53 protein-coding genes and 1 pseudogene are annotated in these 57,671 nt (G+C 58.9%); 26 read left to right on the forward strand and 28 right to left on the reverse strand.

The window, feature by feature from the left end; all coding sequences use genetic code 11:
• The first annotated feature begins 287 nt into the window (after positions 1-287).
• Positions 288-2,255 carry a tetratricopeptide repeat protein gene (locus ACZCED_RS14395; protein ID WP_464861078.1) on the forward strand — a complete coding sequence of 656 codons (1,968 nt, stop codon included), beginning with the start codon at positions 288-290 and terminating at the stop codon, positions 2,253-2,255.
• Between the two features lie 562 nt (positions 2,256-2,817).
• On the opposite strand, the gene ACZCED_RS14400 is transcribed toward ACZCED_RS14395, so the two are convergent.
• A complete protein-coding gene (locus tag ACZCED_RS14400) occupies positions 2,818-3,393 on the reverse strand; it encodes a flavodoxin family protein (protein ID WP_464861079.1) in 576 nt (191 codons plus the stop codon).
• A gap of 148 nt (positions 3,394-3,541) precedes the next feature.
• Positions 3,542-4,306, reverse strand: coding sequence for an HpcH/HpaI aldolase family protein (locus tag ACZCED_RS14405; protein ID WP_464861080.1), 765 nt, complete (start codon positions 4,304-4,306; stop codon positions 3,542-3,544).
• A gap of 243 nt (positions 4,307-4,549) precedes the next feature.
• On the opposite strand from ACZCED_RS14405, the gene ACZCED_RS14410 reads away from it, so the two are divergent.
• The 9 genes from ACZCED_RS14410 to ACZCED_RS14450 all read left to right on the forward strand — a co-directional run bounded on the left by ACZCED_RS14410 (position 4,550) and on the right by ACZCED_RS14450 (position 14,112).
• Positions 4,550-5,161 carry a fumarylacetoacetate hydrolase family protein gene (locus tag ACZCED_RS14410; RefSeq protein ID WP_464861081.1) on the forward strand — a complete coding sequence of 204 codons (612 nt, stop codon included), beginning with the start codon at positions 4,550-4,552 and terminating at the stop codon, positions 5,159-5,161.
• Between the two features lie 13 nt (positions 5,162-5,174).
• A complete protein-coding gene (locus ACZCED_RS14415; RefSeq protein WP_462969731.1) occupies positions 5,175-5,987 on the forward strand; it encodes an IclR family transcriptional regulator in 813 nt (270 codons plus the stop codon).
• Between the two features lie 330 nt (positions 5,988-6,317).
• Complete coding sequence (locus ACZCED_RS14420) at positions 6,318-7,472, forward strand: acyl-CoA dehydrogenase family protein (protein ID WP_462969730.1); 1,155 nt, start codon at positions 6,318-6,320, stop codon at positions 7,470-7,472.
• 66 nt (positions 7,473-7,538) lie between these two features.
• A complete protein-coding gene (locus ACZCED_RS14425; RefSeq protein WP_462969729.1) occupies positions 7,539-8,780 on the forward strand; it encodes an acetyl-CoA C-acyltransferase in 1,242 nt (413 codons plus the stop codon).
• Between the two features lie 24 nt (positions 8,781-8,804).
• Positions 8,805-9,764, forward strand: a complete 960-nt coding sequence (locus ACZCED_RS14430) for a CoA transferase subunit A (protein WP_462969728.1) — start codon at positions 8,805-8,807, stop codon at positions 9,762-9,764.
• 10 nt (positions 9,765-9,774) lie between these two features.
• Entirely contained in the window at positions 9,775-10,572 is a 798-nt protein-coding gene (locus ACZCED_RS14435) for a CoA-transferase subunit beta (RefSeq protein WP_462969727.1), read from the forward strand.
• A gap of 56 nt (positions 10,573-10,628) precedes the next feature.
• A complete protein-coding gene (locus ACZCED_RS14440) occupies positions 10,629-11,159 on the forward strand; it encodes a gamma carbonic anhydrase family protein (RefSeq protein WP_462969726.1) in 531 nt (176 codons plus the stop codon).
• On the forward strand, positions 11,156-12,415 hold the full coding sequence (locus ACZCED_RS14445) for an MFS transporter (protein ID WP_464861082.1): 1,260 nt from the start codon (positions 11,156-11,158) through the stop codon (positions 12,413-12,415). The genes ACZCED_RS14440 and ACZCED_RS14445 overlap by 4 nt, the downstream gene beginning before the upstream one ends.
• Before the next feature lie 95 nt (positions 12,416-12,510).
• Positions 12,511-14,112, forward strand: a complete 1,602-nt coding sequence (locus ACZCED_RS14450; RefSeq protein ID WP_464861083.1) for an FAD-binding protein — start codon at positions 12,511-12,513, stop codon at positions 14,110-14,112.
• Between the two features lie 176 nt (positions 14,113-14,288).
• Here ACZCED_RS14450 and ACZCED_RS14455 read toward each other — a convergent pair whose 3' ends face one another.
• The gene (locus ACZCED_RS14455) at positions 14,289-15,125 is read right to left on the reverse strand and encodes a beta-keto acid cleavage family enzyme (protein ID WP_464861084.1); all 837 of its coding nucleotides are present in this window, start codon (positions 15,123-15,125) and stop codon (positions 14,289-14,291) included.
• A gap of 87 nt (positions 15,126-15,212) precedes the next feature.
• Positions 15,213-16,178, reverse strand: coding sequence for a 3-hydroxyacyl-CoA dehydrogenase family protein (locus tag ACZCED_RS14460; protein ID WP_464861085.1), 966 nt, complete (start codon positions 16,176-16,178; stop codon positions 15,213-15,215).
• A gap of 120 nt (positions 16,179-16,298) precedes the next feature.
• Between ACZCED_RS14460 and ACZCED_RS14465 the strand changes: the two genes are divergently transcribed.
• The 7 genes from ACZCED_RS14465 to ACZCED_RS14495 all read left to right on the forward strand — a co-directional run bounded on the left by ACZCED_RS14465 (position 16,299) and on the right by ACZCED_RS14495 (position 24,053).
• On the forward strand, positions 16,299-16,967 hold the full coding sequence (locus tag ACZCED_RS14465) for a GntR family transcriptional regulator (RefSeq protein WP_464861086.1): 669 nt from the start codon (positions 16,299-16,301) through the stop codon (positions 16,965-16,967).
• 70 nt (positions 16,968-17,037) lie between these two features.
• Entirely contained in the window at positions 17,038-17,808 is a 771-nt protein-coding gene (locus ACZCED_RS14470) for an SDR family NAD(P)-dependent oxidoreductase (RefSeq protein WP_462969720.1), read from the forward strand.
• A gap of 100 nt (positions 17,809-17,908) precedes the next feature.
• Positions 17,909-18,877, forward strand: a complete 969-nt coding sequence (locus ACZCED_RS14475) for a TAXI family TRAP transporter solute-binding subunit (protein ID WP_462969719.1) — start codon at positions 17,909-17,911, stop codon at positions 18,875-18,877.
• 94 nt (positions 18,878-18,971) lie between these two features.
• The gene (locus ACZCED_RS14480) at positions 18,972-20,969 is read left to right on the forward strand and encodes a TRAP transporter permease (RefSeq protein ID WP_462969718.1); all 1,998 of its coding nucleotides are present in this window, start codon (positions 18,972-18,974) and stop codon (positions 20,967-20,969) included.
• On the forward strand, positions 20,966-21,148 hold the full coding sequence (locus ACZCED_RS14485; protein WP_462969717.1) for a hypothetical protein: 183 nt from the start codon (positions 20,966-20,968) through the stop codon (positions 21,146-21,148). The genes ACZCED_RS14480 and ACZCED_RS14485 overlap by 4 nt, the downstream gene beginning before the upstream one ends.
• Positions 21,148-22,794 carry an FAD-binding oxidoreductase gene (locus ACZCED_RS14490; RefSeq protein WP_462969716.1) on the forward strand — a complete coding sequence of 549 codons (1,647 nt, stop codon included), beginning with the start codon at positions 21,148-21,150 and terminating at the stop codon, positions 22,792-22,794. Before ACZCED_RS14485 ends, ACZCED_RS14490 begins: the two co-directional genes overlap by 1 nt.
• A gap of 20 nt (positions 22,795-22,814) precedes the next feature.
• Positions 22,815-24,053, forward strand: coding sequence for a nickel pincer cofactor-dependent isomerase, group 22 (locus ACZCED_RS14495; RefSeq protein ID WP_464861087.1), 1,239 nt, complete (start codon positions 22,815-22,817; stop codon positions 24,051-24,053).
• A gap of 97 nt (positions 24,054-24,150) precedes the next feature.
• Here the strand turns inward: ACZCED_RS14495 and ACZCED_RS14500 are convergent, their stop codons facing one another.
• Complete coding sequence (locus ACZCED_RS14500; protein ID WP_462969714.1) at positions 24,151-25,830, reverse strand: thiamine pyrophosphate-binding protein; 1,680 nt, start codon at positions 25,828-25,830, stop codon at positions 24,151-24,153.
• Between the two features lie 184 nt (positions 25,831-26,014).
• Here ACZCED_RS14500 and ACZCED_RS14505 point away from each other — a divergent pair, with 184 nt between their 5' ends.
• Entirely contained in the window at positions 26,015-26,680 is a 666-nt protein-coding gene (locus tag ACZCED_RS14505; protein WP_462969713.1) for a GntR family transcriptional regulator, read from the forward strand.
• 168 nt (positions 26,681-26,848) lie between these two features.
• Positions 26,849-27,826, forward strand: a complete 978-nt coding sequence (locus ACZCED_RS14510) for a quinone oxidoreductase family protein (protein WP_462969712.1) — start codon at positions 26,849-26,851, stop codon at positions 27,824-27,826.
• 28 nt (positions 27,827-27,854) lie between these two features.
• On the opposite strand, the gene ACZCED_RS14515 is transcribed toward ACZCED_RS14510, so the two are convergent.
• The 3 genes from ACZCED_RS14515 to ACZCED_RS14525 form a co-directional block, all read right to left on the reverse strand.
• Positions 27,855-28,283, reverse strand: coding sequence for a hotdog family protein (locus ACZCED_RS14515; protein WP_462969711.1), 429 nt, complete (start codon positions 28,281-28,283; stop codon positions 27,855-27,857).
• A 12-nt stretch (positions 28,284-28,295) separates the two neighbouring features.
• Complete coding sequence (locus ACZCED_RS14520) at positions 28,296-28,778, reverse strand: FAS1-like dehydratase domain-containing protein (RefSeq protein ID WP_464861088.1); 483 nt, start codon at positions 28,776-28,778, stop codon at positions 28,296-28,298.
• Between the two features lie 133 nt (positions 28,779-28,911).
• A complete protein-coding gene (locus tag ACZCED_RS14525; RefSeq protein WP_462969709.1) occupies positions 28,912-29,118 on the reverse strand; it encodes a hypothetical protein in 207 nt (68 codons plus the stop codon).
• A 38-nt stretch (positions 29,119-29,156) separates the two neighbouring features.
• Here ACZCED_RS14525 and ACZCED_RS14530 point away from each other — a divergent pair, with 38 nt between their 5' ends.
• From ACZCED_RS14530 to ACZCED_RS14545, 4 genes and pseudogenes are all read left to right on the forward strand, one after another.
• Positions 29,157-29,399: a hypothetical protein gene (locus tag ACZCED_RS14530; RefSeq protein WP_462969708.1), complete on the forward strand. Its 243-nt coding sequence runs from the start codon at positions 29,157-29,159 to the stop codon at positions 29,397-29,399.
• A gap of 10 nt (positions 29,400-29,409) precedes the next feature.
• Positions 29,410-30,279 carry a 3-hydroxyacyl-CoA dehydrogenase family protein gene (locus ACZCED_RS14535; protein WP_464861089.1) on the forward strand — a complete coding sequence of 290 codons (870 nt, stop codon included), beginning with the start codon at positions 29,410-29,412 and terminating at the stop codon, positions 30,277-30,279.
• A 53-nt stretch (positions 30,280-30,332) separates the two neighbouring features.
• Positions 30,333-30,724 (forward strand): annotated as a pseudogene (locus tag ACZCED_RS14540) (oxidoreductase); the annotation flags it as partial.
• A 21-nt stretch (positions 30,725-30,745) separates the two neighbouring features.
• Positions 30,746-30,991 carry a hypothetical protein gene (locus ACZCED_RS14545; protein ID WP_462969736.1) on the forward strand — a complete coding sequence of 82 codons (246 nt, stop codon included), beginning with the start codon at positions 30,746-30,748 and terminating at the stop codon, positions 30,989-30,991.
• 240 nt (positions 30,992-31,231) lie between these two features.
• Here ACZCED_RS14545 and pcaC read toward each other — a convergent pair whose 3' ends face one another.
• The 12 genes from pcaC to ACZCED_RS14605 form a co-directional block, all read right to left on the reverse strand.
• Positions 31,232-31,609: a 4-carboxymuconolactone decarboxylase gene (pcaC, locus tag ACZCED_RS14550; protein WP_464861090.1), complete on the reverse strand. Its 378-nt coding sequence runs from the start codon at positions 31,607-31,609 to the stop codon at positions 31,232-31,234.
• 86 nt (positions 31,610-31,695) lie between these two features.
• Positions 31,696-32,520, reverse strand: a complete 825-nt coding sequence (locus ACZCED_RS14555) for a beta-keto acid cleavage family enzyme (RefSeq protein ID WP_462969705.1) — start codon at positions 32,518-32,520, stop codon at positions 31,696-31,698.
• 34 nt (positions 32,521-32,554) lie between these two features.
• Positions 32,555-33,916 (reverse strand): aminotransferase family protein, encoded by a 1,362-nt coding sequence (locus tag ACZCED_RS14560; RefSeq protein ID WP_462969704.1) that lies wholly within the window; start codon positions 33,914-33,916, stop codon positions 32,555-32,557.
• Positions 33,913-34,446: a DUF1850 domain-containing protein gene (locus tag ACZCED_RS14565; protein WP_462969703.1), complete on the reverse strand. Its 534-nt coding sequence runs from the start codon at positions 34,444-34,446 to the stop codon at positions 33,913-33,915. The genes ACZCED_RS14560 and ACZCED_RS14565 overlap by 4 nt, the downstream gene beginning before the upstream one ends.
• An 8-nt stretch (positions 34,447-34,454) precedes the next feature.
• On the reverse strand, positions 34,455-36,548 hold the full coding sequence (locus ACZCED_RS14570; RefSeq protein WP_462969702.1) for a TRAP transporter permease: 2,094 nt from the start codon (positions 36,546-36,548) through the stop codon (positions 34,455-34,457).
• Between the two features lie 109 nt (positions 36,549-36,657).
• Positions 36,658-37,635, reverse strand: coding sequence for a TAXI family TRAP transporter solute-binding subunit (locus ACZCED_RS14575; protein WP_462969701.1), 978 nt, complete (start codon positions 37,633-37,635; stop codon positions 36,658-36,660).
• A 90-nt stretch (positions 37,636-37,725) separates the two neighbouring features.
• Positions 37,726-37,959, reverse strand: coding sequence for a hypothetical protein (locus ACZCED_RS14580; RefSeq protein WP_462969700.1), 234 nt, complete (start codon positions 37,957-37,959; stop codon positions 37,726-37,728).
• A 39-nt stretch (positions 37,960-37,998) separates the two neighbouring features.
• Positions 37,999-38,202: a hypothetical protein gene (locus ACZCED_RS14585; RefSeq protein WP_462969699.1), complete on the reverse strand. Its 204-nt coding sequence runs from the start codon at positions 38,200-38,202 to the stop codon at positions 37,999-38,001.
• A gap of 356 nt (positions 38,203-38,558) precedes the next feature.
• Positions 38,559-39,065: a rubrerythrin family protein gene (locus ACZCED_RS14590; protein ID WP_462969698.1), complete on the reverse strand. Its 507-nt coding sequence runs from the start codon at positions 39,063-39,065 to the stop codon at positions 38,559-38,561.
• A gap of 236 nt (positions 39,066-39,301) precedes the next feature.
• The gene (locus ACZCED_RS14595) at positions 39,302-39,814 is read right to left on the reverse strand and encodes a cupin domain-containing protein (RefSeq protein ID WP_462969697.1); all 513 of its coding nucleotides are present in this window, start codon (positions 39,812-39,814) and stop codon (positions 39,302-39,304) included.
• A 14-nt stretch (positions 39,815-39,828) separates the two neighbouring features.
• Positions 39,829-41,451 carry an acyl-CoA synthetase gene (locus tag ACZCED_RS14600; RefSeq protein WP_464861091.1) on the reverse strand — a complete coding sequence of 541 codons (1,623 nt, stop codon included), beginning with the start codon at positions 41,449-41,451 and terminating at the stop codon, positions 39,829-39,831.
• 62 nt (positions 41,452-41,513) lie between these two features.
• Positions 41,514-44,108, reverse strand: a complete 2,595-nt coding sequence (locus ACZCED_RS14605) for a glycosyltransferase (protein WP_464861092.1) — start codon at positions 44,106-44,108, stop codon at positions 41,514-41,516.
• A 280-nt stretch (positions 44,109-44,388) separates the two neighbouring features.
• Here ACZCED_RS14605 and ACZCED_RS14610 point away from each other — a divergent pair, with 280 nt between their 5' ends.
• Positions 44,389-45,825 carry a glycoside hydrolase family 2 TIM barrel-domain containing protein gene (locus tag ACZCED_RS14610; RefSeq protein ID WP_464861093.1) on the forward strand — a complete coding sequence of 479 codons (1,437 nt, stop codon included), beginning with the start codon at positions 44,389-44,391 and terminating at the stop codon, positions 45,823-45,825.
• Between the two features lie 70 nt (positions 45,826-45,895).
• On the opposite strand, the gene ACZCED_RS14615 is transcribed toward ACZCED_RS14610, so the two are convergent.
• The 8 genes from ACZCED_RS14615 to pstC all read right to left on the reverse strand — a co-directional run bounded on the left by ACZCED_RS14615 (position 45,896) and on the right by pstC (position 55,416).
• Positions 45,896-46,912, reverse strand: coding sequence for a D-cysteine desulfhydrase family protein (locus ACZCED_RS14615; RefSeq protein ID WP_464861094.1), 1,017 nt, complete (start codon positions 46,910-46,912; stop codon positions 45,896-45,898).
• 298 nt (positions 46,913-47,210) lie between these two features.
• A complete protein-coding gene (locus tag ACZCED_RS14620) occupies positions 47,211-48,986 on the reverse strand; it encodes a sensor histidine kinase (RefSeq protein WP_464861095.1) in 1,776 nt (591 codons plus the stop codon).
• 65 nt (positions 48,987-49,051) lie between these two features.
• Entirely contained in the window at positions 49,052-49,741 is a 690-nt protein-coding gene (locus ACZCED_RS14625) for a response regulator (RefSeq protein ID WP_462969691.1), read from the reverse strand.
• A gap of 72 nt (positions 49,742-49,813) precedes the next feature.
• Positions 49,814-50,473 carry a phosphate signaling complex protein PhoU gene (gene phoU / locus ACZCED_RS14630; RefSeq protein WP_462969690.1) on the reverse strand — a complete coding sequence of 220 codons (660 nt, stop codon included), beginning with the start codon at positions 50,471-50,473 and terminating at the stop codon, positions 49,814-49,816.
• Positions 50,474-50,548: 75 nt separating this feature from the next.
• Positions 50,549-51,376, reverse strand: a complete 828-nt coding sequence (gene pstB, locus ACZCED_RS14635; RefSeq protein ID WP_462969689.1) for a phosphate ABC transporter ATP-binding protein PstB — start codon at positions 51,374-51,376, stop codon at positions 50,549-50,551.
• Between the two features lie 183 nt (positions 51,377-51,559).
• Complete coding sequence (locus ACZCED_RS14640; protein ID WP_462969688.1) at positions 51,560-52,609, reverse strand: PstS family phosphate ABC transporter substrate-binding protein; 1,050 nt, start codon at positions 52,607-52,609, stop codon at positions 51,560-51,562.
• A gap of 121 nt (positions 52,610-52,730) precedes the next feature.
• Positions 52,731-54,035 (reverse strand): phosphate ABC transporter permease PstA, encoded by a 1,305-nt coding sequence (pstA, locus tag ACZCED_RS14645; protein WP_462969687.1) that lies wholly within the window; start codon positions 54,033-54,035, stop codon positions 52,731-52,733.
• Positions 54,028-55,416 (reverse strand): phosphate ABC transporter permease subunit PstC, encoded by a 1,389-nt coding sequence (gene pstC, locus ACZCED_RS14650; protein ID WP_462969686.1) that lies wholly within the window; start codon positions 55,414-55,416, stop codon positions 54,028-54,030. The genes pstA and pstC overlap by 8 nt, the downstream gene beginning before the upstream one ends.
• A gap of 430 nt (positions 55,417-55,846) precedes the next feature.
• On the opposite strand from pstC, the gene ACZCED_RS14655 reads away from it, so the two are divergent.
• A complete protein-coding gene (locus ACZCED_RS14655; protein ID WP_462969685.1) occupies positions 55,847-57,022 on the forward strand; it encodes an MFS transporter in 1,176 nt (391 codons plus the stop codon).
• Between the two features lie 239 nt (positions 57,023-57,261).
• On the forward strand, positions 57,262-57,537 hold the full coding sequence (locus ACZCED_RS14660; RefSeq protein WP_464861096.1) for a tetratricopeptide repeat protein: 276 nt from the start codon (positions 57,262-57,264) through the stop codon (positions 57,535-57,537).
• The last annotated feature ends 134 nt before the right edge of the window (positions 57,538-57,671 follow it).

Here is a 57,671-nt window from a genome sequence, read left to right on the forward strand (position 1 = left end):
AATTGCCACCAGGTATAGTTCAAAAACGTGGTAGTTAACGCTGGAACTGAAAAGATTTGTTTATTTTAATTGGCTGAAACCGCGTACGATAATTTAAACCTCTGCCGCAGAACAGTTGAACGAGTGGGTAACATACGGGTAGATTTCAATTGAACAACAATATCGAGAGGTTTTGTTGTTTTACCTTCCATTGCGATATGATTTACGATATATATGAATTACAGGCGTAGAACTGTTATAACAGTTAAGTTTTTTAATTTTTGATTCGATATTTCATTGGTGCCGTCATGGAAAGGCTTGAAGCCATCCAATTAGATCTGGCCGAATATCGAATCACCCTTCAATTCCCCGACGATAAAGCGCCTCTTGTCGTCCACTTCGATACCCCATCCAGGCGATTCTATTTTTCGGTCATTGCCTTGATTATTACTGAAATGAAAATGCGCGGCAGGCCGGAATACATTCATATCCGCAGGCATCAGAAAATTCTTACCCAGCTCGATCTGACTCTTTCGGGCAAAAACGCATCCAAGAACGTGGAGGGCATGTGGGCCAAAATCAACATGGCCTGGCGTCACCGCCTTCCGGAGTTAGAGTCGGCAGCGGTCTTTAAGGTCATCGATCGAGACATTATCACTCCTTACGAAAAGGGGGGAAGGTACAGGTATCAGTGTTCCGAGACAGAATGCGACGTCTGGGCCAGTCTATTTGGCTACGATGAAAACAACAAATGGCGGTTCAAATTTGCATTTAGTGAGGCACTGATCGGCTTGAGTGATATTTCGCTGACATTGGGCGATCTGCGGGACAAAGCGGCTTGGGATGAGTTTGTCGATCGACTCGACATTCCGTTCACTACCGAAAATGATTTGAAAGAATCAGTGGTTGCAGCGAAAGCAGAAACGCCCTCGCTAAACGGGCCGCTTCAGGTTAAAGCCCACACAGTCATTTGGAGCGGGGCAGCTGTCGCGGCTGCGATCCTCATCGCCATTGTCGTTTGGCGGTTCGCTCTCCACAAAGCGCCCGATCAGGCCGAAAGCATCGACCTGCGCACTGCGGCCTATTCCAGCAATGATAAACCTTCCCTGGCTGTCTTGCCTTTCGACAACCTGACTGGTGACCCCCAGCAGGAATATTTCAGCGACGGGCTCACTGAGGAGATCATTTCTGCACTTGGCAGTGTGCCAAAGCTCTTTGTAATTGCGCGAAACTCCACCTCCACCTACAAAGGCAAGCCCGTAAAGGTTCAGCAAGTGGCGGAAGAATTGGGGGTTCGCTATGTTTTAGAGGGAAGCGTTAGAAAGGCAGGAGACAAGGTGCGGATAACAGCCCAGTTGGTCGATGCCCTTAATGGCCATCACCTGTGGGCGAAACGCTATGACCGAAGTATTAGCGACATATTTGCCCTTCAAGAAGAGATCACTAAAGAGATTATTTCGGCCTTGCAGGTAAAACTGACGGAGGGGGAAGAAATAAGAATTGCTGCAAAAGGCACAAGTAACCTTCAAGCCTATTTAAAGTACTTGTTGGCGAATGAGCTTTTTTACAAACATACCCCAGAGGATTGTGCTTTGGCAAGGAAATTGGCAGAGGAAGCCGCTGCCTTAGACCCACGGTATGCCTCGGCATACTATGTTCAATCAAAAACGCACATATTGGACATGTGGTTCGGCACGAGTAAATCCCCCGAGGCTTCTTTGGCGAAGGCTATGCAATTAGTGCAAAAGGCTATTGATTTGAATGACGCTTATGCTGACGCCCATGCCTTTTTGGGCTGGATATTCGCAATGACAGGACAGTACGATAAGGCCCTTGCCCACGGGGAAAAAGCTGTAGCCCTCAATCCCAATTCAGCTGAATCACACATGAGATATGGTAAAATTCTTACTCAAGCTGGCAAGTACAAGGAATCAATATCGGAATTACAGACAGCGATAAGTCTTAATCCTAAACCACCGAATGTTTACTTATACAGTTTAGGACTTTCTTACTGTTTTGATGGGCAATCCGACCAGGCAATAAAATGGTGTGAAAGGGCAGTCCGTGAAGAGCCAAATGCTATGTTTGCGCGATTGTTTATGGCTCTTACTTATAGTTTATCCGGACGGGATGAGGAGGCTCAGATTGAGGCTGCTGAAGTGCTTAGAATATATCCCAATTTTTCTATCGAAAAATTTGCCAAGAGATGTGCTCAAGAAGATAAAACGCAGTGCGAGCGGGTGGTAAGCGCACTGCGAAAAGCGGGGTTAAAGTGATGAAAACATTCAGCTTCGAATTACGACAAATATGCAACGCCACAAAGTGTTGCTTTGTTAAACCTATCTTGACAAGGTCTTGATAATAAATAGAATATTGGGATCCTTATATATTGCGCCAGGTTAAAATGACCAAATGGTCAATTTATTGCACCTTACACATACAAACCTGGCCGCCAATCCGAAAAATGGCATTTTTCAGATACGTAAATGGGTATCTGTAAAATGTTAGGATGTCAATAAGTTGCGATTGCTCCAACCTATCCTTGCTTTAGGCTTTATTGTGATTAGGTCGATCTATCTGCAAAAAATGAGGCTGGAGGAAACTGCACGCACAACTCCAACACATCAACATTGAGGAGAGAGTTGGAAATGTTATGATACCATTATGTCTAGCGAGTTTTCTGGCTCATTTTCCAATTCGGTCAATTGAACCCTCCCCCGCGGCAATCCGCGGGGGAATGCTCTGCCTGCAATGGCAGTGCTGCGCAGAACCCTAAGGATAAAAATCGATTTCCCGTTCTCCCGCTATGGCGGTTCAAGGATAGGTCTGGAGGATACCTCATCCGGCGATCTTCTTCAGCAGCCAGGCCATGTTCTCACCCAGGGTTTTCATGATCGCAAGGCCCTCGGCGTCATCCTTGACCTCCCCCTTTTCCCTGCCGAACCCCATGTTCCAGTATTTCGAGCCGGGGATGATCATCTCTCCGATGGTAAAAAAATGGTTGATCGAGTCGAACGTGTGCACCGCGCCGGCCCGCCGAACCGCTACGACGGCGGCCCCGGCCTTGCGCCGCAGCATGGCGCCGTTGGCAATCGACACCATGCCGGCACGGTCGATCAGGGCCTTGATCTCCGGGCTCATGCAGGCAAAATAGACCGGTGACCCTAAGATGATGCCGTCGGCCGCCAGCATCCGGTCGATGCAGTCGTTGAGCATGTCCTTGACCACGGCGCAGTGCCGGTCCTTGTTCTCGAAGCACTTGTAGCAGGCGATGCAGCCACGGATGGGTTTGCCGCCCACCTGGACGGTTTCCGTCTCGATGCCCTGGGTTTCAATGACCTCCAGCACGGTCCGGATCAAAATGGAGGTGTTGCCGTCTTTTCTGGGACTGCCGTTGAATGCAACCACTTTCATCGATTGTCTCCTTCTGGTCGTTGGGTTTCCCCCACCACTTATCAGAAGACCGGCTCTCGGGCAATGGGGGGTAGGAATCCGTGTCAACCGGTCGGTGTTGAAAACAACTCATTTGCCGAGCTACCGGGGTCGGTTGCGGCGTATCATGTTATTTTCGAAAACCGGCCATCGCGGTCAGGGTGTTTTGCATCCCCTGCATCACCATGCCGCCGTCACTGCCGACTGCCACAAACCGGAATCCCATGTCATAAACCATTTCCAGCAAATGCCCGGAGGGCAGAAGAATCCCTGCCGCCTTGCCGGCATCCCGGGCCGCCGAGGCCACCGTGGTCAGCATCGCCCGATAATCGGGGTCATCGAACCGGCCCGGAAGGCCCACGCTGATGCTCAGGTCCATGGGACCGACGAACAGCACGTCCACACCGTCCACCGCCGCGATCTCCCCGGCATTCTTCACTGCCTTGCCGGTTTCGATCTGGGTGACGGTAAGCAGGTTCCGGTTGGCTTCCGGGAAATAGGTTTCGAAATCCATACCAAACCCGGTGGCTCGGGGACTCGAGGCAACGCCCCGCTGCCCTTCCGGCGGATAACGCAAATATCCGACCGCCCGGGCCGCCTCGTCGGCGGTTTGGATGTAAGGGATCATGATGCCCGCAGCACCCAGGTCCAGGGCTCGCTTGAAACGGACCATCTCGTTCCAGGCGATGCGCACGATCGGCGCGCTTGGCCGGTCGCCGATCGCCTGGATTTGATGCATGAGGGTCATACTGTCGCCGGGCCCATGCTCCTGGTCGATGAGAATCCAGTCAAATCCCAGCCTCGCCGCCATTTCCGTGGTGATGCTGGAGGCCAGGTTGCACCACGCCCCGGCCATGAATCGGCCGGCCTGAACCTGCGTCTTGATGAAGGTCATCCGATTTCTCCTTTCGTGTCTGTATCTGTTTTAACGCATTTTAGCCAAACTAACCACGTATTCCGTCGGACGATTCGCATTTTATGCCGCTCGGACCGACGCCGGATCGTATCCGGACACTTCAGGATACGCGTCCACGCCGCAAGGGTGCGACCGGGTTGCAATTTAATTGGAAAAGATATTGAATATGGCGTAGGTTAAACATACCCCAATCGAGAAAATCTCATCATGAAGGAGAACTCATTGAAAACCATCATCGTCGGGAACCGAACGGTCTGCCCAACTAAAATCGTGTGCGTGGGAAGAAATTATCTCGATCATATCGAAGAGCTGAACAACGAGGTTCCGGACGAGCCAGTCATTTTTTCGAAACCCAACTCGGCCATATCCGAAAACCTATGCGCGTTTCATCAGGAACCGCTTCACTACGAAGGCGAGTTGTCCTTTGTGTTCGAGAACGGCCGGTTTTCCGCGGTTGGATTTGGTTTGGACATCACCAAGCGAGCCCTCCAGAACACGCTCAAAGCCAAAGGGCTGCCCTGGGAACGGTGTAAAGCGTTCGACGGTTCCGCCCTGTTCAGTCGATTTGCCGAGATCGAAACGATCAGCCGGAATTTGAGCCTGGAATTGAGCATTAACGGACGGGTGGTTCAGTCCGCAACGATCGCTTTGATGATCAATCAACCCGATGATATTCTGGCCAGCATACTGGGCTTCATGAGCTTGGAAAATGGCGACATCGTTATGACGGGAACCCCGAAAGGCGTGGGCGAGATACACGCGGGGGATTTTTTCTGCGGGAAAATACGGGATAAGGACGCGCTGCTGACACAGGGCGAGTGGCTGGCCGCTTGAACGAGGGGAAAAGATGTACCAGAGGGAACCGAAGCATTTTATCAACGCGCTGGCCAGGGGATTGAAAATCCTGGCCTCTTTTTCCGCCGATCATCCGCGGTTGACCCTTCAGGAACTTTCGGAAATTTCCGGTTTCAACAAGACCGCCGTGCAGAGACTGACGGACACCCTCATCGCCCTGGGATACCTCGGCCGCAACCGGCGCAAGGAATTCTTCCTGGAGCCGCGCATTCTGACGCTGGGCTTCAACTACTTGAGCGGATCCGAACTTCGTCAGCTGGGGGCGACGCACCTGAGAACCTTTTCCCTCCGGATCGGGCAGACGGTCAATCTGGCGGTGCTGGATGACCTGGAGGTAATCTTCGTGTTCAGGAACGAAATCCGGGGGTTTTTCAGTTTCGGGTTGCGGGAGGGCTCGAAACTCCCGGCCTATTGCACCTCCTCCGGCAAGGTCCTGCTGGCCGCCCTGCCCGATGAAGAGCTGGATGAACGGCTGGAACGGATCCCCTATAAACCATTGACCCGCTTCACCATAACCGACAAGGCGAGACTGCGCGCGAACCTCGAGGCGGTCCGCCGGAACGGGTATGGCGTGGCCGACCAGGAGGCCACGCTGGCCCTGTACTCGGTGGCGGTTCCGGTTTTCAACCATGAAGACCAGGTTGTCGCGGCGGCCAACATCTCCTTGCAGGCAGAAGAACACAAGCCCGCAGCGGTAGCCGAGATGGTCGATGCGCTCCGAAAAGAAGGCGCGCGCCTTTCCGCCGGTCTGGGCTACGGCGGTTCCTACCCGGGTCACCCGTTCTGCATCCAGTCCGCCAAATGAAACCGCATCCACAGTCATTGAAAACCCGCCCTGGACGCCGTCTGTCATACCCGTTTCTTCCCGGATCCATCGCCGCCGTCAACCGGCTTGCAATAAATTGAGCTCTCGGCGGACATCACGGTTCGGCGCAACGGGTTGCGGACGTTCGGAACGGCGTCGGGATTTGATCTTGACAGTTGCCGGCCAACTCAATAAATAACGAAAAGCGATATTAAATAACGCACATCGTTACTTTTAAAGTGCTCCATTACCCGGCGTCCGGGCGAACCATCCGCCTGGAGCAGCCGGAACCACGGAACGGGTTACCGTCAAAAAAGGATCGGGAAAGATATGGCATCGACAATGTCGAACACGTTTGAGCAGTTCAGATCCAGGATTCGCCATTTTGTCGAACAAGAACTCGAGCCGGTTGCATTGAAGGTCGAACGCGAAGCGGTCATCCCGGATGAGATCGTTGAAAAAATGCGGCAGCTGGGTCTGTTCGGGATGTCGATCCCCAAAGCTTACGGCGGTCTGGGGCTGACAACCCTTGAAGAAGTCATCATCTACGAAGAACTCACACGCACCAACGCGTGCTTCCGCTCGCGCATCGGAACCAGCAACGGGATCGGATCGATGGGGATCCTCTACGACGGTACGGATGAACAAAAGCGAAGGTACCTCCCCCGCATCGCCTCGGGCGAATGGGCGGCGGCGTTTGCCCTGACCGAACCCAATGCCGGATCGGACGCGGCCAATATCAGCACCCGCGCCGTCATCGACGGCGATCACTGGGTGCTGAACGGAACCAAGCAGTTCATTACCAACGCCGACAGCGCGCATGTGTTTACCACGCTGGCCGTCACCGACGAAAAGAAGCGGGCCCGGGGAGGGGTGACGGCATTTATCGTCGAACAGGGAATGCCGGGGCTCAAGACAGGTCCTGCCGACACGAAGATGGGGCTGCGGGGATCCCACACGCACGAACTGGTGTTCAATAACTGCACGGTGCCTGCAGAAAACGTGATCGGCGGCGCGGAAAGGGTCGGGCACGGTTTCAAAACCGCCATGCGGGTGTTGGACAAGGGCCGCCTGTCGATGGGAGCCTGCGCCATCGGGGCGTCCCAGAAAATCATGGAGCTTTGCGTGGCCCGCGTAAAGGGTAAACTGGCAGGCGGCGAACCCAAAGAAAACTTGCAGGCGGTTCAATTCGCGCTTGCAGATATGGCCACCGACATCTATGCCGCCCGCCAGATGTTGCACCATGCGTCCACACTGAGGGACAATGGGCGGAACGTGACTCACGAAGCCTCGATGGTCAAGGTGTTCTGTACCGAGATGGCAAGCCGGATAGCCGATCGTGCCATGGATCTATTCGAAGAAGAAGGCAGCCTGACCCGAAACAGGATCGAAATGTTTCTGAGGGACGTCAGGTTGTACCGGATTTTTGAAGGGACCAGCGAAATTCAGCGCATGATCATTTCCAGAAATCTCTTGCATCAATAGGGTGTCTGTTTGTCAGTCCGGTACCAATGATGCCGGTGGATGAATTCATTTAAAGGAGAACGGTGGATGAAAGAAATTGTCATTATCGGCGCGGCAAGGACCCCGGTGGGACGATACATGGGCGCCTTGAAAACAATTCCCGCCTATGACCTGGCGGCATCGATTTTAAATGCGGTGGTCGAGCGGGCCACCATTTCACCGGCCATGGTCGATGAAGTCATTATGGGCCAATCCTACCAGAACGGCGAATACGTGAATATCGCGCGCATGGCCGCCCTTACGGCGGGCTGGCCGGAATCGATCCCCGGCATCACCATGGACCGGCGCTGCTGCACCGGACTGGACGTCGTCTGTTTTGCCGCCATGAAGATCTTATCCGGACAGGCTGATGTGGTGGTCGCCGGCGGTGTGGAGTCCATGAGTTCGGCCGAGTTTTACTTGCCGGGGGATATCAAATGGGGAATCGGCGGGAAAAGAGGGATGCCCCGCGGTCACGGGGACCTCTCCATGTGGGGGATGCCCTTTTACGACCGAATTCAGCGGGCCCGGGTGATGTCCCAACCCGAATCGCGATACGGGGTGTTGCCCTCGATGATGTCCTGGGCCGAAACGGCCGCCGCAGAAGAACACATCAGCAGGGAAGCCTGCGACCGCTGGGCCCTGGCCAGTCACCGGAAAGCCTGTAAAGCGGTGGAAACGGGTAGGTTCGACGAAGAGATCGTTCCGCTCCGCGTGCCCCAACCGAAAGGGGAACCTGTCACGGTGGATCGGGACGAAGGTCCCCGGGCCGACACGAGCCTTGAAAAGCTGTCACGGCTCAAGCCTGTGCTCGGCGGGGTCTGCACGGCCGGCAACTCGTCTTCTGAAAATGACGGGGCCGCCGCGGTGGTCGTGACCTCGGCGGAAAAGGCGAGGCAGCTCGGCATCACGCCCATGGGCAAACTGGTCTCCTTCGGCGTTGCCGGGGACGATCCGCGCCGGGCCTATGCAACGGTTCCCAAGGCGGTACGCATCGCCCTGGAAAAAGGCGGGCTGTCTCTCGATCAGATGGAACGCATTGAAATCCAGGAAGCCTTTGCCGCCCAGGTGTTGGCGGATCTGAAACAGATGGGCCTACCCGAAGGCGACTATGACCGCGTCAATGTCAACGGCTCCGGTATTTCTCTGGGCCACCCCATCGCCTGCACCGGGACCCGGGTGTTGGTGACCCTGCTCCACGAGATGCAGCGCACGAACGCACGTTACGGCCTGGAGTGTATCTGCGGCGGCGGCGGGCTCGGCATCGCTGCAGTTGTAGCCGGCGTGTGAAATACCAACGGACAAGGAAAACCGATGATCGATAAATTCATGACGGCCGGCGAGGCGGTTGATAAATTTATTCAGGACGGCGACCAGATCGCGCTGGGCGGATTCACGGTCAACCGCAACCCCATGACCATCGCCAGGGAGATCATCCGCCAGGGGAAAAAGAAGCTGTACCTGGTCGTTCATTCCCAGGGCCAGGCCATGGAACTGCTGATCGGCGCCGGGTGCGTTCAGCGCGTCGAGCTGGCCTATGGCGGCGTGGCCAGATTCGCCCCCACCGGCTATCGCTTTAAAAAAGCCTTCCTGGAAAAGCGCATCGAGGTGGAAGACTACTCCAACTACCAGATGACGCTTCGCTTCATGGCCGGTGCCATGGGCCTGCCCTTTGTGGCCACCACATCCGGCCTTTGCTCCGATATCGTCCGGCTGTCCGGGTTTTCCGCCGAATGCCGGGGTCAGGGAAAGGTGCCGGCCCACAAGCTCAAGGTCATCGACGACCCGCTCGACGAGAACGGCGGCCAGGTGGTGATCCTGCCGCCGCTCAACCCGGACGTCACCCTGATCCATGTGCAATATGCGGGTGATGACGGCACCTGCCGCATCGAAGGGCTGACATTTGCCGACATCGAGCAGGCCAAGGCGGCCAAAAAAGTGATTGTCACCTGCGAGGAGGTTGTCCCCAGGGAATTCATCCGCCGGGAGCCGGACCGGAACTGCCTGGCACCGTTTATGGTCGACGCCATTGTCCTTGCGCCCTATGGGGCGCATCCAACCGCCTGCCACCAGTTCTACGACTACGACCCCATGCATTTGAACATGTTCAAAACGATGGCACCGGACGACGACCGGTTCCAGGACTATCTCCACCAGTGGGTCTATCCCTTCGAGAGCCAGGAGGATTATCTGGCCAAGGTGGGCATCCGGGACCTGTTGACGATCAGGGCCAACCCGGCCTTGGGGTACGCTGCCGGGCTGGACAGACGATAGGAGAGAGACGATGGGCAACTACACGGCCAGTGAAATTATGGCGTTGAGCGCGGGCCGGCTCGTTCACGACGGCGACATCCTTTTTGCGGGCACGGGGCTGAGCATGTTGGCCGCGACCGTCGCCAAGCGTATCCATGCCCCGGAGGCCGTGGTTTTTTTCGAAACCGGCGGGATCGATCCGTCTCTGGACGAGCTGCCCCTGGCCGTGGCCGACCCGCGGGTGATGGTCGGTACGTCGGTCAATTCCGGGCTGGCCGATGCACTCAGCCTGCTGGGCCATCCCAAGCTCCGGACCATCGCCTTTTTGGGGGCCGCCCAGATCGATCGGTACGGCAATCTCAACTCGACCCAGCTCGGATCCTATGATGAACCGATCCAGCGGTTTCCCGGGTCCGGGGGCGCCTGCGATGCCGCCAGCCTGGCCTATGGCGTAATCATTTTCATGCAGCACCAGCGGCGGCGGTTTGTGAACCAGCTGGATTATTTCACGAGTCCCGGCTGGCTGTCCGGCGGACAGTCCCGCCGGCAGGCCGGTTTCAAGCGGGGCGGCCCCATGGCGGTGGTCACCAATCTGGGGGTCCTCAAGTTTGATCCGGAGACCCGGGAGATGTTTTTAGATGAATACTACCCGTTCACCGATCCGCAGAAAATTGCCTCGGAAACGGGATTCCCCCTGGACCTTTCGCGGGCCCGAGCGTGCGCCCCGCCGACCGAGGCGGAACTGACAACCTTGCGGGAGGATGTGGACCCCCAGCGCCTGATCCTGGGTCCCCTGCCGGTGGAGGCGTCCGTTCGAACCGATGATTGACGCTTTTCGCTGCCGCTAAAAACCTGTTGAAAATAAGGTAAACCGTGGAGGACTTTATGATCACCAGTTTCAGGGGGGCATCCCCGGCAATCGGCCCCGAGGTCTGGATCGACCCGACGGCGCGCCTGATCGGCAAGATCGAACTCAAAGCCGGTTCGAGCATATGGCCGGGGGCGGTATTGCGCGCCGATGACGAACACATCATCATTGGAGAGCGATCGGCGGTCCTCGATCTGTGCCTGCTCGAATCACCGGAAGGCCATCCCGTTGTCGTCGAGGACGGGGCCCTGATCAGCCACAAGGCCTGCCTCCACGGCGCACGGGTCGAAGCGGGCGCCCTGGTGGGGATCGGGGCGATCGTTCTGGATGGCGCCGTCATCCGATCCGGCGCCTTGGTCGGCGCCGGTGCGATCGTAACGCCCGGCATGGACGTTGCCGCAGGCATGCTGGTGCTGGGGCAGCCTGCCAAGCCGGTGCGCCGGTTGACCCCTGCCGAAACGCATAAGATCCAGGCCCAGGTGGAGGAACTCTACCTCAAGGCATCCGAATACCGCGCCATGGCCGCGGCCAACGGCAAGCCGGCATGATGCCGGACCGGCACCGCCGCTGGGCCATCCTGCTGATGGCCTGTCTGCTTTTCGTGTTATCCATGTTCTACCGGGCGTCCGTGGCGGTGATCACCCCGGACCTGATCCGGGACCTGGCCTTGGACGCCAGGGGCCTCAGCCTGGTTTCAGCGGCATTTTTTTACGCCTTCGCCTTCATGCAGATTCCCATCAGCATGTACCTGGACGGCATCGGTCCCCGGTTGTCGATGACGGCCCTGTCCCTCTTGGCCGTCGCCGGCGCCTTGATCTTTGCCTGGGGCGAATCCCTGTCGGCCCTGGTGATCGGCCGGATCCTATTGGGTGCGGGAATGGCCTGCAACCTCATGGGAAGCCTCAAGCTGATCACCCTTTGGTTCGGGCCCCTCCGATTCGCCACCCTGGCCGCCCTGGTCATTTCCATCGGCACCGCCGGCAACGTCACCGCGGCAACACCCCTGGTGCTCCTGGTGCAATCCATTGGCTGGCGGATGACGTTTACGGTTTTTTCCGCGATCAACCTGCTGCTTGCCGTGCTTTTTTTCATCGTTGTCCGTGACCGTCCGCAATCGGGCGGTGACGGTGAACCGCTGCGGGCCGCGTCAACCAACCTGCGGGAGATTCTCAGCGCCCTGGGTCGGCTGTTTCGCGAAAAGGATTACTGGATCATCTCCCTGGGGACCTTCTGCCGCTATGGTATTTTTGCCTCGGTCCAGGGACTGTGGGCCGGTCCCTATCTGATGAAGGTAATCGGGGTGTCGGCCGTGTCGGCGGGCAACCTGATCCTGTTGATGAGCATCGGTATCATTGTCGGCAGCCCGGTGTTCGGGTGGCTTTCCGACGTGGCGTTCAATTCACGCAAAGGCGTCGTCATGGGCGGGCTGACCGGAACAGGCCTGGTCCTGGTCGTTCTGGCCGGGCTCTCCCCGGGCACTTCCGTGGCGGTTCTGGCCGGGCTTTTTTTCGGTTTCGGCTTCTTCAGCAGTTCCGGGGGCATCATGTACGCCCACATCAAAGAACGCATGCCGGTGGAACATGCCGCGACAGCCATGACCGGCGTCAACTTTTTCACCATGGTGGGGGTTGTGGCTTTCCTCCAGGGGCTGGGAAGCCTGATGCACCATTTCTACCCCCAGGCGTCGCTGGGGGCATCGGCCTTCAAGGGCGCATTTTTGACCTGTGCGGCCTGCCTGGGACTGACTGTCGTCTCCTACCTGTTTACGACTGAAACCCGACGTCGTCCGACAGCTGGCCGATGAAATCGTGATCAGGTCCATCCATGGAAGCCTAAAGCCTGATCCTGGGGACCGGGAAGGCCTCTTTTAAAAAGACCGATGGGTAGGATACGTTCGATATGACAACCCCATTGCAGATCCTTGAGGCAGACGTGTTAATCATCGGAAGCGGTATCGCCGGCCTTGAGGCCGCCTTGTCGGTTTCAAAAACCGGCAGACAACCGTTATTGGTGTCAAAGGCACCGGTAGGCAAAGCAAACAATACCATTCTCGCAGGCGGTGCGTTTACCTGTGCGACAGGTGAATTCAGCATCGAGGCGCACATCGAAAAAACGCTCGAGAGCGGTTGCCGGCTCAACGACAAATCCCTGGTGGAGCAATTTGTCAGACGGGCGCCGGACAAGATAACAAACCTCAGGAAAATGGGGCTTTCCGGAAATTCCCACCGGACCGGCTTTCACTGCCGGACCTCCACGATGGTCGGTGGTCCGGCGATAAGCGCCGTTCTGGTCCGCGCCTGTCGGAAAGCGGGCGTCCGGTTTCTGGAAAACATGGTGGTGACGGATTTAATCGTCCATGAGGGCCGATGCGGGGGTGCGGTCGGGTTCAACAAGCGTTCCGGAAAACGGTACGGTCTGCGATCCGGGGCTGTATTGCTGGCCACCGGCGGGGCGGGCGCCGCATACCGGCAAAACGACAACGCGCCGGGGGCCACCGGTGACGGATACCTGTTGGCGCTTGAAGCAGGCCTGGAACTGATGGACATGGAGTTCGTTCAGTTTTATCCGTTGGTTTATGCAGGCTCCGGCCGGGGCCATATGATAATCCCGGCGGCATTCGCTGACATCGGCGAGATTGTCAATCGCCAGGGGGAAGATGTAAAGCGTAAATACAAGCTCTATGAAAAGCCTGTGGCCATTGTCTCCCGGGACAGACTTTCCCAGGCGCTTTTCAGGGAGTTGAGTCTGGGGCATGATGTGGATGGCGCACTGCTCTTGGACATGCGTAAGGCGGACGACTCCCGGATTCTATTCGGCGACGATCTGAAATCGCGTTTCAAAAAGAAAATATCGTATGATACCGAACCCGTCAAAATAATTCCGGCATGCCACCATACCATGGGAGGGGTTTCGATCGATAAGGAGTGCCGGACGGGAATCGAGGGGCTCTTTGCTGCCGGTGAGATTGTCGGGGGTATTCACGGGGCCAATCGGATGGGCGGAAACGCCCTGTGCGAAGCGATGGTTTTCGGCGACCAGGCAGGTATGTCGGCATCACGGTATGTTGGTAACGGCAAACCCTTTCGAGAATTTGAAACGCTCGCTGCCATCGCTGCAGAAAGGCGGTTCAACACTGGCGGTTCTGTGGAAATGGATGTTGCCGCGTTGATGAGAACATTGAAAAAAACCCTCTGGGACAGCATCGGCATTGTTCGCAGCCGAGTATCCCTGGAAAAAGGAATCTCACAAATCGATGCCATTCTCTCCGATCTGGAACGTGCCGAAGCGGTCCGTCCGGTTGAACGCTGCAGGCAATTTGAATGCAGGAGTGCCGCACTTACGGGAAAAGCCATTGCTCTGTCTGCTTTGGCACGAACCGAGAGCCGGGGGGCCCAATACAGAGAAGACCATCCTCATGAACACGGTGCGTGGCTGAAGCACGTCCATGTTCAAATGAAAGAGGGAGAAATCCACATCAGCCGCATGGAACCGGTTACGTAATGTCCCATTTGTCCTTTGCCCACTGAAAAACAACCATCCACCTGATTATCTTCCTGATCGGCACCGATCATGCGCAATGGGCAATATCAATCACTTTGAAATCTTGCCGACCCATTTTGAACCCTCCCCGCGGCAAGCCGCAGGGAATGCCTTCGCTATCGCGCTTCACGTTCAGGTCAGGACGCTTTAGGGATGCCGAGAATCTGACGCGCCTGGTCCACGGAGGCGACGTCACGCCCCAGGCGGGTGGCCAGGTCGGCGGCCATGGCGACCATCTCGGCATTGCTTTTTGCCGGTACCCCCTTTTTGACAAACAGGTTGTCTTCGAATCCGACCCGGATGTTTCCACCCAGCAGGATCCCCATGGTGATCATGGGAAGCTGGGCCTTGCCAACGCCCAACACGCTCCAGCGGCAGTCGGGCGGCAGCTGGTTTTTCATGAAAAGCAGGCTCTCCACGGACGCCTCGATACCCCAGGGAACTCCCATGCAGAGTTGAAAATACGGTGGCGGCGCAAAGCTGCCCCGTTTCGCGAGATCCACCGCCTGCCGGATATGGCCCGGTTCGAAGACTTCGATTTCCGGTTTGACCTGGTTGGCGAGCATGCATGCGGCCGCTTTCTCCGACCATTGCGGCGGGTTGATGAAGACACGGTCATGAAAATTCATGCTCCCCAGATCCAGTGAGCACATGTCCGGCTTCAGGGAGACCGGTTCGAGTCGCCGGTCGCCGGCATCGGGACCGTGCAGGTTGAATCCGCTGGTGGTCAGATTGACGAGCATATCGCATCGATCCCGGATACGGTCCAGGACCTCTTTGAAGAGCTCGCGTTTGAAGGCCGGCTTCCCGGTATCCGGATCCCTGACGTGGACGTGAGCGATCGCCGCACCGGCCCGGTGGCTTTCCACCGCTGCGTCGGCGATTTCCCTGGGCGTGTAGGGAACCGCCGGATTCATCTTTTTGGTCGGGTTCGATCCGGTTACAGCTGCCGTAATGATGATCAGATTTTCCATAGACGCTCCTGCGTTCAAGTGTTCTTAATCCTGTAAGTGCCCTCCGGTCCGGTATGGTCGTGTTGCCGAGCTGTCACGGCCATTTTTTTAGCGCTTCCAAAACGTTTTCTCTATCTCTGCGATGACCCGGCGCATGTTAATGAGCAGCCTGTCACGCTGCCGGTAAATCTGACTGGGATCCTGATCCGCATAGTCGTAAAAGCCCCTGCCGGATTTGACACCCGTGTGGCCCAGGTCCACCAGTCGGTCGACCGCGGTCGAGGGGCGGTCTTCATTGACCAGACCGATGGACGGGTTGGAGAGAACCTTGGCCGTGAAATCAAGCCCCGCAAAATCATATCGCTTGACGACCCCGAGAACGGGAATACGAATTCCCAGGCTGGCCAGGACGGCCTTGTCGATCTGTTCGGGCCGGGCGTAGCCCTGGTCGATCAGGTGGAAAATTTCACGGCCCAGTGCCCGTTGCAGCCGGTTGACGATAAATCCCGGGATAAATTTTTCGACCACCACCGGTGTGTGGCCGATGGCAATGAGAAATCCCTGCATGCGGTCAACACACCCCGGCATCGTTTCGGGCCCTTTGACGACCTCTGCCAGCGGAATGATATAGGGCGGTGCAAAAAAATGGCAGATCAGGAAACGCGCCTGAAGCGCGGCGGGCGCAAGATCGAAAACATTGAGATAAGAGGTGTTGCTGGCCACCACCGCCTCCGGGTGGCAGCGGCTGGCGACGTCTGCCAGAAAATCCCGCTTGGCGTCGACGTCTTCGCTGATGGATTCCAGAATCAGGTCCGCCTGGTCCATCGTGTGCGTGGGTTTTACGGGATGGATGCGGCCCAAAATGGCGGGTACGGACGCTTGGTCCACCTGGTCCTCCTCCACCAGGACGGCCAGGTGCGATCTGACCCGTTCCAATGCCGTTTTCAAGGCCCTGTCGCTGGAATCCGACAGGCTGACCTCGCAGCCGGCCTTGGCCATCAGCAGCGCCAGGCCGTGCCCCATGGTGCCGGCACCGGCCACCCAGACATGCTTGAACCCTTTTTTGTTCTCCATGCGGCACTCCACAGATAAATAAACAATCGAAAACAAAATGATTGACATTCAGAAATCGATTTTGTAGTACAAAATTGTTAACAACATTGTCAACATACTTTTCCCTCACACCCGGATCCCATGCCTAAAAAAAAGAACCATGTTTCGCTCAAGCAGAAGATCTACAAGCAGTTGCGACACGATATCGTGTTCGGCAGGATCCTTCCGGGTGAACATATCAAGGAAGCCCGTCTGACCGCCACGTTCCAGTGCAGCAGGGGGCCGGTGCGGGAAGCCTTCAACCAGTTGGACAGCGAGGGTTTTCTGGTCCTTCTTCAACATCAGGGGGCGGTCGTCAGCAAGACGTCTCCGGAAGAGATCGCCGATTTCTATGCGATGCTCGAGCTGCTGGAAGCCCAGGCGGTGCAATGGGCGACACCCCGCCTGGAAGCCGCCGACATCGAGCATCTGGAAAAGATCAACACGGACATCAAACGGATTTCCTGTGAGGACAATAGCAGCATCGAGCCGTGGAGTTCCGCCAACCTGGAATTTCACCGACTCTTCAGGAGAAAATGCGGAAACGGTCAGATCGACCGCATCATCGAAGACATCCGCATGCGAATCACCCGCTACCGGCATATGTCGCTGCTGGTGACCGCCTATGACGAGTACCTCCTGGATCATGAGAAAATTATCGATGCCGTCCGTCGCGGCAACGCCGAAGAAGCGGGTTGCGTCATGAGAACCCATATACGACGGGCCAAAGATGTACTCATGGACTTCCTTTCCAAATTCCCGGGATTCTGAACTGCTGGATTTTTCGATGGCCCTCGGGGCGGCCATGGGTACCACACGGATAGTGGAGTGACATCGACCAATGGACGAAAAAAAGCGTTTTGAGGGACGCGTAGCGCTGATCACGGGCGCCGCCCGGGGAATCGGCCAGGCCATCGCTACCAACATGGCCTGCCAGGGCGCCTCCCTGGCCCTTTTTGATATCGATGGCTCCGTTCTGGAGGTCGCCGACGAACTTGCCGCTCAGGGGGCCGCGGTCACTGCACGGGTGGTGGATGTGGGCCGGGAGTCCGACGTGCGGCAGGCCGTGGAGGACATTGCCAAAAAATACGGCGGCGTGCATATTCTGGTCAACAATGCCGGCATGGTGTGTCCGGCCGACCTCGACGGCGTCGTGGAAGACGACTGGGACCGGGCGGTCCGCGTCAATCTCAAGGGGGCGTCCTTTTGCGCCAAACACTGCCTCGCGCACATGAAGGCGCAGGGCTACGGCAAGATCGTCAATATCGGTTCCCGGGCGAGCCTTGGCAAACAGAACCGGACGGTTTATTCCGCCTGCAAAGCCGGTCTCATCGGGTTGACCCGCACCTGGGCGCTTGAGATGGCCCCGTACCACATCAATGTGAACAACGTGGCGCCCGGCCCCATCGCCACCAAACTGTTTACGGATGCCAATCCGGCGGACAGCCCGCAGACCCGGGCGATCCTCGGCAGCGTGCCCCTGGGGCGCATGGGCCAACCGGAAGAGGTTGCCCACGCGGTGGCCTTTCTGGCATCTCAAGAGGCCGATTTCATTACCGGGCAGACCCTTTTCGTCTGCGGGGGGCTGAGTGTCGGCGGGGTTTATTATTAGCCCGCAGCCGGACGGTTGCGGGCGCAGTCAAAGGAAGCACACTGCCGGGCACCAGGCAGTCGGGCAGGTTAACCATAAAACTCTATCCAAGGAGGAAAAAATGTCCAAGAAGCTGATCTGTACTTGTGCCGTCGTCGCCTTGACGCTTTTTATGATTATCCCCGCAGCCCATGCCGAACAGAAGTTTCTGCGGATGTTCTCCGGCCCCGAGGGCGGGTCCTGGTATCCCCTGGGCTCGGCCATGATGAACATCATCGAAAAAGAGTTGAAAATATCCTCTTCCAACGGACCCGGCGGAGGAGTGGGCAACGCCAAGGCGGTCAACGCCGGACGCGCGGATCTGGGGTGGTCCTATACCCACACGGTCTATAACGCCTATAACGGCCGCGGCAAGTTCGATAAAAAAAATACCAACCTGCGTCACCTCATGTCCCTGTACCCCGGCGTCTTCCAAATCGCCGTTCCGAAAAGCAGTGATATCATGAGCATCGCCGACCTCAAGGACAAGAATATCGTTCCCGGCAAGGTGGGCTTTTCCGGTACGGTCATCGCCGAGAATGTCCTCAAGGCGTACGACATCACCTTTGACAGCATCAAAAAGAACGGCGGGTCGGTCAGCTATGTGGGCTATTCCGATTCGGCGGCCCTGATGAAGGACGGTCACAGCGATTGCTACATGGCGGTCACGTCCTGCCCCCAGGCGACCATTATCGACCTGAACTTCCGCCCCGGCGTCCGCATGCTGCCCGTCGATGCGGCCCATATGAAAAAGGTTCTCGAACTGGAGCCCGGCCTGATGGAAACCGTCATCCCTAAAGACGCCTACAAGGGCCTGACCGCCGATGTGCCCGCCATCGGCACGGTAACCTGCATCGTGACCAACAAGGACCTGCCCGACGATGTCGCCTACAACATCGTCAAGACCCTGTATGCCAACTGGCCCGCGCTGGCCCAGGTGAAGAAAGCGGCCATCGAGGCGTCCAAACCGGAAAATGCAATCACCGGGGCACGCATTCCGGTTCATCCGGGGGCGATGAAATATTATACCGAAATGGGAATCAAACCCTGATGCGCAGGGGCCTGATCGCCGCCGTCGGCCAGGCCCCCATTTTTCTGAATGGAAACCGATTTTTTTTCAGTCTGCCACACGGGAGTCAGATCAAGTGAATCAAAGCGGCTCAAAAATCGAGTATAACGAGAAAAAGGACCCGAGTATTCTGGAATGGATGCTGGACAGGAAAAAACAGCTCTGGCACTACCCGCTGGAGCTGACCATCTGCCTGCTGGCCATTTCGTTGAGTGTCTACCACCTGTTCGTCGCCTATGCCGGCTCCCTCGAAGCCCACGCGTTTCGCTCCACGCATCTGACCTTCATGCTGGTGCTGTGTTTTCTGCTGCGGCCCCTGGGGCGCGACAAGTGGACCGATCCGAAAAACGGGTGGTTTGCCGTCGATCTTATTCTGGTAGTTCTCACCATTGCCATTCAGGTCTACGTGTTGTGGGACCTGGACAGTTTTATTTTTCGCCGGGGGGACCTGTCCGACCTGGATATTTACGCCGGCACGGTCTATCTGTTTCTCCTGCTGGAGGCGACGCGGCGGGCCGTCGGGCGGGCAATGGTAATCATTGCCGGGTTCTTCCTGGCCCAGACCGCCTTTTCCGACCATTTTTTCAGCATTTTCTACGGACCGCCCAGTTCCTGGTTTACCATGGTCGATTACCTGTTCATGCGTGAAAACGGGATTTTCAGCATTCCGTTGATGGTGATGGCCACCTATATTTTCCTGTTTATCCTTTTCGGGGCCATCCTGGTCCGGTCGGGTGCCGGCCGGTTTTTCATCAATGTGGCCATGGCCCTGACGGGCAGCAAGGTGGGCGGGCCGGCCAAGGCCTCTGTGGTCAGTTCCTGCCTGATGGCCTCCGTCTCCGGATCGGCGGTGGCCAACGTGGTCACCACCGGCAGCTTTACCATTCCTCTGATGAAACGGGTCGGCTACCGACCTGCTTTTGCCGGTGCGGTGGAAGCCTGCGCGTCCTCGGGGGGGCAGATCATGCCGCCGGTGATGGGCGCGGCCGCCTTCGTCATCGCCGAATTCCTCAATATCCCTTACCTGCAGGTGGCCCTGGCAGGCCTTTTTCCGGCCATCATCTACTTTTTTTCCATCTTCGTAATGGTCCATTTCGAAGCGCGGCGACTGAACCTGTCCACGGTCAGCCGGGAGGAACTGCCCAGTCTGAAAGAAGAAATCAAACGCGGCGGTCACCTGTTTTTATCCATCGTGGTCATCGTGGTGCTCATGGTTATCGGCTATACTCCCATGTTTGCCGCATTCTGGGCCATCATCTCGATCTTGTTGCTGAGCGCACTGCGAAAAGAGACGCGCATGACCCCCGGTGACATCTTCAGTGCCCTCGAGGAAGGCGCCCGCCTGGCGATGCCCGTTTCCATCGCCTGTGCCGCCGCCGGCGTCATCATCGGGTGCGTCTTCGTTTCCGGCCTCGGTCTCAAATTTACCAATGCCATCGTCGTCATTGCCGGGGGGAACCTGTGGATCGCCCTGGTCCTGGCCATGCTGGCCTCTCTGGTGCTCGGCATGGGGCTCACCACGACGGCGGTGTACATCACCCTGGCCGCCCTGGTGATTCCGGCCCTGGTGCACATGGGCGTTGTCCCCATTGCCGGCCACATGTTTGCCTTCTACTTCGGCCTGGTGTCGGCCATCACCCCGCCGGTGGCCCTGGCCGCTTTTGCGGCAGCAGGGATTGCCGGTTCCAATCCCATGGAGACCGGGTTTCACTCATTCCGTCTGGGAATCGCCAAATATGTCCTGCCCTTTGTCTTTGTCTTTGCCCCGGGGATGCTCTTTGTCGGCAGCTGGCATGAGATTCTGCTCGGCATCGTCGGTGGTTTCGCCGGAATTTATGCACTGACGGTGGCGACCGAGGGGTGGATGCTTTCCGAAGTCGGATGGCCGATCCGGATACTCATGGGGGGCTGCGCCCTGCTTTTCTTCGTGCCGGGCCTGCAGCTGACCCTGTCGGGGTCCAACCTGAACCTGCCCTATTTCATGACCCATCTGATCGCATGGATCATTTTCGGCAGCGTACTTTTCATCCAGCGCGCCCAGCGCGCCGGGCTGGCCATGGAGGGATCGCGATGAAAACACACCGGATGATTGAATGGATGCTCGTGGCGGCAACAGCAGGAATCATGATCCTGCTCAAGGAACTGCACTTGGGCGTGACCCATTACAACCTTTTCCTATCGATTCTCATCGGATGGAGCCTGCTGGTTATTTTCGCATTCCGACGGCTATCCGACTGGAGCCGGTCCGAATAATGCACGAAATCACATCCATCCAAGCAACGCCCGTGGACATTGAATCGGTTCGTCGCATAGAGGGGTTCGAGCACATCAAAGGCGAGTTTCCCCTATACCTGAGCGATGAGTCAAAACTGTCTGCGGGGACGGTCGACTATCTTTTTTTCCCTGCCAATGAGTCCGAGCTCTGTGCCGTTGTCAGGGAAATGGGGCAACGGGGCGTCAAGCTGACCATCGCCGGTGCGCGAACCGGCCTCGTCGGCGGCTGCGTGCCCATGCAGGGCGCCTTGATCTCCCTGGAACGGTTGAACCGGATACTGGACATCCGCTACCACGCCCATGCCCAGGAATGGCGGGTACAGGCCGAGTGCGCGATTCCGCTGGGCGAACTGAACCATTGCATCACGACAAAGTCCTTCCCGGACCTGGAACGTCTCGCGGACAGGGGAGGACGGGATGCCTTGAGCCGCTTCAAACAGGACCCGGCCGCCTACTTCTATCCACCCGATCCCACAGAAACGAGCGCCTCCCTGGGAGGGACGGTGGCCACCAATGCGTCGGGCGCCCGCACCTATCGCTACGGCCCCACCCGGGACTGGGTCAGGGGTATCCGGGTGGTTCTGGCCAGCGGAGAAATCCTTTCCGTCCCACGCGGTAAGTACTTCGCCTCACCCAGCGGGAAATTCTGCATTTACGACGCCAAGGGAAACGTTTCCGAATTGAAGGTGGCCGACTACCCGATGCCCCGCACCAAAAGCACCTCCGGGCTGTTCGCCTCGCCGCACATGGACCTGATCGATCTGTTCATCGGGTCGGAAGGGACCTTGGGCATCATTACCACCGTGGAGGTCGGCCTGCTGACAGGCGAGCCCAAGATGTCCATCGTATTGTTCCTGGATTCTGACGAACAGGCCATCACGCTGGCGGAACGGCTTCGGGAAAACAGGCGACTGAAGCTGGATTTGATGGAGTTCTATTCGCAACACGCACTCGACCTGTTGCGGTGGCGAAAGAGTGAAGAACCCCAAGCCATGGACATGCCGCCCATTCCGGAAAAAGCCGGCGCCGCCCTGTTTATCGAAATGTTCTTTGACCCCACGGATGACGCCCCGGACCTGGAGGTCCTCAAAACGGTGGTGGAAAGCGTGGGCGCCGACCTGGACCGGTCGTGGGCGGGAAGCGAACCGGCAGAGATGAAACGGTTCAGGCATTTTCGTCACATGCTGCCCGAAACGGTCAGCACCATCATCGCATCCCGCAAGCGGCAGTATCCGGGCCTCCACCGGGTGAGCGCCGACCTGGCGGTTCCGGATGAACATCTGCGCGACATGTGGCAGGTATACCGGTCGACGTTGGACGGCGCTTCGTTGCAGTGGCTGGCCTATGGTCATATCGGCAACAACCACGTGCATGTCAACGTATTGCCCCGGGATATGCAGGAGCTTGAAAAAGCGCTGGAACTTTACGGGCATTTTGCCCGCAAGGCGGTCGCCTTCGGCGGGGCCGTCTCGGCCGAGCACGGCATCGGGAAAATCAAGATCAAGTTCCTGCGCATCATGTACAGTGAGGAGCAGCTCGCCCAGATGCGGGCCATGAAAAAAGCCCTGGACCCCGGCGGTATTCTCAGTCCCGGCAACATCTTTGCGTGTAAGGAAACCCGATAATCAGGAACCATTCGACCCCATTGGAAACGATTGAATTCCCATCTCTCTATCGCGTTGAGCAGCATGTTGACCAGACTTCGGTTGTCGACGTGGCCGCAGCGGTCAGGCGGCGATTTGCCGCTTTCCAGCCCGGCGGGGGCGTGACAGCTGGGCAGCGGGTGGCTGTGTGTGTCGCCTCCCGCGGAACCCACGATCTGGTGGCGCTGGTCAAGACGACCATCGAATGCCTCGTGAAAATGGGGCTGGACCCCTTCATTATTCCGGCCATGGGGTCCCATGGGGGCGGCAGCGGCCAGGGGCAGCGGATGGTTTTGAAGGGGCTGGGGATCACCGAAGAAACCATGGGGGCTCCGATCACCGCCACCAGTGAAACCGTTTTGCTCGGCCGCCTGGATTCAGGTGCGGAGATTTTTTTTGCCCGGGATGCCCTGGCTGCCGACCACGTCATGGTGGTCAACCGCGTCAAGCCCCACACCGCCTTCCGCGGAGATGTGGAATCCGGTCTCTGCAAGATGCTGGCCGTGGGATGCGGCCGGCGGCGCGGCGCATTGAACATGCACAAATACGATCTGGGCCGGACCATCGTCCCGGCGGCTGAGCTGATTCTTTCCAAAATTCCCGTTCTTGCGGGGCTTGCCGTGACCGAAACCGCCTCGGGCGCCACCCACAGCGTCCGGTTGGCCCGTCCGGACGAATTCGTCAAGACGGATCGGGAACTCCTCGAGGAAGCCTGGGGCCTGCTGCCGCGTCTGCCCATCGATGACCTGGACATCCTGATCGTCGAGGAGATGGGTAAAAACATTTCCGGCGCCGGGATGGATCCCAATGTCATCGGTTTCTGGCGGCGTGAGGGTGGAGAACGGCGGCCCGATTACCGCTGCCTGATCGTGCTCGACCTGACCGCCGCATCCCATGGCAACGCCCACGGGATCGGCATGGCCGATTTGATCACCCGCCGGGTGTTGGACAAGGTGGATCGGCAGGCCACCTATCTGAATGCCCTGACCTCGGGAGTCCTGCGCGCCGGGCGGCTGCCGGTGCCCGTGGACGATGACCGGCAGGCTCTCGAACAGGCACTGGGCATGTTGCCCGATGCATGGGACGCCCGCGTGGCAAGGATCCGTAATACGTCGAACCTGATGACCTTCTGGGTCAGCCGTGCACTCCTGCCTGAACTGACCGCCAGGCCCGGCCTGACCGTTGCGGAAACCCCGGTGGGCCTGGTTTTCGATGAATCCGGCCGCCTGCAGCCCTGCTAATTGGCTGACGTTTGCACAGGGACGGCGTCACGACATCGTCGATGGTTTGGTTTCCCGCTGGCAACAGAAGGACGTCAGGCCGCGGCGGACCGTATCGTCAGGCGATCCATTTCGATACCGGGGCCTGGGCTTCATGCAGCGGCTGCATGACCACATCCAGAAGCACGGGGGCGTTCCGGCTGATGGCCCATTCCAGGGCAGGGCCCAACTCCGGGACCGTTTCTACCCTCCGGCTTTCAATGTTGAATGCCTCGGCTATCTTGGCATTGTCCGTCGCTGTGAAATCGACGGAAAAATATTTCCCTCCCATGACTCGCTGCCCGGCCTTGATCCAGCCGAAGATCCCGTTGTTAACGACCACCATGACGACCGGAATCCGGAGACGGTATATCGTTTCCAGTTCACCGCAGCTGAATCCAAAGCTGCCATCGCCCATGACCGCCACGATCTTTTTGTCCGGCTGGGCAAAGTGTGCCCCCACCGACGCGGGCAGTGAATAGCCCAGGGCGCCATGGGCGCGATTGGTCACGAACTGTCGCCCCGCCATGGGCAGGGTATAGTAGGCGGCCAGAAAAGGGGTCGGCGTGCCCGGGTCACAGACGACGATACCGTCTTCGGGCATGGCTTTGCGCAGTTCCATGACAAACCGTTCCGGGCGGATGGGCGCCTCCTCGGAAGTCAAGCCCTCCACGCCGGCCAAGTAGGCCTCGCGTGACCCGGCAATCCGGTCGGCGGGCCACTTGACCGCCCCCGAACCCTTCAGCCGGAAAGAGAGGGCACGGTTCAACGCCTCCAGACCCAGCCGTGCGTCTCCCACCAGAGGATTGCTCACCGGGTAGGATCGACCGATAACGTGGGGGTTTACGTCTAGCTGCATCACCTCGACGGAACCGGGTTCCGGCAGACTCCATTTTTCGGTAACCACGGAACCGCAGGCACATCCGATGTAAAAAACCAGGTCTGCCTCACGGACCAGATCATGTCGATATGGCAGGCCCCCGTTGCTGCCAACCACGCCGAGTGCATAGGCATGGTCTTCGGCAATGGCGCCCTTTCCGCTGATGGAGGTCGCCACAGGGCAGCCCAGCAGTTCAGCCAATTCCTGCAGTTCGTTCCATGCTTCCGATCGGATAACGCCTGCGCCGGCCACGATCAGTGGTTTTTTGGCCTGCAGCAGGGTATCCGCCGCCTCGGATACCGATCGGGGGTCGGGCGCCTGCCGCACAGCCGGATAGCTGCCATAGCGGCGGTCGATGAAGACGTCGTCGTCCGGGATCTCGTCGGCCTGAGCATTCATCGTCAGTCCGATATGGCAGGCGCCCATAGCGCCGGTGACCGCCTTTTGGAAGGCCTCGCGAAAGGTTCTGGGCAATTCCGACCCCGAATCGGGTGTGCGGGTAAAGACGGTCAGCGACTGAAAAAAGGCATCCTGGTCCATTTCCGTCAACGTTCCCCGCCAGCGGTGAGCCGTGTCGATATCCGATGTCAGGCAGAGCAAGGGAACCGACGATTGATTGGCTTCCGCAACGGCCGGAATGATATAGGTGGCACCGCCGCCGCTGGGGCCCTCGCACACCCCTACTTTGCCGCTGAGCCGTGCGTAGGCATCCGCCATGTATCCTGCCGAGCGCTCGTCCCTTGTCAGTACGTGGATGATGTCCGGCTTGAGGTCATGCAACGCCTCGTAATAGGGAAGGCTGGTATCCCCGCACAATCCAAAAACCACCTTCACACCCGCTTTTTCCAATAAACGTACGATTGCCTCTTTTCCCTGCATCGAAGATTCCCCTGCAAAACGTTGAACGGTCAGATATCGGCTGCCATCGGCCATTGGATACCCGCCTTGTGGACACTGGCCTTGACACCTCTTTTCAACCGGTTTACATTGTGACGATTCGGATTGTCAAGAAAATTGTTAACAATTTTGTTTACTAAATATATCCCCGCAGAAGGGTCGTCCCATGGCTTCTCCCAAACGCAATTACAAGAAGGATTTTCCACGCCTGATCACCCGGCTGGAAAACATGATCGTCATCGGCAAACTTCAACCCCGAGAGCGGCTGGTGGAGGCCGATCTGGCGAACCTGTTCAAGGTCAGTCGGGCCTGGATCCGAGATGCCCTGAAAATCCTGGAAACCAAGGGGCTGGTGAAAATGATCCCCTTCCGCGGGGCCACGGTCGCCGAACTCTCGGAATCCGAGATCGAGGAGATCTTTCAGATACGGGTGGTGCTGGAAAAGCTGTGCAACCGGCTCGCCCTGAAAAATTTCCAGCCCGAACACGCAGAACAGCTGCGCGGTCTGGCCAGCCGGATCGAACAGGCTTATGAAAAGAACCGTTTTGCAGAAATGCTCGAGGCAAATACCCAATTTCACGATCTTATCACTTCGATTGCAGGCAACCGGATGCTGATCGGCATGCTTAAGCAACTGCGGTCCCGGTTTCACCTTTTCAATACGTTTGCCTGGTCTTCACCTGAACTGGTCCGGCAGATCATTGGCGAACACGAGCAGTACATCGAGGCGCTGGAAAAGGGCGACATCGAAACGCTCATCCGCCTCGCCGAAAGTCATATCAGCTATTCCAAAGATTTGTATCTGAAACAATTGAAAGGCCAGATGAAATAACACCGGCCCTTTCCCGGCCTGTTCCCTCACGGCCGGGGCCCTGGCCAGGTGACCGCGGCCGGGTCCGGCATCATCGACACCATGCTGGCGTATTGTCTTTGAACCATCCATGCTTATCGTTTGGAAAATTTTTCGATCATTACTTTCCTTAATGCAAAGGAGGTCGCCATGTCCAAAGCCATCAGAATTCATGAAACGGGAGGACCCGCGGTCATGCGCTGGGAGGATGTTGACCCCGGCGCTCCGGGACCCGGGGAGGTAAGGTTGCAGCAGGAGGCGGTTGGGCTCAACTACATTGATGTTTACCATCGAACGGGACTGTATCCACTGCCTACCATACCCGCCATTCTCGGCCTGGAAGGTGCCGGTGTCGTGGAGTCGGTAGGTGCCGATGTTTCGGAATTCAATCCTGGAGACCGGGTGGCCTACGCAGGTGTTCCGCCGGGCGCCTACGCTGAGGTGCGTTGCATGCCGGCCCATCGTCTGGTACCGCTTCCGGACAGCATTCCCACCCAGCAAGCGGCGGGCATGATGCTTCGAGGCATGACGGCCAGATATCTGCTTTATGGGTGCTATCGCGTCAAAGCCGGCGACCGCATCCTGATCCATGCAGCAGCCGGCGGCGTGGGTTCCATCGTATCCCAGTGGGCCAGCCACCTGGGCGCCGAAGTGATCGGCACCGTGGGCTCGGCGGAAAAGGCAGAGATTGCCAAAAAGAATGGCTGCGCGCATCCCATCTTGTACGGGGAGGTTGATTTTGCCGACCGGGTAAAGGAGCTCACCGGTGGACAGGGTGTGGATGTGGTTTACGACAGCGTTGGTCAGGCCACCTTCATGAAGTCCCTGGACTGCCTCCGGCCCATGGGGATGATGGTCACCTTCGGCCAGGCATCGGGCGCCGTGCCGTCCATGGACATCGGGTTGCTGGCGGCGAAGGGTTCCTTATTTCTCACCCGGCCCAGCCTGATGACATATACGGCCAAACGTGAAGATCTGCTGGCTCACGCGCGTGATCTGTTTGAAGTGGTGGAAAAAGGTGCCGTTACCATTTCCATCGGCCAGACCTACCAACTGAAGGACGCCGCCGCAGCGCATCAGGACCTGGAAGGAAGAAAAACCACGGGCAGCACGGTGCTGCTGACATAGCGGCAGGAAATGCGCTTGCTGTCGCGGGTCAACCGGCGAGCCGAACGGTTCCAGCCCCTTTGGCAACCGTGTCGGCCGCCTGATTGACCATCGCCAGGTCGCACTCGATCAGGGTGGCACCTGACTGCACCTCGGTTCGCCTGACCACACCCGAGCAAGTCAAGGTGTCTCCCGGAACAGCGCTGCGAAGGACTTTCCATTCCAGCCGCCGGATCTCTGCGCGGTGATCCATCGCCCGCTCCAGCAGGCGCGAGAAAAAGTTGCCGATCAGCGCCCGCTGAACCACTATGTCGGGCAGACCTTCATCTCTGGCACTTTCACGGTTGTAGTGAATGGCATGCCGGTTCCAGGTTATGGCGCTGAACATGAAAAGTTGCTGGCAATCCGGCTTTATCACCAGTTTTTCCAATTCGGTCCCGACTTCCCAACTCTGCCCATCGTGGATTGACTCTTTCATGATCGTCCGGCCTTACATGCGTTTAATGAAGGTGGTGACCTCTTTGGCGGCCAATTCCTGTCTCTGGTTGTAGAAGCAGGTTTCGTGGACAATAAAATACAAGCGGCCCCGCTTGCCCTGCTTGGTATGGATATCCGTGATTTTGGATGCGACGACGATCGTATCCCCGGGTTTGAAGCGGATGTAATTTTCAAACACGCTTCCTCCACCCACCAGCTTCCTGGCCGGTAACGGGACAGCGGCCTCCACCGGCGACCCGTCAGGCAGGAGATGGTCAGCAGGGACATCTTCGAAGGCAAATGCCTGGCCGAACAAGGGCGGGGCAACGATTGTGTTGAACCGGGTCGTTCTGGCATAGACCTCATCGTAATAGAGCGGATTCGGGTCGCCGATGGCCTGGGCAAATCGTTTGATATCCTTTCGGGTGACCACATATTCTCGCCGTTTCTCCACCCCGATCAATTTGAGGGCATCGGCAGGCAGTTCGTCGTTCATGTTCGCAACCTCTCCCACGGGGTTAACGCCAGCCGGGCAGAGTCCCATCCGGCGCAGCGGTCATCCGGCGGCCTGTCATTCCCGCTGGCCAGGAGGCCCGGGCACTTCCGGGCCGACTATAGCACCCTGGTTTTCATTTCGTCGAATGGAAAATGCCGGACAGCAGGTTGGCCTCGATGCCTGAATCATGAAAACCGATCATGGGTATCTTCTCCTCATCGTCAGTTGCCCAATGGATCAATCCAACGCAGCGTGTTGACGCGTCCCATACCCGGCTCTTCCCGTCGGGACCGGTGCTGCGGATCCAAGCTTGAACATCCCCGGCAAATCCGATAAACATGGCTTTCTGAATATCCACACCCAAAACAGGTAGCCGCCATGAGCGATATTTCCAAAGAGATCCCCGCAGACCTTTTGTCGACGCTGTTGGACAACCCCTATGAATGCTTGATCCTGGTGGATGCCGACGGAATTATTCGTTTCATGAGCAGTGCCAACGAGGGGATCTACCCGGTGTCGTTAGCGGAAGCGGTGGGGCGCCACATAACCGAAGTCAGCCCCCACACCCATATGCCTCGGGTCCTGAAGAGCGGCAAGGCAGAAATTGGCAAATCCACATAGGAGGAAAGCAATGGCTATCCAAAAGGTTATGGTTGTGGGAGCAGGATTGATGGGCAGTGGTATCGCCCAGGTCTGCGCCCAATCCGGGATCGGGGTCATATTGACCGATAAGTCCGCAGAGGTGGTCGAACGGGCGCTGGAGAACATCGCCTGGTCGGTGGACAAATTCATCCAGAAAGGCCGACTGGCCGAGGACCGGGACACGATCATGGGACGCATTACACCGGTGCAGGACGTTGCTGCCGGCGCCGAGGTGGATCTGGCGATCGAGGCCGTTTTCGAAAAAATCGAATTGAAGCGGGACCTATTCAAGGACCTCGATCGCACCTGCAGGCCGGAAGCCCTGATCGCCAGCAATACGTCTGCCATTCCGATCACCGAACTGGCGGCCATGACCGAACGGCCGGAGAAAGTTCTCGGGATTCACTTTTTCAGCCCGGTGCCGATGATGCAGGCGGTCGAGGTCATCAAGGGGATTGCCACCAGTGACGAGACGGCTTCGGTCGGCAAACGGTTTGTGGAGCAGATCGGCAAGGAGCCGATCATGGTCAACCGGGACGTCGCCGGATTCGTGATCAACCGGATCAACTTTCCCTCGACGATCGAGGCCATGCGCCTGGTCGAAGAGGGGGTAGCTACGGTGGCGGACATCGACAAAGGCTTGCGCCTGGGTGCAGGGCGCAAGATGGGCATTTTTGAAACCGGTGACATGGTGGGCCTCGATGTGACTTACGGTGCCATGATGGCGATTCACCAGGAAACCGGAGACCCCCGTTTCTATCCCCCACTGCTGTTGCGGAGAAAGGTTAAAGCGGGGCACCTGGGACGCAAGACCGGCAAGGGATGGTACGACTATGATGCGGATGGGAAAAAAAAATAGGCCGGCCAAACTGAATTTCAGGATACCAGAACACCGTCCATGACAACGGATGCATGCCAGGTTTGAAACGCCTGACCGACACGGTGCATCGGCATGGCGCCCGGGTGGCCCTCCAACTGGCCCACGCGGGTTTGGAAGCCCACAAACACCAGGCCTTTCGGCATTCGGGGGCGATCGCCCCGTCGGTGGTACCGGGCGACCCCTATTGCGAGGCGTCCTGCCGGACCATGACCGGGGACGAGATAGCCGCGGTTGTCCGGGCGTTTGGCGATGGCGCCCGAAGGGCCCGAAAGGCCGGTTTCGATGCGGTTCAGGTTCACGGCGCCCACACCTATCTGGTGGGCCAGTTCCTTTCCCCTTCATCAACCGGCGCACCGATCGGTGGGGCGGGAACTTCGAGAACCGGAACCGATTCCTGCATGCCATCTACCATGATATCCGGACAAAGGTCGGGCCGGACTATCCGGTGATGATCAAACTCGGGGTCGAGGACAGATTGGCCGGCGGGCTGAGAAGCGCGACGTTGATGGAAACCGTTGTTCGTTCCGGTGAAGCGGACGTCGCATCCCTTTGCCGGCCGTTGATCCGGGAGCCTGACCTGATTCGCCGCTGGGAAGACGACCTGAACCATAAACCGGCCTGCATCTCCTGTAACCGCTGTTTTGAGGCGCTGCTCGAGGGACGTCCGCTCCGGTGCGTCGTGGATGGCTGATGGCTAAGCGTTGAACCATGCCGGGTTTTTGGTTGCCCCGAACAAGGGCGCATTCGGTCGGGATGGCACCCCTATCAGCGGATGTGCATCTGACCATGCCCGCAACCGTCAGCGGGTCTCCCGGGGCAGCGCTGTGCGCGGTTTTCCATTCCATTGCCAGGATCGGTGCACGGTGATGCGTCCCCCGTTCCAACAGCCTGGCAAAAAAATACCGATCGGCTGTCGCTGAACCGGTACGTATTACCCGGCCCACTCGTCAATGACTGCTTTGGCAGCCCGAAACGCCTCCACACCGGCAGGAACGCCACAATATACCGCGGATTGCAGAAGTACGTCTTGAATTTCCGCTGCCGTACACCCGTTTCGCAATGCCCCGCGAACGTGCAGCTTTAATTCTACAGGCGCTTTAAGTGCTGCCAGGGTAGCGATAGTGACCAAGCTGCGTGTCTTTCTCGAAATCGTATCGCGTGTCCATATCTCGCCCCAGCAATTTTCAGTCACCAGGTCCTGGAACGGCCTGGTGAAATCGGTGGCGGCATTGATTGCCTTGTCCACGTAATCATCCCCAAGCACCGCTCTTCTCACCGACATGCCTTTTTCATATTTCTCACTGCTCATTTTTCTGTTTATCCTTGGCTAACGTGGCTGACGAAAACCCCGGGTCGTCGTCAGACTCGTGCGGGTTGTGTTGAATTACCGTCCTGTCATCCCGGGGGTTCCGGCAGATTCAATATTTTCCGCGCCTCACCCGGGGTGGCAACCTCCCGGCCGAGCATTTGGGCCAGCTGCACCACCCGCGCCACCAGTTGCTGATTGGTGGCCAGATCTCCCCGCCTGAAATAGATGTTGTCTTCCAGGCCCACACGCACATGACCGCCCATCAGAATGGCATGGGTGGTCATGGGCAGTTGGGCCTTGCCGATGCCGGCGGCCGTCCACGTAGATCCGGGAGGGAGGCTGTTGCGCAGATGCACCAGGTTCTCCACGGTGGCCGGGATCGCCCCTTTCAGTCCCATGACAAAATCAAAATGGAGCGGAGGAACCGCCAGCCCTTTTTCCACCAGGGCGGCCGCGTTGCTGATCATGCTCACGTCGAAGATTTCGACCTCCGGCTTGATGCCGTATCTCTGCATGTCGGCGGCCAGGGCCTCGATCAGGGCCGGACTGTTTTCGTATACCGAATTGGGGAAGTTGACCGACCCGGTGGTCAGGCTGGCCATTTCCGGTTGGAGCCGCAGCCGTTCGCAGCGCTGTTCGTAAGCCATGCCGGCCCGCCCGCCGGTCGATATCTGGGTGATCAGGCGGGTGTTGGCCCGGATGCCGTCGATGATCGCTGCGAACAGGCCGTAATCCGTGGCCGGCGATTCGTCCTGCAGATTTCTGGCGTGCAGGTGAATCAGCGACGCGCCAGCCTTTTCGCAGGCGATGCCGTCGCGCACGATCTCTTCCGGGGTGATGGGAACGTGGGGCGTGATCCGCTTGGTGGGCAGCGACCCGGTAACCGCCGCGGTAATGATGAGTTTATCCATGGAACCTCGTTCGATGGCTGATCGCCCAGCCGGGTTACCTTTCGCGGTTCTGGTCCGCCAGCACCTGTTCGATGGCGGTCCGTATGTTGCGGGCCACGTACTCGAAATCGGCGCTGTCCATGACAAAGGGCGGCGCGACGATGATGGCATCGCCGTCGACTCCGGCGAGCCCGGTCGATTTGTAGGTAATGATCCCCCTGTCGAACAGGGCCTGCCAGACCTTCTCGGTGACCTGCTGATCCCGCGGAAACGGCGTGTTGGACGCCCGGTCGTTGACCAGTTCCACGCCCCACAGGAAGCCGCGGCCGCGCACGTCGCCGACCCAGGGCAGATCGGATAAGTGGTTGCTCAGCGTCTCGCCCAGCGCGGGGCCCCATTCGGCCACCCGCTCCACCAGGCGCTCGCGCTCCAGGATGCGCACCAGGGCCAGTCCGGCGGCGGCGGCCACCGGGTGGTGGGAAAAGGTGCCTCCATGGACGAAACCGCCCCCATGGCTGCAGATCGCTTCGAAGTGCGCGTTGTTGACACCGACGGCGGAGAGCGGCACCGTGCCGCCAGCCAGGCCCTTGCCCAGGGTGACCAGGTCGGGCACCACGCCGTCGTGCTGGCAGGCGAACCAGTGACCGGTGCGCCCCATGCCGCAGAGCACTTCATCCAGGATCAGAATTACATCGTAGGCATCGCAGATGTCGCGGATGGCCTGCAGGTACCCCGGCGGCGGGGGATAGGCCGCCAGGGTGCCGCCGCTGACGGTTTCGGCCAGAAAGGCGGACACGGTTTCCGGCCCCATGTTCAGGATCGTCTCTTCCAGGGCCAGGGCGCAGCGCAGGCGGCAGTCGGGAAAGGTCAACCCGTAGGAACAGCGCAGGCAATAGGGCGGCGGAATGTGGACCGCGTCGGCCAGCATGGGGGCGAACGGCGTGCGAAACGTCGTGCGTCCCATGGCCGACAGCGCGCCCAGCGAGAGGCCGTGGTAGGATTTCCAGCGCGAAATCAACCGGAATTTCTCAGGTCTCCGGTTGGCCAGGTGGATCTGGCGGGCCAGCTTGATGGCGGCTTCGACCGCCTCGCCGCCGCCGGAGAGGAAATAAAACCGCCCGATCCCCTCGGGGGCGTGTGCGGCCAGGGCCGACCCAAGGGATTCGGCTGCCGGGGTGGTGAACATGGTGGGGTGGATGTAATCGTAGGCCAGAATCTGATCGTAGACCGCCTGGGCGATCTCCACCCGGCCGTGCCCGGCATTGACCACGATGGCGCCGCCGCTGGCATCCAGGTAGCGCTTGCCCTCCTGATCCTCGATCCAGACCCCGTCGGATTTCACCGCCACGGGCAGCGGCGGGTTCAGGCGCCTGGGGAACACGTTTCCCTCGCGCCGGCTGCTTGCCTTGACCGTCATTGTCCATCCTTTCGCCAATCCAGGTTGCCATAGCGCCACAGGATCCAGTCCCACAACCGGATCCGGGCCACATCGATACCTATCACGCTGCCCGAGGCCAGGGTATCCACCGCAACGGGGGTACCGCTTATGGTCATTCGGGTGTCGTTGACCGCAGAAATGAAAAAATCGAAGCCTTCCTTCAGGGGGGCCAGCCCCTCGTCGACCACCAGCCAGGACCCCTCCCGCCGGGTCCGCTGAACCCGGGTGTTGGGCAGACCGGACCCCACCGACGCCATGCGCGTCTCGCTGGCCTGAAGCACCGGCCCCGCTCCGGTGACGAAAACGCCCTCCACCAGGGTCTTCTCCACGGAATGGCGATACCGCAGACGAACCTCGTCGCCGGCCGCCACCCGCACCGCGGCAAAGAGCCGGTTGTTCTCCCGGGGCAGCCTTACCGTTACCGCGTCCACCCGCAGAAACAGCACCAGGCCGGCCAGCAGGGCCAGGCTGGCCGCAGGCACGGCCAGGCGTTTCCAGCGTCCCCCCATGGCCGGGCCTACGTCGTAACGGCCAGTGCCGGCGTCCGGTTGGCGCGCGACCGCTGCCAGAAATAAAGGGCCGCCACCGAAACGATGGCCAGGCCGTTCACCAGGTGCCGGTTGATCAGTAAATCGCCGACGACCAGGTGATTCGGGTTGACCAGCAAAAAAGCCAGCCCCAGGAACAGCAGGCGTTCGACGATGGGCGTTTTGACCTTCCAGTGACCCTGGATGAACACCGACCAGCAGAACATGCCCAGGATGCACAGCGGCACGATGTAAAGAATTTCGGCCAGGGTGGTGTCGATCATGAGCAGCTTGGTGTTGTAGATGAACATGAACGGCAGGGTGAACGCCGCCAGGTCCAGGCGGAAGCTCTTCCACCCGGTTTTGATGGGATCCGCCCCGGCGATGCCGGCGGCTGCGTATGCGCACAGCCCCACCGGCGGCGTGTCGTCGGCCACGATGCCGTAGTAGAAGACGAACAGATGCACGGCGATGATGGGCAACCCCAGTCCCAGGTCGCTGCTGATGGTCATGATGGCCGGAGCGGTCATGGCCGCCATGATGATGTAGGTGGCGGTGGTGGGCAGGCCCATGCCGAGGATGATGGAGGCGAACACCGAGAAGATCAGGGTCAGCAGCAGGCTGCCGGCGGCGGCCTCGGTGATCAGGGTGGCCATCTTGAGGCCCAGGCCGGTCAGGGTGACCACGCCGATGATGATGCCGCAGCAGGCGCAGGCCGCGGCGATGCCGGCCATGTTGCGGGCGCCGGCGTCCAATGCGCCGACGATCTCCGACACGGTCCGGCGTCCGACGAACCCCTGGGGCCGCCGGCGGTAGGTGTCGTAGGCGTCGGGATCTTCACCCAGGGTCGCACCGGCCGCCACCCGTGGAAAGCGCCAATAGGCCCGGTAGACGTTGTTGCCCAGGGCCACCACCATGGCGGCCAGAATCGACCAGGAGGCCGACGTGGTGGGCGTCCACATGGTCACCAGCAGCAGCCACACCAGCAGGAACAGGGGAATCAGGTAGTGCAGGCCCGACAGCAGGGTCCTGATCATGGGCGGGCACTCCTCCCTGGTCAGCCCGCGGATCCCCTCCTTGACCGCCTCCAGGTGTACGATGCAGAAGATGGCCGTGTAGGAGAGGATCGCCGGAATGAAGGCCGCCTTGACGATCTGCAGGTAGGGCACGCCGATGATTTCGGCCATGATGAAGGCCGCTGCGCCCATGATGGGTGGCATGAGCTGGCCGTTGGTCGAGGCGGCCACCTCCACGGCGCCGGCCACGTGGGGTTTGAAGCCCACCTTTTTCATCAGTGGAATGGTCATGGCGCCGGTGGTCACCGTGTTGGCGATGGATGACCCCGAGATGGACCCCATGGCGCACGAGGCCACCACGGCGGCCTTGGCCGGACCGCCTCGGAACCGGCCCATCACCGCGAAGGAGAGGTTGATCAGGTACTCGCCGGCGCCGATCCGCTCCAGAAAAGCGCCGAAAAGCACGAAGAGGAAGACGAAGGTGGCCGAGACCCGCAGCGGCACCCCCCACAACCCCTCGCCGCTCATATAGACATGGTCGATGATCCGCTTGACCCGGAAGCCCCGATGCCCCAGGTCGCCGGGGATGTAAGGGCCGAAATAGGCGTAAAGCAAAAAGATGATGGTGATGATCGGCAGCATGGGCGACACGCTGCGGCGGGTGGCCTCGAGCACCAGCACGATCAAAACGGCGCCGATGACGATGTCGTAGGTGGGGGCGTTGCCCACCGAGGTCACCACGTGGTCGTAGTTGGCGAACAGGTAGAAGGCCGCCGCCCCGCCGATGACGGCCAGGATGATGTCGGCGATGGTGATCCGGCCGCCGGCGCCCCGGCGCAAGGGAAAGCACAGAAAGCAGAGCACCAGCCCGAAGGTCAGGTGGACGGAGAGCTGTCGGGAGCCGGGCAGTTCGCCGAAAAAGCCGGTGTAAACCTGGAAAAGCGACATGCCGACGGCGATGACCGTGACGACGATGGCGACGATGCCTGAGAACTCCCGGCTTCCGCCCTCGGCGCTACGGGCCATTTTCTTGCTGCTTTCGATGTTTGTGCGATCCTGATCAGCCAACGTACCATCCTCCAGACGTTCGGTTTCGACCTTTTGGCCGGGCGGCGTTCGGCCCTCCCGGCCAAAAGGGATGTTTTAGGGTCGTTTACATGTCACCGCTGAACGCGGGCTATTTGATCACGCCCTTTTCCTTGAAGAACTTCTCGGCACCCGGGTGCAGGGGGATTCCCATGCCGACCAGGGCAGTCTCCAGGCTCAGGTCCTTGAACTTGTCGTGGGCCCCCTGAAGCTGTGGCAGGTCCGAGTACATGGCGTTGAGGATGGCATAGACGATGTCGTCTTCCAGATCGGCGCGGGCGGCCATCATGGCCATGACCGACACGGTGGCGACGTCGCCATCGTTGCCCTTGTAAGTGCCGCCGGCCACCTTCTGCTTGGCGTAGAAGGGGTATTTGGCGACCAGCTTGTCGACATTGGGGCCCTCCACGGGAACGATGTTGCAGTCGACGATCAGGCAGGTGTCCATGATCACGGCCGCACCCACGGCCACGGTGAAGAAGGCCGCATCCAGGCGTCCGTCCTTGATGTAATCGGCTGCCTGGGAGGCATCCAGCTGTTCGGCCTTGTCCAGGTCGGCGGTGGTCAGGCCCCAGGCTTCGAGAATTTGGATCACGTTCTCGGTGGTGCCGGAGCCGACCGGGCCGATGGCCACCTTTTTGCCCTTCAGGTCGGCCGGGGATTTGATGTTGGCATCCTTGCGGGCCAGGATCTGCACATGCTCGGGAAACAGGGTGCAGGCGCCGAGAAGCTTGGTGATGGGGGCGTCGAACATGCCGGCCTTGCCGTGGTAGGCGTAGGAGGCGATGTCGTTCTGCAGAATGGCGAAATCGGTGTCACCGGCCCCGATCAGTTTGGCGTTGGCCACCGATGCCCCCGACGATTCGGCGGTCACCTTGATGTTCTGATCCTGGAGGTGTTTGTAGGCCACCCGCGAAATGGCTCCCGCCATGGGGAAATAGGCGCCGGTGACCCAGCCTGAAGCGATCGAGACGAATCGCCGGGCGGCGACGGCCGGGTTGGCGACCAGGGTGACGCCGAGGATGACAGCAAGAATCAATGGCAGCCAGTACTTGTTGACGGTTTTCATCGAGTAATCCTCCTTGTGGTGTGTGGGTGTTGTAAAATCGGCCAGTACCAGGCCCCTGAAAACGATACTTCCAGGCACCTCCTTTGGTTCTCATGAATGATATCTCATGGCCTGAAAAATGCGTTGGATCAACTCTCGCACGGTCGGCATCAACTTCGCGGCCCCTGCGCTCTCATCGCAATCGACGGCATTGACCGCCATGTTCAAGGCCGTCACACGAACCGATTCCAGACCGAAATCTCCATGGTTGACGTCAACGCCGGCCTCGCGCACCCGGGCGAGAATGTCGACCAGGGCATCCGGATCCGCAGGTGTTTTGGGCATGAAGGCCCGGCAGTCGGATCGTTCGAGGATGACCGGCGCTCAGACCCGTGGCAGATGGGCGGTGCTCCACAACTCCGCAGGCGTGATGACGCCGTAACCGAGCTCGAGTACTCGGGGAGCAATGCGGCAGGCCGTGCGATACGCCTCCTTTTCGATCAGGTCGACCGCCTGCAGGGTGGTGAAGAACCGGCAGGCCGTCGGCAGGGTCGTCTGCATGGCTTCGGCCACCTGGCACAGGCTCATCGGCCCGCACGCCTCGACCGATCTTTCGGGCAGCTTGAATCCGCGGGCCGGCAGATTGATGAACTAGCGGTGTTCGATGGAATTTTGCATGGCAAAATTGATAAACCGTTAAAAACGTCACTTCTCGGACGGCGCCGTCAAAATTGAATCTCGCTATATGAAAGCACATCCGGTGGTGCTTTGCAATCGCCACTTCTCATTGCTGCCACAGGTTGTCGGCGCTTTCGCGGTTGCCCTGAAAGAAAGGGGCATAGAGGCTCCGTGTGTTCGGCTGCGACGAGGCGCTGCATCCAAGGCACCGCATCGGGCCAAGCCCCCCCCGCCGGCCATCGCCGGTTGCGGCATTGTCGCCGCGATCAGCCGCCGACGGTCTTGAACTGTTCCGGGGGGGCGCCGCAGACCGGGCATTTTTTGGGGATCTTCTTGTCGGTCACGTAGCCGCAAACCTGGCAGACATGGTATTCCTTGACCTCATTCTTGATGACATTCATGATCGCCCGCTCATACAGCTTGGCGTGGAAGGCCTCCGCATCCCTGGCGTGACTGAAGGCCAAGGCGGCAACCGTTTCCCCCTCTTCTTCGGCAATCTTCAAAAATTCAGGGTACTCATTCTCGCTGATGGATTTTTCCCGCTGAAAGGATTTCTCCAGATTGGTGTCCGTATCCTTGACGATCAGATCTTTGACCAGATTCATCTGCCGCGTGGCATGCACCCGCTCCGCTTCGGCGATGGCGCGGAACAACAGAGCGACTTGCGGCACTTCCTCCTCGTCCGCCTTTGCCGCATAGGCCAGCAGCCGGAAGTACGCCTTTGCCTCACCGATGAATGCTTTGTGGATGTTTTCCTTGGTCCTGGGTTGCATTGCCACCTCCATGAATTAAGAAAGGGTTCGAGGGATCAAGGGATCAAGCGAAGGATCAGCCATTTTCGATTGGCTGGTTCGACCAATAAGAAAAAACGGTTCCAGAGGGCGTTAAGATCCACACGCGCATCTTTGCGCATATCCTCAGAATCCTTTCCCCCTTGTTCCCTTGAATCCTTTTTCGTTATCCGCTTATTGACATGTGCAAACCGTGTCAACACATGGCTGATCGCTTTTCATTGCTCCGATCGTTTGCGCAGTATCTCCTCCGGCCATTTTTCTTTCACCTTCTCTTCTCCCTGGAAGTAGCGAACCCGGGAACTGCTCTCGAACACCTCCAGCGTGGGTAAAATGGCCATCTTGCCGGAATCGGGATATTCGCAGACGTCGATGCCCACCGTTGTCCGGATGTCCAGGTAGACGCAAGGGACGTCGCCGTGATTGTAAAGCTGGTGGGTGCCGGCGTCTCCCTGCTCGAAAAACACCAGGTCCCCGACGGCGACCGTTTGAAATCCTTCCGGCGTGCGCAGGGTGGCTTGGCCGGACAGGATCAGGAACAGCTCCTCGGCCGCCCGGTGGAAATGGTAAGGAAAGGAAAATCGGTCCGGGTCCAGGGAACGGATGTCGAAATCCAGCTGTCGGGACCCTGCCAGCTGGGCCAGCCGGGGGCTGGTCTGCCAGGCAAATTCAGGCAGTTGGGATTTCTTGGCTTCGAATTTAAGCTCCTTGGTGTGAAATACGGTGGGCATGCCAACCTCCCCTCTCATTTTATTTCCCGGGCTTTGAGCTCCCGGCGCATGATCTTTCCGGTGGCCGTCATGGGCAGGCTGTCGGTGAATTCGATTTCCCGGGGATACTCGTGAGCGGCCAGCCGTTCCTTGACGAAGTGCTGGATCTCCCGGGCCGTTTCCGCCGATGCGTCGCCGGGTTCCCGGAGCACGATGAATGCCTTGACGACCTCCGTGCGCACCGGATCCGGCCGCCCGATGACAGCCACCATGCTCACGGCCGGATGCTTCATGATACATTCTTCGATTTCCGCCGGTCCGATGCGGTAGCCGGAGCTGGTGATCAGATCGTCCTTGCGCCCCACGAACCACAGGTACCCCTCATCGTCCATGCGTGCCAGGTCACCGGTCAGGCTCCAGTCGCCGATGAATTTTTTGCGGGTGGCCTGCGGATTTTTCCAGTATTCCAGAAACATCACCGGGTCGGGGCTGCGCACGGCGATCTCCCCCGCGCTGCCCGCCGGCACCGGATGGCCGTCCTCATCCACCACCGCCACCGTGTGCCCGGGTATCGGCCGGCCCATGGATCCGGGTCGAATGGGCATGACTTCGGAGCAATTGCCCACCACCAGGTTGCATTCGGTCTGGCCGTAAAATTCATTGATGGTCACACCCATGACCCGTCGGCCCCAGGTCAGCAGTTCTTCGCCAAGGGTCTCGCCCCCGCTGCCGATGGTTCTCATTTTAAAATCATCGGGCATCGACGATTCCGGTACCTGGCGCATGAGTTTCAGGGCGGTGGGCGGCATGAAGGCGTTGCGGATGCGGTGTCTGGCCATCAGGTGGAATGCCTCTTCCGGATCGAATTTTCTGGCGCGGTGGGCAACGACGGGAATCCCGTGGTGCCAGCTGGGGAAAAGCACGTCGATAAGCCCCCCGATCCAGGCCCAGTCTGCCGGCGTCCAGAAGCGATCGTCCGCGCAGGGAAAGAAGTTGTGCGGGAACTCGACGCCAGGCAGGTGGCCGAGAAGCACCCGGTGAGCGTGCAGCGCCCCCTTGGGCGGCCCCGTGGTCCCCGAGGTGTAGATGATCAGGGCCGGATCGTCGGACCGCGTCTGTACCGGTGTGAAGGCATCGCTCCCCCGTGACAGCAGATCCTGAAAGCCCTCAACGCCATCCGGCGCTTCCCCGTCGGTGACGATGATGACGCGCAACTGCGGCAGGCTGTCACGAATAGAAAGTATTTTCGGCAGGTTGGATGAATCGGTAATCACCCCGCTGGCCTGGCTGTTTTCCAGGCGATAGGCCAGGGCATCGGTGCCGAACAGGGTGAACAGCGGAATGGCGATGGCCCCGATTTTGTAAAGACCGATATGGCTGATGGCAGTTTCCGGCCGCTGGGGCAATAGGATGCCTACCCGGTCGCCGATCCCGATTTCCATGGCCATCAGGCCATTGGCCAGCCGGTTGGATTGGCGTTTCAAATCGAGGAAGGTGTAGCGCTGTGTCCGCCCCGCATCGTCTTCGTATATCAGGGCCAGGCGGCCGGGTTGATGGGCCCACTTGTCGCAGATATCCACGCCGATATTGTAGTGGTCCGGCACGTCCCATCGGAAGTTGTCACACAACTCCTGATAATCCTTGGCCGCTTTGAGCATGGTTTTGCCTCCTTGGTCGGCAGCCCATGGCTGCCGTTAAAGAAAAAATAGGAATGGATACCTCAGGACGCCTCCTGTCGGCGTCGCCAGTCCACCAGCCGGTTCGACAACCGGGGAAAACCGCTGATCAGAGCCACGCACAAGGTGGCGGCATACGGCAGGGACTGGACCACCAGCACAATCACCCACAGGTTCATGTCCAGTGTATCCATAGGCTGCATCATAGCGATGGTCACGGCGGCGCTGATCATGGCCGCAAAAAGGAAGATTTCATCCAGGGAAGCGGCCAGCGCCCTCATCAGTGCCGAGGCACCGGCCATCTTGGGTGTCCTGAAAAAGGGCTTGTTGCGGGTGATCAACCCGGACATGACTGCCTTGGCAATCGTGTGGGTCAGGGCAAGTCCTGCCAGGGATGCCGCCAAGGTCTGCCCCAAGCTGGCATCCACACGCGTGCGGTAGAGATAGATCAGCTTGCCGAGTTTGAACGTAAACAGCGCCAACGGCAGGATAGAGAAGACCACCAGGGGCGGATCCACATGCAGGGGATCGATAATCATGGCCATCGACCACATCAGCGCCGCCAGGTTGAATAGCAGGTTGGCCCCGTCGGCCAGCCAGGGCAGCCAGCCCGCGATGAAGTGATAACGCTGGCCGTGCCGTAGCCGGCTTGATTTCCGGCCCGTGAGAAAGTGGCTGTGCCGGCGCAGGATCTGCATGGCGCCATAGGCCCAGCGGTAGCGCTGCTTTTTGTAATCGCCGAAGGTGTCGGGCATCAGCCCGAGCCCGTATGACCGGGGGATGTAGACCGCCTCATATCCCTGCTCGAATATCCGCAGACCGAGCTCGGCATCCTCGGTGATGCACCATTCGCTCCAACCGCCGACGGATTCCAGCACCTTGCGACGGATCAGCGTCATCGTGCCGTGCTGGATGATGGCATTGCGCTCGTTGCGGGTGACCATGCCGATGAAGAAAAATCCCCGGTATTCGGCATGGCACATGGCCTTGAAGGCATTTTCGGTCCCGTCCCGGTAGTCCTGGGGGGCCTGGACGATGCCGGTTTTGGCATCCTTGAACTGGGGAACGAGATCCCGCAGCCAGTTGGAGGCCACGAGATAGTCGCTGTCGATCACGGCAATGATGTCGGCCGCCGGGTCGGTGTGTTTCAGGGCGAAGTTCAACGCCCCGGCCTTGAAACCAGCCAACGGGTCCTGGTGGAAAAAACGGAAGCGCGGCCCCAGCGTCTGGCAATGGGCCTCAACCGGCTTCCAGACATTGGGATCCTTCGTGTTGTTGTCAATAACCAGAACCTCGAAGCGGGGGTAGTCCAGGGCTGCCAGCGCATCCAGCGTATCCATGACCATTGCCGGCGGTTCGTTGTACGTCGCCACGTGAATGGACACCATGGCCAGCTCGCTGTCATCCAGATCCACCGGTTGGAAAGGCCGCCGCAGCCGGATGATCCAGCGCGCCTCGGCCCATTCGTGGGCCTCGGTGAGCAGCACGACGATGACGCCGATCATGCCGCTGATCATTATCAGTCCGACGATGACGGTCCCCACGGTCAGGTATTGATGAAGGTAATCGTAAACCACCCACACCGCCGCCGATGCGACGGTGAAGACCAGCACCGCCAGAAACCCGCGACCCAGGTTCCCCAGGGTCTGGCTGTCGATCAGCAGGATGGCGAAGGTGACCACGGCGATCAGCACCGACAGTCCGGCCAGCAGGGTCCAGTTGGCGATAGGCACGATGGGCTGGGTAAAGGGGAACTTTTCCTGGCGCGCCACATCGTAGACCCCCCAGTAGGCCCCCACCGCCCCTTCGGTGTCCCGCTTCCAGGGCTGATCGAAGGCCTCCATGACATAGTAGATGTATTTTTCCTGTTCGGCCCGATTCAGGAAACGCCTCAGAAAGGTGGCCTGGTTGGCCGGCGTGGCGACCGCGGACTGCCGGGTACGTCCGTTGCTGGGCCATCCCACCTCGGCGATAACGATGGGCTTGTCCGGAAATAAGGACTGGAGCAGTTCGATTTTCTGGACAACATAGTCCACGGCCAGGTCGATGTGAACGCCTTCCCAGTAAGGCAGCATGTGCACCGCCAGAAAATCCACATGCTCGGCCAGCTCGTGGTGCTTGACCCACACGTGCCAGGGTTCGGCCGTGCTGACGGGAATTTCCAGCTCCTGCCTGGCCCACTCCAGATAGACGGTCAGTTCTTCCGGGGTGAGCTCACCGCGCAGGAGCACTTCGTTTCCGACGATCGCCCGCACGATATTGGTGCTCCTGGCCGCCGTTTCCAGGAAAATCTTCATATCGGCCTGGTTGCGCTCCCAATTGCGGTCGATCCAGACTCCGAACGCCACGTTGATGCCATGCCGCTTGGCCATCTCGGGGATTTCGAACAGCCGGTCTTCTACCGTGTAGGTACGAATGGCATGAGTCTTGCCTTCAAGTAATAGCAGGTCGGCCTCGATCTGATCGGCGGTGGGATAAATCTTTTCCAGGGGGCTCTGACCGTCCGTGAACGGAGAAAACGAGAACCCCTGGATGCGTTCCGGCCAGGACGGCTCAGCCTCCGGGCGATTGGCCAGAGCCCAGATGCTGAGGGCCAGAATCGCTATCGCCAGGGCGATGAGAACACTGGACAGTTTCATTGCATGTGCTCCCTGCCGCCTGCGCCCGTCGAGACGCCAGGTGTCTTGGATCGTATATCTGGTGGACAACCGTTGCCAGTTATGCAAAAGTATACAGAGGTGACAACGGGAAACGGGGAAAATGGCATCAATGAGACCTGCCCGAGCGATGATACACGGCCTTGCCTCGCGGTGCAAGCCCCTCAAGTTTTGCGCCGCAGTGCCGATACCGGTTTTGGGCAAGCCCGGCTGCCATCTTTCCGGCCGGGTGGACAACATGGACCCTTGCCAACGGTGGTTTATGACGACAACCCGGCGCCTTCTCCTCAAACATCAGCAGCTGACCCTCCTGATCGGCATGGCCGTTCTCTGGCTGTGCGGATGGCATTCCCTTTGTTCTGCGTCGGATGCCGGTGTGATGAACACCCCCCCGACAACAGTCGCCGAAACGCAACCCGCAACCACGGCCCCGGCTGCCGTGTCCATCCAGGCCGGTGACCAGGGCTTTCGGCTCTACCGCGGCGGACAACCCTATTTTATCAAGGGTGTCGGCGGACGGCGGTATCTGCAGATGGCGGCCCAGGCCGGTGCCAATTCGGTTCGCACCTGGGGTGCCCACGACGCCGGCGATCTCCTGGGCCGCGCCCACGGTTATGGAATGACCGTCACCCTGGGGATTTGGTTGTCCCACACAGCATCCGACTACCTGGATCCTGACTACCGACGCCGCATCATCGATGAAATCCAGCAGAGCCTCGATCAATACAAAAACCATCCGGCCCTGCTGATGTGGGCGCTGGGCAATGAAATCAACCTTGAGGGAGCCGGAACACCGGAAGCCTGGCAATTTGTCGACGAACTGGCCCGCCTGATCAAGGCCCAGGACCCCCACCATCCGGTGATTACGGTGATCTCCTTCGACGACGTCACCGCCGATAGGGTTGCCGCCTACGCCCCCCATCTGGATGCCTTGGGTATCAACGCCTATGGCACCTTGTCCAAGGTGCGCGCCATGATCGACGCGTCGAGGTTCAAGGGCCCCTACCTGGTTACCGAATGGGGCGTCGACGGCCACTGGGAAGCCGAGCGAACCGTGTGGGGGCGGCCCATCGAACCCACCAGCCAGCAAAAAGTGGATTTTCACCTGCAGCGTTATGCACAGGGAATCCTGGCCAACAGCGATCGCTGCATCGGCTCCTATGTCTTCCTGTGGGGTCAGAAACAGGAACGCACGCCAACGTGGTACAGCATGTTCATCGAACAGCTGCCCGGACTGGATCGTCCCGCGGCGGCCTGCGCCACGGTGGATGCCATGCAATACAGCTGGTCGGGCGGCTGGCCGACCAACCGGGCGCCGGAGGTGGGGCGCATGACCATCGACGATCAGTTCGCCGGCGGCGGGGTGACATTCACACCGGGTCAGCCCTTCGTTGCCAGCGTGGAGGCCGTCGATCCGGAAAATGACGGCCTGCGCTTTGTTTGGCAGATGATGGCGGAACCCATCACCCTGAGCACCGGGGGGGCCTACGAACCGCAACCCGAGGCGCTGGGGGATATGATCGCCGAGGACATCGGCAAACTGCATCTGACGGCACCGGACAATGCCGGTGAATACCGTCTGTTCGTATATGTCCTCGACACCGACGGCCGTGTCGGCACGGCCAACGTCCCCTTCCAGGTGGGGCTGTCCCTGCCCCCTGAACCGGCGGCTGCGACCAGTCCCGCTTCGGGCGGTTGACGAGGCAGGGGATTGGCTCTCCTGTCCCGGTCAAGCAGCTCAATACCCCGGGCATGCGCCCGCCGTGGGTTTATACCAGTCCGGCCAACTGCTCCGCGATGGGAAACAGGCCGAACAGACCGCCCGTGTGAATGAACACGATGCGACGGCCGAACCGCTGCGGATGGCGTTCCAGCTCCGCCAGCATGCCGAAATAGGCCTTGCCCGTATAGACCGGATCCAGCACCACACCTTCCAGGCGCACTAAATCACGGACGGCGGCCAGTTCTTCGGTCCGCGACAGGGCATATCCGCGTCCCACATAACCGTCGACGATCTCGTAGGGGGGAACCGCATCCATCACCTCCGTCGGCCAGGTCCGGCAGAAGTCCCGGCAGATGCCGTCGATGATGGCCACGAAATAGTCCCGGTCATCGCAGACGTTGACGCCCACCACGCGGATCTCGGCCCCCGACAACCGGGCGCCCAGCGCCAGTCCGGCGGTGGTCCCCCCGGAGCCGGCGGCGCAGATCACGGTGGTGGGCGTCACCCGGCCGCCATCCAGGCGCCTGAGGTCCGCCGCCAGTTCCTCCATCGCGGCCACATATCCCCAGGCACCCAATGCCGTCGATCCGCCTTCGGGAATGATGTAGGGCCTGCGCCCCTCGCTGCGCAACCGCCGGGCTTCCCGTTCGAATATCTCATCACGCGCCCGGTATTGCTCCGGCGTCACCCATACAATTTCAGACCCCGCCAGGCGATCCAGCAGGATGTTGCCGGAAAGCGCCGGCGGATTGGCCGGATCGCTCGCACGCAGAAGCAGCAGCGACGAGAGGCCCGCCTTAACCGCCGCCAGGGCCGTGGCCCGGCAGTGGTTGGACTGGGCACCGCCGCAGGTGATCACCGTGTCGGCGCCTTTGGCGAGGGCATCGGCCAGCAGAAATTCCAGTTTGCGGATCTTGTTGCCGGACAGTTCGCTGCCGGTGAAGTCGTCCCGTTTGAAAAAGATCTCCACCCCGGCCTGGCGGCTGAGCCGTTCCATCTTTTGGAGAGGGGTGGGGGTGCTGGCCAGGTGGAGGCGTGGCGGTAATAATTCTGCGGGTATCATGCTTTTGTTCCTGAATCTGGGGTAATGGGAGTCAATCCGCGATGCAAAGAAAACCGTCTTTCTTTCTACATCAGTTGGGCGGGGAAAAACAAGGGGGATGGATTCAGTGCACCCTGCTGCAGATGCCTGTTGATCTGCCACAACCGTTCAATTCATCATGCGTTTCGACTTTTCTCTTTCAGGAATAAAATCGTAGCGTTCGTCAACGCTTGGGGAGACGCAAAAGCGCATTTTCCTGCCAACGGAAGAAGAGTAAGCGTTTTTTTGTCAACTGGCTAATCGGTGATTAGCCTGGCCCTTATTTTGCGGGCAGATGCAAGGTGAAGGTGCTGCCTTTTCCCAGTTCGCTTTCGACGGTTACACTGCCGCCGTGGGCCTGGGCGATGTGCTTGACGATGGCCAGTCCCAGGCCGGTGCCGCCGAGCTTGCGGCTGCGGGCCTTGTCCACCCGGTAGAACCGTTCGAACAGCCGGGGGAGGTGCTTCTTGGCGATGCCCATGCCCGGGTCCGTGAAACGGATCTGGATCTCCTCTTTCACCGCCACCGCTTCAATCTGAATGGTGCTTTTCTCAGGGCTGTATTTCGCGGCATTGTCCAGCAGGTTCACGGCGGCCTGCTCCAGCAGGGTCGCGTCGAAACGGCCGGAAAGATCCGTCTCGCAGGTCAGCCTGATGTCAATCCCCTTTTCGTCGACGACTTGCCTGCACAGCCCGATGGCGGTGGTAAGCACATCCTGGACGCGGCAGATCTCCGTGCCGATCTGCTGGACTTCACGGTCGCCTTCGATCCGTGAAAGCTGCATCAGGTCATCGATAATGGCGGCCAGGCGGTTGACGTGTTTATCGATGATCTTCAGAAACCGCCGGTTCTCTTCCCGATCCTCCGGGTCGATGGTGTACAGCGTTTCCACAAAGCCCTTGATGGCGGTCAAGGGTGTCTTGATCTCGTGGGAGACGGAGGCGGCGAAGTCACGGCGCATGTTCTCCAGCCAGCGCAGCTGGGTCACATCGCTGATCACAACCAAACCGCCCATGCGCTTCTGCATGGCATCCATCAGGGGCGTACAGTGAACGTTGAAGATCTGCTCGCCATTTTGGTGATAGACGATATCCGACTCGAGACTCTCCCCGGAGGAGAGGCTGCGGTCCATCAGTTCCTGGAACTCGTGGTTACGGACGATTTCCAGAATACTGCGGCCGTAGCCGGACGCCATGGGAATTCCGAACATTTTCGCGGCGGTCGGGTTGATGTTGATCACCCGCTGCTCCAGGTCCGTGGCGATGACCCCTTCGCGCATGCTGGACAACACCGCCTGGGTCTTGCTCCGCTGGCTGTTGATCTCATCGATCCGCTGCTGAAGCTGCTCGGCCATCTGGTTCATGGTCTCGGCCAATCCTGAGAACTCGCGGATGTCGGACAGGGGCAGGCGGTGGAATAGATCCCCTTCGGCAAACCGTCTCGCGCCGCTGCGCATTTTTTCCAGCGGCTGGGTAATCCGCCGCGAAACCAGCCAGCTGACGCCTGATGCCAGCAGGGCCACCAGCAGAGCGCCGGCAGCGATGCGCCAGCGGATGGTGCCGATGCGGTCGTCGATGGCGTTAATGGCCAGGGACATCCGCAGCACGCCGGTTAACTGCTGATTCGTGAAAAGGGGAAGGGCCACATACATCATGTTCTGAGAAATGGTGTCGCTGTGGCGAATGCTCATACCGATCTGGCCCCGATAGGCCTGGCGAATCTCGTCCCGGTCCCGGTGATTGTCCATGTTGGCCGGCATCTCCTCGGAATCTCCGACCACCCGGCCGTCGGGCAGAATCACGGTCACCCGCGTGTCGGTCTGGCCGGCGGCATCCTTGCAGAGCAAGTCTACCGCCTTTTCATCGAGCGGAGAGAGCAGGCGGACCACCTGCTCTTGGAGGAGCCGACCGCTGACTTCCAGATCGGCCTGGGTACGCTCCAGAAAAAACTGGCGGGAAAAGCTCAGGGCATACCAGCTGACTGCCAGCAGCGAAACCAGCGTGATCAGCAGATAGGATGGAAATAGTTTATAAAGCAGATGCTTCTTTTTTTTCATCGGTCTCAATCGTCACCCGGCATCGCGCAGCGCTTTATCTCTGCAGGCAGGCGGGTTTAGCTGGATCAGTTTTCTATGAAGCGGTAACCGACGCCGCGGACGGTCTCGATATATTTTCCCAGCGGCCCCAGCTTTTTCCTGAGGCCCACGATCTGTACATCCACGCTGCGGTCGGTCACCGGGTAGTCGTCTCCGCGCACCGCGTCCACGATCTGGGAACGGGTAAACACCCAGCCCGGGCGACGGGCCAGAAAGTAGAGCACCTGGAACTCCGTGTAGGTCAATTCCAGCGGGCGCCCATTGGCGGTCACGTGGCGGCGGCCTGTGTGAATGACGAGCTCGCGGACCTTGAGAACATCGCTCTCTTCCTCTGCCGCGTCGCTCTTTCGCCGGATGACCGCTTTGATGCGGGCGACAAGGATACGGGGGGAGAAGGGTTTGGTGACGTAATCATCCGCACCCAGTTCCAGGCCGCTAACGATATCCGCCTCCTCCCCCTTGGCGGAGAGCATGACGATGGGTGTGTCCTTGGTACCGGGATTTTTCTTGAGTCTTCGGGCCACTTCCAGGCCATCGATGCCCGGCAGCATCAAATCCAGAATGATCAGGTCGGCCGGGTCCGAGGCTGCCGATTTGAGAGCGTCTTCTCCTGTGGCGGCGCAGACCACTGCATACCCCTCGCGCACCAGGTTGTAGCGGACCAGTTCGAGGATATCCTCTTCGTCATCTACAACCAGTATTTTCTCTTTCCTCATCGTTAATTCTGCCTCTGGACGTCGACCGGTCCGGTTTAGGACTATCGCTTCGTGGCTGTCGGCCCGCCGGATTTATTCGAGCATGCCGTGGCGGACGATTTCGCCTTCGATCATGTAGACCACCTCTTCGGCAATGTTGGTGGCGTGGTCAGCCAGTCGCTCGATGTGCCTGGAAATGAGCAGCAGATTGATCATGTAGCCGATATCTTCCGTCACCCCGTCGGCAATGGCCTGTTTGATTCGATCATACGCCTCGTCCTTGATCGCGTCCACCTCGTCGTCCAGGGTGAGCACCTTGATGGCCATATCGAGATCCTGATTGACCAATGCGTCCAGGCTCATGCGCAGCATGGTTTCAGCCTTGTCGGCCATCACCGAGTAATCGAAGTGATAGGGTTCCACCGAACGCTTGGCGATGCGCTCCACGCGCTGGGCGATATTGACCACCTGGTCTCCGATGCGCTCGAGGTCATTGTTGATCTTGATCACGGCAATCAGGAAACGAAGGTCTGACGCCACCGGCTGGTGCAGGGCGATGATCTTGAGGCACTCCTCTTCGATCTCCACCTCCATTTCGTCGATCTCGTGGTCAAGGTGCTTGATCTCCCTGGCCAGGGTCACGTCCCGTTCCTCAATGGCCGTTTTGATCCGGTGCACCCGCTGTTCCACGAGTGCGCCCAGGCTCAGGATCATTTTCTTGACTTTATCGAGTCCTCTCTGAAAGTGCTTCACCGTCAGGTCCTTCCTGTATTAATTGTTGATATGAACGCACGATACGCCGGGCTTGTCTGTCGGATCGCCGTTCCATCAACCAAATCGGCCGGTAATGTAATCCTGGGTCAGTTTGTGAAGCGGTCGGGTGAAAAGCTGGTCCGTTTGGCCCACTTCGATCAGAACACCGAGGTGAAAATAAGCGGTGCGCTGGCTGACTCGCGAGGCCTGTTGCATCGAATGGGTAACGATGGCAATCGTATACTGGGTTCTCAATTCGTGGATCAGATCCTCGATAATCGACGTGGCAATGGGATCCAGCGCGGAACAGGGCTCGTCCATCAAAATGACCTCCGGATTAACCGCAATCGTACGGGCAATGCATAATCGCTGCTGTTGGCCGCCGGAAAGGCCGGTGCCAGGCTGATCCAGCCGGTCTTTGACCTCATTCCACAGGCCGGCTTTGCGCAGCGACATTTCGACGATTTCATCGGTATCGGTGCGATTGGTGGCAATGCCGTGAATCTTGGGGCCATAGGCGATATTGTCGTAGATCGACTTGGGAAATGGATTGGGTTTCTGGAAAACCATTCCCACCTGGGCTCTCAATGGCACCACATCGATCGCCGGATCATAGATGTCCACGTCATCCAGCTTGATCTCACCGCTGACCCGGCAGATGTCGATGGTGTCGTTCATGCGATTCAGGCAGCGCAGAAAAGTGGATTTGCCGCATCCTGAGGGGCCGATCAGGGCAATGACTTCGTTTTTCCCGATATCCAGGGATACATTGAAAATGGCCTGTTTGTTCGCATAAAAAACATCGACATGACGGCAGGTCATACGCGGATTTTCGCTGAGGGGGTTGCCGACGGTCTTTTGGGTCTTGGGATCCGTCGGATCGAATTTATCCGAATCGCTCATTGCTTTCCTGTCTGCTGTCACGTGCGAACGGCCCCATGGATTCCGCAGAATCACTGTTGGTTACACCGGCAGCATGATCTTGATTAATGGGTAAGGCAAATTTTTTCGGAAGCGGAACCACTGTGGGTTCATAAGAGCTGGCGGGCGGCCGGCTGATACACCCGACCCACCCGCCGTCTTGATTTACTTGCACTCCATCGGGGTCAACATTTTAATGTCCTTGGCAAACTTCGCACGCTCCGCGTCGGGCATGGGGATCAGTCCCTTTTCGGAAAGGTATCCGTCCGGCCCCCAGGCTTTTTCCGCACTGAAGGCGTTGAGGTACTCCTGGATACCCGGAATCGTACCGATGTGGGCCTTCTTGACATAGAAGAACAACGGCCTGGACACAGGATATTGGCCATCGGCAATATTGTCAAACGTGGGTTCCACGCCATCCACGAAAGCACCCTTGATTTTATCGGCATTCTGGTCCAGGAAGCTGAACCCGAATATACCCATCGCACTGGGATCCTTCTCCAGCTTCTGAACGATCAGGTTGTCGTTCTCGCCGGCTTCCACATAGGCGCCGTCTTCCCGTACGGTGTGACAGACGGCCTTATATCGATTTTTATCCGATTTTTTCATGGCTTTAATAAAATCGAATTCCTTGGCGCCAGCCTCCATGGCCAGTTCCACGAACGCGTCGCGGGTACCCGAGGTTGGCGGTGGTCCCAGCACTGTAATTTTCTGGTCGGGCAGAGACGAATTGACATCCTTCCAGGTCTGGTAGGGATTGGGGATCAGGTTTTCACCCCCCTTGGGATCAGGCACATCCTTGGCCAGGGCCAAGAACAGGTCCTTGCGAGTGAGTTTCATCATCGCTGCCGACTTGGCGTTGGCCACGACGATGCCGTCGTAACCGATTTTGACCTCGATGATCTCCTTGACGCCGTTGTCGAAACAGGTTTTGCATTCGGAAGATTTGATCGCCCGCGAGGCGTTGGTGATGTCCGGATGCTCGACGCCCACGCCGGCGCAGAAGAGCTTGAGTCCACCGCCGGAGCCGGTGGATTCGATGGTCGGCGTCTTGAATTTGGTGGTTTTGCCGAATTGTTCGGCGACCACGGTGGCAAAGGGGTAAACCGTGGAGGACCCCACGATGCTGATGTAGTCCCGTGCCGACATGGCATCGATGGCGTTCACGCTGATCAACCATGCCGCTGCACTCAAAATAGTGAATACCTTTTTCATACCTTTCTCCTTTTCCAGTCAATTAAATTTGATTTCTGCCTGGTCGGACAGTCGCTGTCGACAGCGCCGCAGGCGCCACTTCGACAGCCTTGGGTTTAACTGCTTATCGGTAATGTTGGGACTACCACCGCTTTTCGAAACGTTTACGAAGCACAACGGCCAGCGCATTCATGGTGATCAAGAAAGCCAGCAGCACCATGGTGGCTGCGGAGGTGCGTTCCACGAAAGCCCGCTCGGGGCTATCGGCCCACAGGTAGATCTGTACCGGCAGTACCGTGGACGGGTCGGTGAATCCGCCCGGGATGTCGACGATGAAGGCCACCATGCCGATCATCAGCAGCGGGGCGGACTCTCCCAGCGCCCGTGCCATGCCGATGATCGTGCCGGTCAGCATACCCGGAAGCGCCAGCGGTAGAACGTGGTGAAACACCATCTGATTTTTGGAGGCGCCGACGCCCAGCGCCGCTTCGCGGATGGACGGCGGAACCGATAGCAGCGAAGCCCGGCTGGCGATAATAATGGTCGGCAGGGTCATCAGGGACAGCACCAGGCCACCGACGAGGGGGGCCGAACGCGGCAAGCCGAAAAAATTGAGGAAAACGGCCAGGCCCAGAAGCCCGAAGACGATGGATGGGACGGCGGCCAGGTTGTTGATGTTGACCTCGATCAGGTCGGTCCATCGGTTCTTTGGGGCAAACTCCTCCAGGTAAATGGCGGCGGCCACGCCGGTGGGAAAGGAGAGCAGCAGGGTGACGACCAGGGTATAGAAGCTGCCCATCAGGGCCCCACGGATCCCCGCCAGTTCAGGTTCGCGGGAATCCCCATTGTTGAAGAAATTGAAATTGAAGGCCTTGCGAACACGGCCCTCTGCGGCCAGTTGATCGATCCAGGCCAATTCTTTGTCCTTCAGGCGACGCTGGCTCTCCGGCAGACGCCGGTCCATATGCCCTTTGACGAGCATGTCCACGTCGTCGTCGGCAGGCACCCAGACCGAAATGCGCTTTCCGATCAGGCTGCGATCCTTCAGCAGCATGGTGCGCACCTGGAACGCCGCGCCGGTGCTCACCAGTCCATTGAGGGAACGTTTGTCCTGTCGTCCCGAGACGTCGGGAAACCGCTGGCGTAATGCGTCCTTGACGATGGACAGGTAGTTGGCGTCAGCGGCCAGCCGGTCTTTGAATTCCGCCGGGTTGTAATAGACATCGAGCTTGATTTCCGTCTGCTGAAAAGCGCTGTATCCCTTGCCCAGGATGGTACTGAACAGCAGCGTGAGAAACGCAAGGCTGAGAGCGATCGCAGTGACACCATATATCTTGAACCGGCGTTCGGCCCGGTAGCGACGCTTCAGGCCGCGGTTGACGATGTCGATCGTCCGGCTTCGGCCCGACCCGACGGAAGGTTTGATTGGCGAGGTCATTTTATTCATACTGCTCCCGATATTTGCGGACCACCACCAGGGCGATGACGTTCAATGCCAGGGTTACCAAAAACAGCAGCAAGCCCAGGGCGAATGCCGCCAGGGTCTTTGGGCTGTCGAACTCCTGATCGCCCACCAGCAGGGTCACGATCTGGACGGTCACCGTGGTGACCGCCTGAAATGGGTTGGCCGTCAGGTTGGCCGACAGCCCGGCAGCCATCACGACTATCATGGTCTCGCCGATGGCTCTCGACACGGCCAGCAACAGGCTGCCGACGATCCCGGGAAAAGCGGCCGGGATGACCACCTGCCGCACGGTTTCCGAACGGGTGGCCCCCAGCGCCAGGGCGCCGTCCCTGAGGGCCTGAGGGACCGCATTGATCACATCGTCGGAGAGGGAAGAGACGAAGGGAATGATCATCACGCCCATGACCAGACCGGCGGCCATGGCGCTTTCCGAAGAAATGGTCAGACCGAAGAAATCGCCCGCGTCGCGGAAAAAGGGCGCCACGGTCAAGGCGGCGAAGAAGCCGTAGACCACGGTTGGGATGCCGGCCAGGATCTCCATGATCGGCTTGACGATGTCCCGGATGCGGCGGTTGGCGTATTCGGACAGGTAGATGGCAGACATCAGACCGATGGGCGCCGCGACCGCCATGGAAATCAGGGATATCATCACCGTGCCGGCCAGCACCGGAATCGCACCGAAGGCACCTGAAGAACCGACCTGGTCGGCACGGATGGCCATCTGCGGGCTCCAATCCAGGCCGAAAAGAAAATCGGTCACCGGTACGGTCTGGAAAAAGCGGATGGCTTCATACAACACCGACAACACGATGCCGATGGTGGTGAAGATGGCGACCATGGAACAGGCAATCAGCAGATAGCGTACCATGCGTTCGACCTGATTGCGCGCGCGCAGCTTCGGAACGATTCTTGATCGGATGAAAACCAAGGCCAACAGGCTCAGTGAAACCGAGGCGATGGTCAGGCTGGTGAACGAGATCTGTTTCAGGTGCGAATAGCGGTCGGCGGCCTGCTGAATCAGCGGATCAGATGCCGCAGAAACGATGTTTCCGTCCACCAGGTTGCGGATATCGTTCAACAGCAGGTTTAACCGGCCGTCCGGCAGTGACCGAATTTCATCCGGGAGGCCGTTGAGCACCATACCGGTAATGATCGACGGTTCGAAAGCCAGCCAGGCGGCAACCACCACGATAGCCGGAATTCCGCACCACATGGCGGTCAGCGCGCCATAGTAAACCGGCCGGGAGTGCAGCTTTTTCAGTCCCTTCGGGCCTCCGGCCACGACAAAGGCCTTTTTGCGGCCGATGTAATATCCCATCGAGGAAAGCAGCAACAAGATGATTAGCAGATGAAGTGGGTTCATATTTACCGATAGCTGATCTGTAATGGTGGGCGATGGCGCTGTTTGCCGAGACCGTATATCGACCCAACCATGCAGGCCGCAGGAGTGGCAGCGTTATCCGTTACTCGCAAGTCATTTGAATCAGTCGCTTGGAAGACCATGTTAGAATCATGTTAGCATTGGGTAAAAACGCCCGTATTTCCTAAACCGCCGCGATTTCTATCGTGCGCAAAATAGACGCCAATTGTTAGGCAAATGTTAGCGTCAAGTTAGTTTTCAATGAGCACGTGCGACCCCGGTCGATTGGGGTTGTGAATTAAAAATGTAAATGATGCTTGACCCGGGCGACGGTGTTGCCTACTATCCCGACTTTTTACAAAGCGCGGGCGGAACGGTTCCGTTCCGGAAACAGCCAGCGCCAACCCATCAGCCAATGAAATCAATCGAATCCATGAAACCGCGCCATCAAACCCACCTGAAAGTCCTTTTCGCCCTGACCCTGGTCCATTTCACCGGCGATTTCTATAGCGCCTTCACCACGCCGCTGTTTCCCGCGTTCATGGACAAACTGAACCTGACCCTGGCCCAGGTGGGGCTCATCGCCGGCGTCAACCGGTTTCTATCTTTCATCGTCCAACCGGTTGCCGGTTACCTGGCGGACCGTTACCAGGGTCGCGCCATCATCCTCGGCGGCCTGCTCATGGCGGTGGTCTTCATCCCCCTTTCCGGCATCGCCGGCAGCTACTGGATGCTGATGCTGTTCATCGCCTTGGGGTCCGTGGGATCCTCGCTGTTTCATCCCTCGGTGGCCGGCATGATTCCGCTCTATGCCGGAAATCGCAAAGGCTTTTCCATGTCCGTGTTCAACACCGGCGGCACGCTGGCTTTCGCCGCGGGGCCCTTTTTCATCACCGCCATCGTAGCCGCCTGGGGCCTGGAGGCCATGCCGGTCACCATGGTTATCGGGCTGGCAGTCATGGTCTACCTGTGGGTGGCGGTCCCCTCTCCGAAAAGTGAAGGCATGGCCTCCCTGGGCTTGATGGGCACGCTGAAGAAACAGTTCGGCGCCGTATGGAAATCCATCTTTCTGATCTGGCTGGTGATGGTGCTGCGGGCGGTGGTCGGCCAGTCGTTCATGACCTTCATGCCGGTCCTGCTGGTGAGTCGGGGATACTCCCTGGTTTCAGGAGGCCTCATGATCACCCTGTTTACCCTGGCCGGCACCGCCAGCGGGCTGATGGCCGGATACCTGGCCGACCGGGCGGGGGCCAGGCCGATCTTCCTGGTTTCCCATCTGCTGATGACCCCGGCCCTGCTGGCGATGCTTTCTCTGTCAGGTTCATGGATCTACGGCGGGGTGTTCGTGGCGGGCTTTTTCGTGCTGGCCACCCTGCCCCTTGGGGTGACCCTGGCCCAGGAACTGGCACCGGGCGGGCGCTCCATGGTCTCCAGCCTGATGATGGGGCTGGCTTATGGTCTGGGCGGAGCGCTGGCGCCGGTGGTAGGTCGGCTGGCCGATATCTATTCGGTGGCCACCGTGCTGTGGGCCGTATCTTTCATCCCTCTCGTCACCATACCTCTGATTCTCATGTTTCCGCGGGTTGATCAGCGGGAGGCCGTCGGATGATGCAAGCCGCAAAACCGAACGGGCCGGGATCCGTTGAACCCAAGGCAATGCGAGCGTGAAGGATGTGGCACGTGCGGGCCCGATAACCACACCGAATCCGGTCGATTGAACCGCGACAGCCAACGCACTTCCTGCCGCTTGGGGCAGGGTTTCGGTGGGGAACAGGAGGCGGTTAGATTGTTCGAGCAGGCCATGCGGCTGAGCCCGAAGCATCCCTGGTGGATTCCTTACGCCTATGCGTGACCCTGCACCTTGTCGGTCGAAAGGAGGAAGCCGTTCAATCATTCAAGAAGGCTATCGCTCTCAACCCCACCCATGTTCTTCCCCAAGCATTTCTGGCCGCTGTTTATGCCGACCTCGGTCGGACCGACGAAGCCAAAACCATCGCCGCAGGGGTGATGCGTGTGGACCCCAAATTTACAGCGACACGACTCCTACAGAGCCATACCCTCCATGATCCCGCAAGAGACGCTCAATTTAAAAATCTGATGCATCGCGCCGGTTTGCCAGAATGATACAGATGATAGAATTTATACTGACGATATCCAACCGAAAAATGATAATTTAACATGTTTTCAGATAGATAACTCTTTTGGCAAGCGGTTTGTCGTTTTCGTCAACACATTTCTTGTGTGTTAGCCATAATGTA

This window comes from Desulfosarcina sp. (genome assembly GCF_055467485.1).

Coding starts and splice junctions, on each gene's coding strand:
- ACZCED_RS14395 (WP_464861078.1), top strand. CDS start 288: ATGGAAAGGCTTGAAGCCATCCAATTAGATCTGGCCGAATATCGAATC.
- ACZCED_RS14400 (WP_464861079.1), bottom strand. CDS start 3,393: ATGAAAGTGGTTGCATTCAACGGCAGTCCCAGAAAAGACGGCAACACC.
- ACZCED_RS14405 (WP_464861080.1), bottom strand. CDS start 4,306: ATGACCTTCATCAAGACGCAGGTTCAGGCCGGCCGATTCATGGCCGGG.
- ACZCED_RS14415 (WP_462969731.1), top strand. CDS start 5,175: ATGTACCAGAGGGAACCGAAGCATTTTATCAACGCGCTGGCCAGGGGA.
- ACZCED_RS14420 (WP_462969730.1), top strand. CDS start 6,318: ATGGCATCGACAATGTCGAACACGTTTGAGCAGTTCAGATCCAGGATT.
- ACZCED_RS14425 (WP_462969729.1), top strand. CDS start 7,539: ATGAAAGAAATTGTCATTATCGGCGCGGCAAGGACCCCGGTGGGACGA.
- ACZCED_RS14430 (WP_462969728.1), top strand. CDS start 8,805: ATGATCGATAAATTCATGACGGCCGGCGAGGCGGTTGATAAATTTATT.
- ACZCED_RS14435 (WP_462969727.1), top strand. CDS start 9,775: ATGGGCAACTACACGGCCAGTGAAATTATGGCGTTGAGCGCGGGCCGG.
- ACZCED_RS14440 (WP_462969726.1), top strand. CDS start 10,629: ATGATCACCAGTTTCAGGGGGGCATCCCCGGCAATCGGCCCCGAGGTC.
- ACZCED_RS14445 (WP_464861082.1), top strand. CDS start 11,156: ATGATGCCGGACCGGCACCGCCGCTGGGCCATCCTGCTGATGGCCTGT.
- ACZCED_RS14450 (WP_464861083.1), top strand. CDS start 12,511: ATGACAACCCCATTGCAGATCCTTGAGGCAGACGTGTTAATCATCGGA.
- ACZCED_RS14455 (WP_464861084.1), bottom strand. CDS start 15,125: ATGGAAAATCTGATCATCATTACGGCAGCTGTAACCGGATCGAACCCG.
- ACZCED_RS14460 (WP_464861085.1), bottom strand. CDS start 16,178: ATGGAGAACAAAAAAGGGTTCAAGCATGTCTGGGTGGCCGGTGCCGGC.
- ACZCED_RS14465 (WP_464861086.1), top strand. CDS start 16,299: ATGCCTAAAAAAAAGAACCATGTTTCGCTCAAGCAGAAGATCTACAAG.
- ACZCED_RS14470 (WP_462969720.1), top strand. CDS start 17,038: ATGGACGAAAAAAAGCGTTTTGAGGGACGCGTAGCGCTGATCACGGGC.
- ACZCED_RS14475 (WP_462969719.1), top strand. CDS start 17,909: ATGTCCAAGAAGCTGATCTGTACTTGTGCCGTCGTCGCCTTGACGCTT.
- ACZCED_RS14485 (WP_462969717.1), top strand. CDS start 20,966: ATGAAAACACACCGGATGATTGAATGGATGCTCGTGGCGGCAACAGCA.
- ACZCED_RS14490 (WP_462969716.1), top strand. CDS start 21,148: ATGCACGAAATCACATCCATCCAAGCAACGCCCGTGGACATTGAATCG.
- ACZCED_RS14500 (WP_462969714.1), bottom strand. CDS start 25,830: ATGCAGGGAAAAGAGGCAATCGTACGTTTATTGGAAAAAGCGGGTGTG.
- ACZCED_RS14505 (WP_462969713.1), top strand. CDS start 26,015: ATGGCTTCTCCCAAACGCAATTACAAGAAGGATTTTCCACGCCTGATC.
- ACZCED_RS14510 (WP_462969712.1), top strand. CDS start 26,849: ATGTCCAAAGCCATCAGAATTCATGAAACGGGAGGACCCGCGGTCATG.
- ACZCED_RS14515 (WP_462969711.1), bottom strand. CDS start 28,283: ATGAAAGAGTCAATCCACGATGGGCAGAGTTGGGAAGTCGGGACCGAA.
- ACZCED_RS14520 (WP_464861088.1), bottom strand. CDS start 28,778: ATGAACGACGAACTGCCTGCCGATGCCCTCAAATTGATCGGGGTGGAG.
- ACZCED_RS14525 (WP_462969709.1), bottom strand. CDS start 29,118: ATGTTTATCGGATTTGCCGGGGATGTTCAAGCTTGGATCCGCAGCACC.
- ACZCED_RS14530 (WP_462969708.1), top strand. CDS start 29,157: ATGAGCGATATTTCCAAAGAGATCCCCGCAGACCTTTTGTCGACGCTG.
- ACZCED_RS14535 (WP_464861089.1), top strand. CDS start 29,410: ATGGCTATCCAAAAGGTTATGGTTGTGGGAGCAGGATTGATGGGCAGT.
- pcaC (WP_464861090.1), bottom strand. CDS start 31,609: ATGAGCAGTGAGAAATATGAAAAAGGCATGTCGGTGAGAAGAGCGGTG.
- ACZCED_RS14555 (WP_462969705.1), bottom strand. CDS start 32,520: ATGGATAAACTCATCATTACCGCGGCGGTTACCGGGTCGCTGCCCACC.
- ACZCED_RS14560 (WP_462969704.1), bottom strand. CDS start 33,916: ATGACGGTCAAGGCAAGCAGCCGGCGCGAGGGAAACGTGTTCCCCAGG.
- ACZCED_RS14565 (WP_462969703.1), bottom strand. CDS start 34,446: ATGGGGGGACGCTGGAAACGCCTGGCCGTGCCTGCGGCCAGCCTGGCC.
- ACZCED_RS14575 (WP_462969701.1), bottom strand. CDS start 37,635: ATGAAAACCGTCAACAAGTACTGGCTGCCATTGATTCTTGCTGTCATC.
- ACZCED_RS14580 (WP_462969700.1), bottom strand. CDS start 37,959: ATGCCCAAAACACCTGCGGATCCGGATGCCCTGGTCGACATTCTCGCC.
- ACZCED_RS14585 (WP_462969699.1), bottom strand. CDS start 38,202: ATGAGCCTGTGCCAGGTGGCCGAAGCCATGCAGACGACCCTGCCGACG.
- ACZCED_RS14590 (WP_462969698.1), bottom strand. CDS start 39,065: ATGCAACCCAGGACCAAGGAAAACATCCACAAAGCATTCATCGGTGAG.
- ACZCED_RS14595 (WP_462969697.1), bottom strand. CDS start 39,814: ATGCCCACCGTATTTCACACCAAGGAGCTTAAATTCGAAGCCAAGAAA.
- ACZCED_RS14600 (WP_464861091.1), bottom strand. CDS start 41,451: ATGCTCAAAGCGGCCAAGGATTATCAGGAGTTGTGTGACAACTTCCGA.
- ACZCED_RS14605 (WP_464861092.1), bottom strand. CDS start 44,108: ATGAAACTGTCCAGTGTTCTCATCGCCCTGGCGATAGCGATTCTGGCC.
- ACZCED_RS14610 (WP_464861093.1), top strand. CDS start 44,389: ATGACGACAACCCGGCGCCTTCTCCTCAAACATCAGCAGCTGACCCTC.
- ACZCED_RS14615 (WP_464861094.1), bottom strand. CDS start 46,912: ATGATACCCGCAGAATTATTACCGCCACGCCTCCACCTGGCCAGCACC.
- ACZCED_RS14620 (WP_464861095.1), bottom strand. CDS start 48,986: ATGAAAAAAAAGAAGCATCTGCTTTATAAACTATTTCCATCCTATCTG.
- ACZCED_RS14625 (WP_462969691.1), bottom strand. CDS start 49,741: ATGAGGAAAGAGAAAATACTGGTTGTAGATGACGAAGAGGATATCCTC.
- pstB (WP_462969689.1), bottom strand. CDS start 51,376: ATGAGCGATTCGGATAAATTCGATCCGACGGATCCCAAGACCCAAAAG.
- ACZCED_RS14640 (WP_462969688.1), bottom strand. CDS start 52,609: ATGAAAAAGGTATTCACTATTTTGAGTGCAGCGGCATGGTTGATCAGC.
- pstA (WP_462969687.1), bottom strand. CDS start 54,035: ATGAATAAAATGACCTCGCCAATCAAACCTTCCGTCGGGTCGGGCCGA.
- pstC (WP_462969686.1), bottom strand. CDS start 55,416: ATGAACCCACTTCATCTGCTAATCATCTTGTTGCTGCTTTCCTCGATG.
- ACZCED_RS14655 (WP_462969685.1), top strand. CDS start 55,847: ATGAAACCGCGCCATCAAACCCACCTGAAAGTCCTTTTCGCCCTGACC.